This is a genomic window from Petralouisia sp. (assembly GCF_056822245.1).
In genome coordinates this window covers 1-57,671 of record NZ_JBQIOP010000008.1, presented here as the reverse complement: position 1 = coordinate 57,671, position 57,671 = coordinate 1, and the positions used below count along the sequence as shown (strand labels likewise).

General features: G+C 46.3%; 49 protein-coding genes, 1 tRNA gene and 2 pseudogenes. 46 read left to right on the top strand and 6 right to left on the bottom strand.

Annotated features, from left to right (window positions below; genetic code table 11):
- Positions 1–27: 27 nt before the first annotated feature.
- On the bottom strand, positions 28–537 hold the full coding sequence (locus ACTO17_RS04900; protein WP_482557100.1) for a hypothetical protein: 510 nt from the start codon (positions 535–537) through the stop codon (positions 28–30).
- A 285-nt stretch (positions 538–822) separates the two neighbouring features.
- Between ACTO17_RS04900 and ACTO17_RS04895 the strand changes: the two genes are divergently transcribed.
- The 17 genes from ACTO17_RS04895 to ACTO17_RS04815 all read left to right on the top strand — a co-directional run bounded on the left by ACTO17_RS04895 (position 823) and on the right by ACTO17_RS04815 (position 21,386).
- Entirely contained in the window at positions 823–1,758 is a 936-nt protein-coding gene (locus tag ACTO17_RS04895; protein WP_482557099.1) for a GNAT family N-acetyltransferase, read from the top strand.
- Positions 1,759–1,865: 107 nt separating this feature from the next.
- On the top strand, positions 1,866–4,199 hold the full coding sequence (locus tag ACTO17_RS04890; protein WP_482557098.1) for a RelA/SpoT family protein: 2,334 nt from the start codon (positions 1,866–1,868) through the stop codon (positions 4,197–4,199).
- Positions 4,200–4,707: 508 nt separating this feature from the next.
- Positions 4,708–6,255, top strand: a complete 1,548-nt coding sequence (locus tag ACTO17_RS04885; protein WP_482557097.1) for an L-lactate permease — start codon at positions 4,708–4,710, stop codon at positions 6,253–6,255.
- 90 nt (positions 6,256–6,345) lie between these two features.
- Positions 6,346–7,758: an FAD-binding oxidoreductase gene (locus ACTO17_RS04880; RefSeq protein ID WP_482557096.1), complete on the top strand. Its 1,413-nt coding sequence runs from the start codon at positions 6,346–6,348 to the stop codon at positions 7,756–7,758.
- 21 nt (positions 7,759–7,779) lie between these two features.
- Entirely contained in the window at positions 7,780–8,583 is an 804-nt protein-coding gene (locus ACTO17_RS04875) for an electron transfer flavoprotein subunit beta/FixA family protein (protein WP_172536313.1), read from the top strand.
- Positions 8,584–8,596: 13 nt separating this feature from the next.
- Complete coding sequence (locus ACTO17_RS04870) at positions 8,597–9,604, top strand: electron transfer flavoprotein subunit alpha/FixB family protein (protein WP_482557095.1); 1,008 nt, start codon at positions 8,597–8,599, stop codon at positions 9,602–9,604.
- Between the two features lie 31 nt (positions 9,605–9,635).
- Complete coding sequence (locus tag ACTO17_RS04865) at positions 9,636–10,778, top strand: acyl-CoA dehydrogenase (protein ID WP_482557094.1); 1,143 nt, start codon at positions 9,636–9,638, stop codon at positions 10,776–10,778.
- 30 nt (positions 10,779–10,808) lie between these two features.
- The gene (larA, locus tag ACTO17_RS04860) at positions 10,809–12,116 is read left to right on the top strand and encodes a nickel-dependent lactate racemase (protein WP_482557093.1); all 1,308 of its coding nucleotides are present in this window, start codon (positions 10,809–10,811) and stop codon (positions 12,114–12,116) included.
- A 182-nt stretch (positions 12,117–12,298) separates the two neighbouring features.
- A complete protein-coding gene (locus ACTO17_RS04855) occupies positions 12,299–13,048 on the top strand; it encodes a FadR/GntR family transcriptional regulator (RefSeq protein WP_172535367.1) in 750 nt (249 codons plus the stop codon).
- Complete coding sequence (locus ACTO17_RS04850) at positions 13,045–13,665, top strand: MBL fold metallo-hydrolase (protein ID WP_482557092.1); 621 nt, start codon at positions 13,045–13,047, stop codon at positions 13,663–13,665. The genes ACTO17_RS04855 and ACTO17_RS04850 overlap by 4 nt, the downstream gene beginning before the upstream one ends.
- Before the next feature lie 14 nt (positions 13,666–13,679).
- Positions 13,680–15,209 (top strand): coproporphyrinogen dehydrogenase HemZ, encoded by a 1,530-nt coding sequence (gene hemZ, locus ACTO17_RS04845; RefSeq protein WP_482557091.1) that lies wholly within the window; start codon positions 13,680–13,682, stop codon positions 15,207–15,209.
- A 62-nt stretch (positions 15,210–15,271) separates the two neighbouring features.
- Positions 15,272–16,534, top strand: coding sequence for a histidine--tRNA ligase (gene hisS / locus ACTO17_RS04840; protein ID WP_482557090.1), 1,263 nt, complete (start codon positions 15,272–15,274; stop codon positions 16,532–16,534).
- A gap of 53 nt (positions 16,535–16,587) precedes the next feature.
- Complete coding sequence (gene aspS, locus ACTO17_RS04835; RefSeq protein ID WP_482557089.1) at positions 16,588–18,387, top strand: aspartate--tRNA ligase; 1,800 nt, start codon at positions 16,588–16,590, stop codon at positions 18,385–18,387.
- 140 nt (positions 18,388–18,527) lie between these two features.
- Complete coding sequence (locus ACTO17_RS04830; protein WP_482557088.1) at positions 18,528–19,169, top strand: HAD family hydrolase; 642 nt, start codon at positions 18,528–18,530, stop codon at positions 19,167–19,169.
- 88 nt (positions 19,170–19,257) lie between these two features.
- Positions 19,258–19,737 (top strand): S-ribosylhomocysteine lyase, encoded by a 480-nt coding sequence (locus ACTO17_RS04825; RefSeq protein ID WP_482557087.1) that lies wholly within the window; start codon positions 19,258–19,260, stop codon positions 19,735–19,737.
- Between the two features lie 66 nt (positions 19,738–19,803).
- Positions 19,804–20,502 (top strand): 5'-methylthioadenosine/adenosylhomocysteine nucleosidase, encoded by a 699-nt coding sequence (locus tag ACTO17_RS04820; protein ID WP_482557086.1) that lies wholly within the window; start codon positions 19,804–19,806, stop codon positions 20,500–20,502.
- 203 nt (positions 20,503–20,705) lie between these two features.
- Positions 20,706–21,386 carry a phosphatase PAP2 family protein gene (locus tag ACTO17_RS04815; RefSeq protein ID WP_482557085.1) on the top strand — a complete coding sequence of 227 codons (681 nt, stop codon included), beginning with the start codon at positions 20,706–20,708 and terminating at the stop codon, positions 21,384–21,386.
- Between the two features lie 191 nt (positions 21,387–21,577).
- Here the strand turns inward: ACTO17_RS04815 and ACTO17_RS04810 are convergent.
- Positions 21,578–21,652: transfer RNA gene (locus ACTO17_RS04810), tRNA-Pro, on the bottom strand.
- A 179-nt stretch (positions 21,653–21,831) separates the two neighbouring features.
- On the opposite strand from ACTO17_RS04810, the gene ACTO17_RS04805 reads away from it, so the two are divergent.
- The 8 genes from ACTO17_RS04805 (at position 21,832) to glyA (ending at position 31,121) form a co-directional block, all read left to right on the top strand.
- The gene (locus tag ACTO17_RS04805) at positions 21,832–23,682 is read left to right on the top strand and encodes a L,D-transpeptidase family protein (RefSeq protein WP_482557084.1); all 1,851 of its coding nucleotides are present in this window, start codon (positions 21,832–21,834) and stop codon (positions 23,680–23,682) included.
- A gap of 37 nt (positions 23,683–23,719) precedes the next feature.
- Positions 23,720–25,072, top strand: a complete 1,353-nt coding sequence (locus ACTO17_RS04800; RefSeq protein WP_482557083.1) for an ABC transporter substrate-binding protein — start codon at positions 23,720–23,722, stop codon at positions 25,070–25,072.
- A gap of 30 nt (positions 25,073–25,102) precedes the next feature.
- Positions 25,103–26,227, top strand: a complete 1,125-nt coding sequence (locus ACTO17_RS04795) for a glycoside hydrolase family 53 protein (protein ID WP_482557082.1) — start codon at positions 25,103–25,105, stop codon at positions 26,225–26,227.
- Positions 26,228–26,249: 22 nt separating this feature from the next.
- Complete coding sequence (locus ACTO17_RS04790) at positions 26,250–27,452, top strand: pyridoxal phosphate-dependent aminotransferase (protein WP_482557081.1); 1,203 nt, start codon at positions 26,250–26,252, stop codon at positions 27,450–27,452.
- Positions 27,453–27,561: 109 nt separating this feature from the next.
- On the top strand, positions 27,562–28,626 hold the full coding sequence (gene hisC / locus ACTO17_RS04785) for a histidinol-phosphate transaminase (RefSeq protein ID WP_482557080.1): 1,065 nt from the start codon (positions 27,562–27,564) through the stop codon (positions 28,624–28,626).
- Positions 28,623–29,471 carry a DUF368 domain-containing protein gene (locus tag ACTO17_RS04780; protein WP_482557079.1) on the top strand — a complete coding sequence of 283 codons (849 nt, stop codon included), beginning with the start codon at positions 28,623–28,625 and terminating at the stop codon, positions 29,469–29,471. Before hisC ends, ACTO17_RS04780 begins: the two co-directional genes overlap by 4 nt.
- A 5-nt stretch (positions 29,472–29,476) precedes the next feature.
- Positions 29,477–29,773 (top strand): DUF1294 domain-containing protein, encoded by a 297-nt coding sequence (locus tag ACTO17_RS04775; RefSeq protein ID WP_482557078.1) that lies wholly within the window; start codon positions 29,477–29,479, stop codon positions 29,771–29,773.
- 109 nt (positions 29,774–29,882) lie between these two features.
- Complete coding sequence (glyA, locus tag ACTO17_RS04770; RefSeq protein ID WP_482557077.1) at positions 29,883–31,121, top strand: serine hydroxymethyltransferase; 1,239 nt, start codon at positions 29,883–29,885, stop codon at positions 31,119–31,121.
- 76 nt (positions 31,122–31,197) lie between these two features.
- On the opposite strand, the gene ACTO17_RS04765 is transcribed toward glyA, so the two are convergent.
- The gene (locus ACTO17_RS04765; protein WP_482557076.1) at positions 31,198–32,883 is read right to left on the bottom strand and encodes a methyl-accepting chemotaxis protein; all 1,686 of its coding nucleotides are present in this window, start codon (positions 32,881–32,883) and stop codon (positions 31,198–31,200) included.
- Between the two features lie 249 nt (positions 32,884–33,132).
- On the opposite strand from ACTO17_RS04765, the gene ACTO17_RS04760 reads away from it, so the two are divergent.
- From ACTO17_RS04760 to ACTO17_RS04710, 11 genes are all read left to right on the top strand, one after another.
- Positions 33,133–34,602 (top strand): efflux RND transporter periplasmic adaptor subunit, encoded by a 1,470-nt coding sequence (locus ACTO17_RS04760; RefSeq protein ID WP_482557075.1) that lies wholly within the window; start codon positions 33,133–33,135, stop codon positions 34,600–34,602.
- On the top strand, positions 34,599–35,291 hold the full coding sequence (locus tag ACTO17_RS04755; RefSeq protein ID WP_172539027.1) for an ABC transporter ATP-binding protein: 693 nt from the start codon (positions 34,599–34,601) through the stop codon (positions 35,289–35,291). The genes ACTO17_RS04760 and ACTO17_RS04755 overlap by 4 nt, the downstream gene beginning before the upstream one ends.
- Entirely contained in the window at positions 35,284–36,864 is a 1,581-nt protein-coding gene (locus ACTO17_RS04750) for an efflux RND transporter periplasmic adaptor subunit (RefSeq protein WP_482557074.1), read from the top strand. Before ACTO17_RS04755 ends, ACTO17_RS04750 begins: the two co-directional genes overlap by 8 nt.
- Positions 36,865–36,897: 33 nt before the next feature.
- Positions 36,898–38,151: an ABC transporter permease gene (locus tag ACTO17_RS04745; protein ID WP_172539029.1), complete on the top strand. Its 1,254-nt coding sequence runs from the start codon at positions 36,898–36,900 to the stop codon at positions 38,149–38,151.
- A 153-nt stretch (positions 38,152–38,304) separates the two neighbouring features.
- Positions 38,305–39,171 (top strand): STM4015 family protein, encoded by an 867-nt coding sequence (locus ACTO17_RS04740; protein WP_482557073.1) that lies wholly within the window; start codon positions 38,305–38,307, stop codon positions 39,169–39,171.
- Between the two features lie 13 nt (positions 39,172–39,184).
- Complete coding sequence (locus ACTO17_RS04735; RefSeq protein ID WP_482557072.1) at positions 39,185–40,435, top strand: STM4014 family protein; 1,251 nt, start codon at positions 39,185–39,187, stop codon at positions 40,433–40,435.
- Between the two features lies 1 nt (position 40,436).
- Positions 40,437–41,240 carry an STM4013/SEN3800 family hydrolase gene (locus ACTO17_RS04730; RefSeq protein ID WP_482557071.1) on the top strand — a complete coding sequence of 268 codons (804 nt, stop codon included), beginning with the start codon at positions 40,437–40,439 and terminating at the stop codon, positions 41,238–41,240.
- 12 nt (positions 41,241–41,252) lie between these two features.
- Positions 41,253–42,614, top strand: coding sequence for an STM4012 family radical SAM protein (locus ACTO17_RS04725; RefSeq protein WP_482557070.1), 1,362 nt, complete (start codon positions 41,253–41,255; stop codon positions 42,612–42,614).
- Between the two features lie 8 nt (positions 42,615–42,622).
- Positions 42,623–44,095 carry an STM4011 family radical SAM protein gene (locus ACTO17_RS04720; protein WP_482557069.1) on the top strand — a complete coding sequence of 491 codons (1,473 nt, stop codon included), beginning with the start codon at positions 42,623–42,625 and terminating at the stop codon, positions 44,093–44,095.
- Positions 44,096–44,263: 168 nt separating this feature from the next.
- A complete protein-coding gene (locus tag ACTO17_RS04715) occupies positions 44,264–45,016 on the top strand; it encodes an alpha/beta fold hydrolase (protein WP_482557068.1) in 753 nt (250 codons plus the stop codon).
- A gap of 218 nt (positions 45,017–45,234) precedes the next feature.
- Positions 45,235–45,708, top strand: coding sequence for a DUF3795 domain-containing protein (locus ACTO17_RS04710; RefSeq protein ID WP_482557067.1), 474 nt, complete (start codon positions 45,235–45,237; stop codon positions 45,706–45,708).
- 400 nt (positions 45,709–46,108) lie between these two features.
- On the opposite strand, the gene ACTO17_RS04705 is transcribed toward ACTO17_RS04710, so the two are convergent.
- Complete coding sequence (locus ACTO17_RS04705; protein WP_482557066.1) at positions 46,109–47,353, bottom strand: IS256 family transposase; 1,245 nt, start codon at positions 47,351–47,353, stop codon at positions 46,109–46,111.
- A 341-nt stretch (positions 47,354–47,694) separates the two neighbouring features.
- Positions 47,695–47,922, bottom strand: a complete 228-nt coding sequence (locus ACTO17_RS04700; RefSeq protein ID WP_482557065.1) for a type II toxin-antitoxin system Phd/YefM family antitoxin — start codon at positions 47,920–47,922, stop codon at positions 47,695–47,697.
- Between the two features lie 41 nt (positions 47,923–47,963).
- Between ACTO17_RS04700 and ACTO17_RS04695 the strand changes: the two are divergent.
- Positions 47,964–48,115 (top strand): annotated as a pseudogene (locus ACTO17_RS04695) (DUF188 domain-containing protein); the annotation flags it as partial.
- On the opposite strand, the pseudogene ACTO17_RS04690 reads toward ACTO17_RS04695, so the two are convergent.
- Positions 48,095–48,601 (bottom strand): annotated as a pseudogene (locus ACTO17_RS04690) (tyrosine-type recombinase/integrase); the annotation flags it as partial. The pseudogenes ACTO17_RS04695 and ACTO17_RS04690 overlap by 21 nt on opposite strands.
- Before the next feature lie 175 nt (positions 48,602–48,776).
- Here ACTO17_RS04690 and ACTO17_RS04685 point away from each other — a divergent pair.
- The 9 genes from ACTO17_RS04685 to ACTO17_RS04645 all read left to right on the top strand — a co-directional run bounded on the left by ACTO17_RS04685 (position 48,777) and on the right by ACTO17_RS04645 (position 57,483).
- Positions 48,777–50,168 (top strand): DUF6070 family protein, encoded by a 1,392-nt coding sequence (locus ACTO17_RS04685; protein WP_482557064.1) that lies wholly within the window; start codon positions 48,777–48,779, stop codon positions 50,166–50,168.
- The gene (locus ACTO17_RS04680; protein WP_482557063.1) at positions 50,165–51,556 is read left to right on the top strand and encodes a DUF6070 family protein; all 1,392 of its coding nucleotides are present in this window, start codon (positions 50,165–50,167) and stop codon (positions 51,554–51,556) included. The genes ACTO17_RS04685 and ACTO17_RS04680 overlap by 4 nt, the downstream gene beginning before the upstream one ends.
- Positions 51,557–51,628: 72 nt before the next feature.
- Positions 51,629–52,648, top strand: coding sequence for a nucleotidyltransferase domain-containing protein (locus ACTO17_RS04675; protein WP_482557132.1), 1,020 nt, complete (start codon positions 51,629–51,631; stop codon positions 52,646–52,648).
- Between the two features lie 43 nt (positions 52,649–52,691).
- Complete coding sequence (locus ACTO17_RS04670) at positions 52,692–53,462, top strand: nucleotidyltransferase domain-containing protein (RefSeq protein WP_482557062.1); 771 nt, start codon at positions 52,692–52,694, stop codon at positions 53,460–53,462.
- A gap of 127 nt (positions 53,463–53,589) precedes the next feature.
- A complete protein-coding gene (locus ACTO17_RS04665; protein ID WP_172537124.1) occupies positions 53,590–53,877 on the top strand; it encodes a CD3324 family protein in 288 nt (95 codons plus the stop codon).
- Between the two features lie 183 nt (positions 53,878–54,060).
- Positions 54,061–54,639 carry a DUF1062 domain-containing protein gene (locus tag ACTO17_RS04660; RefSeq protein WP_482557061.1) on the top strand — a complete coding sequence of 193 codons (579 nt, stop codon included), beginning with the start codon at positions 54,061–54,063 and terminating at the stop codon, positions 54,637–54,639.
- Positions 54,640–55,251: 612 nt separating this feature from the next.
- Complete coding sequence (locus tag ACTO17_RS04655) at positions 55,252–55,731, top strand: imm68 putative immunity domain-containing protein (RefSeq protein WP_482557060.1); 480 nt, start codon at positions 55,252–55,254, stop codon at positions 55,729–55,731.
- A gap of 128 nt (positions 55,732–55,859) precedes the next feature.
- Entirely contained in the window at positions 55,860–56,927 is a 1,068-nt protein-coding gene (locus ACTO17_RS04650; RefSeq protein WP_482557059.1) for a helix-turn-helix domain-containing protein, read from the top strand.
- Between the two features lie 139 nt (positions 56,928–57,066).
- The gene (locus tag ACTO17_RS04645; protein WP_172537121.1) at positions 57,067–57,483 is read left to right on the top strand and encodes a GNAT family N-acetyltransferase; all 417 of its coding nucleotides are present in this window, start codon (positions 57,067–57,069) and stop codon (positions 57,481–57,483) included.
- Positions 57,484–57,671: the final 188 nt, after the last annotated feature.

Below are 57,671 nucleotides of genomic sequence, written 5' to 3'. Positions count from 1 at the left end.
CATCTGACACAGTACGAATACAGCAGGTTAATTCTGCACAGTAATGGTGATCTGTGCGCCGGTCTGCCCGATATATTCCCCGCTTTCTTCCTCGTATGCCTTGAAATAAGCGGTGGCGTTGTAAGTTCCTTTCTCCAGAACCTTGTCCAGTTTGACGTTTTCAATGTAAGTTCCCGGCTTCAGATATTTGGAGGCGTAGATTTCCTCCTCTGTTTTGTCCACCACGATGCTGACCCGCAGCAGCTTGGCGTTATTTCCGGGATTTTCAATGAGCAGGTTTCCTTCTGCCGTCCCGTTCAGGAAAACCGGTGAGGTGTTAATGGAAAATGCAATCATGCTGCGGTCTAATTGGTTTTGCAGCTCCTTTCTCCTCTCGTCCACGTCAACCCCGGGCAGAATGCCGGTGGTGGCATTGTCGTCGTATTGCAGGTCGTTGGTGTCTTTTTTGGTAAAAAGAAAATAGCAGACTGCAATGGTAATCAGGATCAGCAGGAGCACGGCGATGATAATCAGGGCCCTTTTTTTGTTCTTGCTCATAAATTTCGTTTCCTCCTTTGTGAAAAATGTAATTGTAAAAATTTGTTAATTTTTCTCATTATAAATTGAAAATTGCAAGAATTCAAGGAAAACTTATCGACAAATTCTCTTATTTTTCGACAATAATAGGAGTTTATTCCTATTATTCAGAAAATTTAACCTCACATTCAGAAAGGAATCCTGTCATAAAATATCATGCACATTCTTTCATTTCAGATTTGTCAAGAAGCCTGGAATGTGATATAGTATTCCCTATATATTTTGACATGAAAACGGAGGGCATCAATGTCACTGCAGGGATTAATTTTGTCTTTGAAGGAGTTAAATACCGCAAAGCCTGAGGATGAGGAGCGTTTTGTCATGGAGGACGGACTGACAGAACTGTTGGACGGCATTTATCAGTTTGGGGTTCAGATTATCAATCTGGATTTGTTTCAGGCGGACTGCCCGGATAAACTGAACACCGTGCTGAAGCTGCACCGGCTGGAGCCGGAGGAGTGTCTGCTTTTGGGCGCTACAGATCAGACGTTATCCTTACGGGGAGAAATGAAAATTGCAGCGGTAGCCTACCGCAATCCCAGGCTGCCGGGGCAGAAGTTAAAAGACGCCCTTTTAGTGGTGGAAGGCTTTGAGGAGGTGGATTTTTATTTTCTGGAGCGGATGTATCAGCGGGAGCACGGTCTGCCCTGGACGGTGATTGAGACGAAGCGGTGTGTTCTGCGGGAGATGACGCCGGAGGATCTGGACGGGCTGTATGAGCTTTATCAGGGAGAGGGAATTACAGATTTTATTGAAGGATTGTATGAAGACAGGAAAAAAGAGGAAGAATATACCAGAGCGTATATCCGGAATATGTATTCTTTTTACGGATTCGGAATGTGGCTTGCCATTGAGCGCGCCTCCGGGAAACTGATCGGAAGGGCGGGGCTGAATCTTCGGGAAATTCACGGAGAATCCATGTTGGAGCTGGGCTATCTCATCGGAAAGGAATTTCAGAATCAGGGATTTGCCACAGAATTGTGTCAGGGAATTCTTCAGTTTGCCGCAGAGGGGACAGAGTTTGAAGAACTGAACTGCCTGATAGAAAAAGGCAATGAAGTATCTGTCCATCTGGCCAAAAAGCTTGGATTTCAATGGCGGGAGGAAATAAAAATTCAGGGAAAGAACATGCAAAGGTATACGAAATCGTTGCATTTTCAGGAAAAATTAATTATAATATAGTTCATGCAAAAATGATGAAATAAGTGAGAATCTGGTGTGTTGCGGATGGAAAATCTGAATGGATGCAATACGCGAAGGAAGAAGAGTTTCGGGATGGAGAAATGCATATGGAAGATAAGAAGATTCAATTAAGTGAACAGAAGGAAACAGTGATAGCGGACGAACATATTAAAGCCACCAAGGAGTTTGTGAGCCCTCAGAGTCTCTATGATGAACTGATTGCAAGTGTGAAGAGGTATCACCCCTCTGCGGATATTTCTTTGATTGAAAAGGCTTATAAGATTGCAGATGAGGCACATACGGGACAGGTGCGCAAATCCGGCGAGGCATATATCATCCATCCCCTGTGCGTCGCTATTATTCTTGCTGAACTGGAATTGGATAAAGAAACCATTGTTGCAGGAATTCTCCATGATGTGGTGGAAGACACTGTGATGACGGAGGAAGAGATTTCTCAGGAATTCAGTGAAGAAGTTGCGCTTTTGGTGGACGGCGTCACCAAATTAGGCCAGTTGTCTTATGATGCGGATAAAGTGGAGGTGCAGGCGGAGAATCTGCGCAAAATGTTTCTGGCTATGGCCAAGGATATCCGGGTAATTCTGATTAAACTGGCAGACCGTCTGCACAATATGCGGACTCTGAAATATATGAAACCGGAAAAACAGAAGGAAAAGGCAAGGGAAACCATGGATATCTATGCGCCCATTGCCCAGCGCCTGGGAATTTCCAGAATTAAAATAGAATTAGACGATTTGTCTCTGAAATATTTAGAACCGGATGCCTATTATGATCTGGTGGAGAAAATCGCTCTCCGCAAAAGCGTCCGGGAAGAGTACATTTTCAAGTTGGTGGAAGAGGTGAAGGAGCATGTCAAAGGCGCAGGGATTGAAGCGTCCATAGACGGCAGGGCCAAGCACTTTTTCAGCATTTATAAGAAGATGGTGAATCAGGATAAGACCCTGGATCAGATTTATGACCTGTTTGCCATCCGCATTATTGTGAACTCTGTGAAGGACTGCTATGCGGCCCTTGGGGTGATCCATGAGATGTATAAGCCGATTCCCGGCCGTTTTAAGGATTATATTGCCATGCCGAAGCCCAATATGTACCAGTCTTTGCACACCACTTTGATCGGGCCTACCGGACAGCCTTTTGAGATTCAGATCCGTACCTTTGAGATGCACCGGACGGCGGAATTCGGAATTGCGGCCCACTGGAAATACAAAGAGGCCTCCAACGGCAGCAAAGTGGCGGAGAAAAGCCAGGAGGAGGAGAAATTAAGCTGGCTTCGCCAGATTTTAGAGTGGCAGAAGGATATGTCTGACAACCGGGAATTTATGAGCCTGTTAAAGAGCGATTTGGATCTGTTTTCCGAGGCGGTATTTTGCTTTACTCCCTCCGGCGACGTGAAAAATCTGCCTAACGGCTCCACTCCCATTGACTTTGCCTACAGCATCCATTCTGCAGTGGGCAACCGGATGATCGGAGCGAAAGTGAACGGCAAACTGGTAAATATTGACTATCTGATTCAGAACGGAGACCGGATTGAAGTGCTGACCTCCCAGAATTCCAGAGGCCCAAGCCGGGACTGGCTGAATATCGTCAAGAGCACCCAGGCCAAAAATAAGATCAATCAGTGGTTCCGCAGCGAGTTTAAAGAGGAGAATATTTCCAGAGGAAAAGAGCTGATTGCTCAGTATTGCAAGGCAAAAGCCATCAACTGGCCGGATTTGAACCAGACTTCTTATCAGGAGCGCATTATGCGCAAATACGGGTTCCGGGACTGGGAGTCTGTATTGGCGGCAGTGGGCCACGGAGGTCTGAAAGAAGGCCAGATCATCAACAAGATGCAGGAGTACTACAAGAAGGAGCACAAGGCGGCCATCACAGACGAGGAAATTTTGAAACGGGCGGCCGCCAATGAGGGCATGGGAAATGCGGCCTCTTTAGGAGGGAGCAAGGAAAAAGATTCCCGTATCCGTTCCAGAAGCGGCATTGTGGTAAAAGGCATTGATGATGTGGCTGTCCGGTTTTCCCGGTGCTGCGCGCCGGTTCCCGGAGATGAAATTGTAGGATTTGTCACCCGGGGAAGGGGGATTTCCATTCACCGGACAGACTGTATCAATATTATCAACCTTTCAGAAATTGAGCGGGCGCGTCTTTTGGATGCAGAATGGCAGGACAGTGAAGGGGAAGCCGGCCGGTATATGGCGGAAATTAAGATTTATGGAAATAACCGTACCGGGCTTATCGTGGATATTACGAAGATACTGACAGAACGACAGATTGATATCAGTTCCATTCACTCCAACACCAGCAAGCAGGGAGTGGCCACCATTACCCTTGCGTTTGGGACGAAAGGAAAAGAAGAGCTGATCAGCCTGATTGATAAGATCCGTCAGGTGGAGAGTGTGATTGACATTGAGAGAACCAGAGGATAGAACAGCGTGTTTGAAGAATGTTTCAGACACGTTCCGGTGCGGGTTTCTTTTTGGATTTACATGGAGGGGCTGTCGCATTAAGAAAAATGATACAAGATATGGCTAGTTTGAAACATTCTTCTATACTATATCTTGTATATGTTTTACTTAGTGCGGCAGCCTCTTCTTTGCATTTTAATAGATATTTAACCACCGGAGTAATATGGTGCAAAGTGCAAGAGTAAGCTGCAAAAAAGTCTTTTCCGTTATACGGCATATCAGATGCAGGAAAAAGGGTGACCCAATTTTCGTGAATTTATACAAAAAAATCCAGAGAAAATGTTGAAATGTAACAGAATTATAAAAAGCGCTTGAAGAATTGAAAAAACGTGCTATAATAATAATTAGAAATTGGGTGACCCAATAAATAAGAATAAAGTACTAACTGTAGCGGAATAACGTGAATCTAAGAGAAAAATAAATAAAATCAATAAATTGGATAATCCAATTAAGAAAGGTGGGAAAACAATTGTTGCTATTGGAATTTTTGCTTGCGATGCTGCCGATTATCTGGCTGATTGCAGCGCTCAGCGGTCTGAAGATGGCCGGACACAAAGCTTGTGTTATCGCATTGGCCGTCACAGCGGCATTGGCGGCGGGGTATTGGGGATTAAGCGCTCTGTGCATTGCGACAGCGGCCCTGGAAGGGGTTTTAAATGCTTTGTGGCCCATCTGCCTTGTGATTGTAGCGGCATTGTTCACTTACAATCTGACTCTGAAAACCGGCGCCATGGAAAACGTGAAAAGGATGTTGGCGGGAGTTTCCAGAGACAAGCGTGTTCTGGCCTTGATTATCGGATGGGGGTTCGGAAACTTCATGGAAGGCATGGCCGGCTTCGGAACGGCAGTTGCAATTCCGGCGTCTATGCTGGCAGCAATCGGACTTGACCCTATGAGTGCAGTACTGGGGTGCTTGGTGGTAAATTCCACCCCTACGGCGTTTGGATCTGTAGGAGTTCCCACCGTGACACTTTCATCCGTGACCGGAACAGAGCTGGTTCCTCTGGCGGGAAGTATTGTAAATATTCAATGTATTCTGACGTTTCTCTCTCCTTTTTTGATGGTCTGCATCTGCGGGAAAGGGATTCGGGCATTAAAAGGAATGATGCCCACTACTTTGGTGGCAGCGGCGTCTTTTACAATTCCCTGGTTCGTTACGGCACATTTCATTGGGCCGGAGCTGCCGGATATCATCGGCTCGATCTGTTCTATGGGATGTATGATTGCAGCAGCAAGGATTTTTAATAAGGATCCGGAGCAGGAATATACCATTGAGATTTCCGGAGAAGCAGGCAAAGAAAAAGCCATAGGGGCGGCAGAGGGCCTGAAAGCCTGGAGTTCCTTTATTCTGATATTCCTGTTCCTGATGCTGACATCTACCTTATGTCCGCCCATACATAATGCAATCGCAGGCATAAAGAGCACAGTTACCGTGTATGCCAAAGAAGGCGGAAACGCCCTTGGATTCAGCTGGATCAATACGCCGGGGGTTATGATATTCCTTGCGGCAATCATTGGAGGATTGATTCAGGGAGCTGATTTTGGAGATATGGCGGAGGTTTTTTTAGAGACATTGAAAAAATACTGGAAAACCATACTCACCATCTGTTCCGTTATGGCAACTGCAAAAATTATGAGTTACAGCGGAATGATTTCTGATATTGCAAAGTTCTTAGTAGCTGTTACCGGTTCCTTCTATCCGTTTTTCGCTCCGGTTATCGGGGCCCTTGGAGCATTTGTTACGGGCTCGGGAACTTCCACCTGCGTGCTGTTCGGCGGCCTTCAGAGCGAGACGGCGGCAGCCCTTGATTTGAATCCAACCTGGATGGCGGCGGCAAATGTGATGGGCGCCGGAATCGGCAAGATGATTTGCCCACAGGGAATTGCCATCGGGGCAGGGGCAATTAACCAGGTAGGTTCCGAAAGTAAGATTTTAAATAAAGTGTTTAAATATTTTCTGCTATTTGTCATATTGTCAGGCATTATCTGCTATGTGGGAGCTTTGCCGGGATTGTAAAAGAGACAAAAGAATTAAGAAGAAACTTTCATAGTGACAGTCGGGCATCTGAACTGTTGTGAAGAATAAATTTTTCAAGGAGGTAACAACATGTACAACCAATTGACGCCAGAAATTGTGGAACAACTGAAAGCAGTTACAAGTTATGTTTTCCAGGGAGAGGACATTAACCCGGACTATGCCAAGGATGAAATGCCTATTTACGGAACCCATATGCCGGATGTGGCAGTTCAGCCCCGTTCAACGGAGGAAGTGGCAGGGATTATGAAAATCTGTTATGAGAACAATATCCCGGTGACTCCCAGAGGAGCCGGCACCGGCCTGGCAGGAGGGGCAGTGCCTCTGTACGGCGGCGTGCTCATTGACATTTCCAAAATGAATAAGATTAAATCTTATGACATGGAAAATTTCGTCGTGGAAATCGAAGCCGGCGTATTGTTAAATGATCTGGCAGAGGACTGCCAGGGAAAAGGAATGCTGTATCCGCCGGATCCAGGTGAGAAATTTGCCTGTGTAGGAGGAAACGCGGCAACCAACGCAGGGGGCATGCGTGCGGTGAAATACGGAGCGACCCGTGACTATGTAAGGGCAATGACCGTTGTGCTGCCTACCGGGGAAATTACCCATTTGGGCGCCACTGTGTCTAAGACGTCTTCCGGATATTCCCTGCTGAACCTGATGATTGGCTCAGAAGGAACACTTGGAATTATCACAGAGCTGACGTTAAAGATTATACCGGCGCCCAAGGCAGCGGCTTCTCTGATTATCCCCTTTGAAGACCTGCATACTGCATTGGCTGCAGTTCCCAAGTTTAAAATGGCTCATATGGACCCGCAGGCCATTGAATTTATGGAGAGGGAGATTGTGTTGGCATCAGAACGCTATATCGGCAAATCCGTATTTCCGCAGGAACTGGAGGGAACAGAAATCGGCGCATATCTGCTGATTACCCTGGATGGGAATTCAGAGGAAGAAGTGGACGCATTGGTGGAGCAGGCGGCTGAACTGGTATTGGAGGAAGGAGCCATTGACGTATTGGTGGCAGACACCCCCACTAAGATGAAAGACGCATGGGCGGCGCGTTCTTCCTTCCTGGAAGCGATTATGGAAGAGACAAAGCTGCTGGATGAATGCGACGTAGTAGTTCCGGTGAACAAGATTGCGGATTATCTGGAATTTGTCAACAAGACAGGAGAAGACTGCGGGCTGACCATTAAATCCTTTGGTCATGCCGGAGACGGAAATCTTCATATTTATCAGTGTTCTAATGATTTGGAGGAAGAGGAGTTTAAGAAACGGGTAGATAAATTCTTTGACATTATCTATAAAGAAGCGACAGACTGCGGCGGACTTGTTTCCGGTGAGCACGGCATTGGCTCCGGCAAGGTGAAATATCTTTTGGATTCCGTTGGGGAAACCAATATGGCAATTATGGAAGGCATCAAACGGGTATTTGATCCCAAGATGATTTTAAATCCGGGAAAAGTTTGTTATCGTTTATAAAATTTATGAGGAGGAAGCATTATGAATATTTGTGTTTGCATGAAACAGGTACCTGATACCAACGAAATCAAGGTAGATCCTGAAACTCACACCCTAATCCGCAAAGGCGTTCCAAGTATTGTGAATCCTTTTGACACCTATGCCCAGGAAGTAGGCGTAAGATTGAAAGAGCAGTTAGGCGGCAAGCTGATTGTAATTTCCATGGGGCCGGAACAGGCTAAGGAAGCCATCAAATCTTGTCTCGCAGTAGGCGCAGACAACGGCTATCTGATTTCCAGCAGGAGCTTCGGCGGTTCCGACACCCTTGCCACCAGCTATATTTTGTCCGAGGCAATTAAAGCGGTAGAAGAAAAAGAGGGACTGAAATTTGACTTAATCCTCTGCGGAAAGCAGGCCACAGACGGAGACACTGCCCAGGTAGGGCCGGAAATTGCGGAGCATCTTGACTTGCCCCAGATTACCTATGCGCTGGATATTGTGGAAAAGGACGGAGAGATTCAGGTAAAACGGGAACATGATGCAGGTTACGATATGATTTCCACTAAGCTTCCGGCAGTGGTGACTGTTGTGAAACTTCCTTATGAGCCCCGTTATCCCACCATTAAGAGCAAAATGGCTGCCAAGAAAAAAGAAATTCCTGTTTTGACCGAAGAGGATATCCCATCCATTCAATTGGAACTGTGCGGATTAAACGGATCCCCCACAAGGGTGAAAAAGACTTATACGCCGGTCAGGGAAAAATCCGGCGTGAAGCTGGCAGGCATGGAACCGAAAGACGCAGCAAACGAAGTAGTGAAATTGCTGGAAGAAGCAAAACTTTTATAAGGAGGGGCTTAGCATGGGCAATCTGAATGATTATAAAAATATATGGGTGTTTATAGAGACTGAATGCGGAAAAGCAAAAAATGTCGGATATGAACTTTTACATGTGGCAAGGCCGCTGGCAGACCAGAAAGGATGTCCTCTGGTGGCAGTGGTAATCGGCAAGGATATTGAGGGCGTGGCAAAGGACGCCGTCTGCTATGGCGCAGATTCCGCTATTATCGTAGACGGGCCGGAATATGAATATTACACCACAGACGCGTTTACCAAGGCAATGGTAACTCTGGTAGAGAAATATAAACCGGAAACCTTGATGATCGGGGCTACCAACAATGGCCGGGACATGGGGCCCAGGGTGTCCTGCCGGCTGAAAACAGGGCTGACGGCAGACTGCACCGGCATTGACATTGATGAGGAAACCGGAAATATCGCATGGACCCGTCCCACCTTCGGCGGCAACTTAATGGCCACCATTATGTGTCCGGAGCACCGTCCCCAGATGGGAACCGTAAGGCCGGGCGTATTCAAAAAAGGCGCGTATGATGAAGGCCGCAGCGGAGAAATTGTAAAAGAAGAGATTCATGTGGCCCCCGAAGAAATCCGCACCAATCTGGTGGAGCGCGTCAATGAAGTGGCAGAGGCAGTAAATCTGGAGGAAGCAGAGATCATCGTATCCGGCGGCCGGGGCGTTGGAAGCGCAGAAAACTTTAAGCTTCTGGAAGAACTGGCAGCAGAGCTGGGGGCAACGGTTGGCTGCAGCAGGGCTGTGGTTGACGCAGGCTGGATGCCTCACGCACATCAGGTAGGGCAGTCCGGCAAGACCGTAGCGCCGAAGCTTTACTTTGCCATTGGCATTTCCGGAGCAATCCAGCATTTGGCAGGCATTTCCGGTTCCGATAGGGTAATTGCAGTGAACAAAGATGAGGATGCGCCGATTTTTGATGTGGCGGATTACGGAATTGTAGGAAACTTAAACGAAGTGGTGCCGGCGCTGACGGCAGCATTTAAGGCACGGAAGGCATAATGTCGGTTGATTATAATATGGAGGAAATGTTATGGATTTTAAAAGAGACGAATTACATCAGGACATTCTGGATATGGTACATGATTTTGCAGTAAATGAAGTAAAGCCCTTGGCAGCGGAGATTGACAAGACAGAAGAATTCCCCATGGAGAACGTTAAGAAGATGGCAGAAATGGGGTTGATGGGAATTCCGTTCCCGGAAGAGTACGGCGGAGCCGGCATGGACACCCTGGCTTACATCCAGACGGTGGAGGAACTGAGCAAATACTGCGGAACCACAGGGGTTATCGTGTCAGCTCATACTTCTCTTTGCTGTACGCCCATTTATCAGTTCGGCACCGAAGAGCAGAAACAGAAATACCTGCCCAAATTATGCTCCGGGGAATGGATCGGCGCATTTGCATTGACGGAAGCTAACGCAGGAACAGACGCGTCCGGCCAGAAAACCGTTGCGGTAGACAAAGGGGACCACTGGGTATTGAACGGTTCTAAGATTTTCATTACCAATGCAGGAGTGGCAGATGTATTTTTCGTACTGGCCATGACAGATAAATCTTTGGGCACCAAAGGAATTTCCGCATTTATTGTAGAAAAAGGCTTCCCGGGATTCTCCATCGGCAAGCTGGAAGATAAAATGGGTATCCGGGCGTCTTCCACCTGTGAGTTAGTTTTTGAAGACTGCATCGTTCCCAAGGAAAACCTGGTTGGGGAATTGGGCAAAGGATTTAAATATGCCATGATGACCTTAGACGGCGGACGTGTGGGCATTGCAGCCCAGGCGCTGGGCATTGCAGAAGGCGCTATTGAAGAAACCGTAAAATACGTACAGGAACGAACACAGTTTGGCCGCAGAATTTCCCAGTTCCAGAATACCCAGTTCGAACTGGCTCAGATGCAGGCCAATACGGAGGCTGCTAAACTTCTGGTTTACCAGGCCGCATGCGCCAAAGATGACCATGAGCCCTTCTCCCATAAAGCGGCTATGGCGAAATTAGTGGCTTCCAGAAATGCCTCTGACGTAACGCGCCGCTGCCTGCAGCTGTACGGCGGATACGGATATACGAAAGATTATCCCATTGAGCGTATGATGCGCGACGCCAAAATTACTGAGATATATGAAGGAACCTCTGAAGTGCAGATGATGGTAATTGCAGGATGGATGGGCGTAAAATAACATTTCATAGAAGAAATGAGGTAAATTTTTATGAATATGAAACTTCCATTTTCCAGAGAGGGCATGATGCTGCATCTGGATGACAATTTAGATTATGAGATTCTGGAATCTTCCATCGAATCTATGCCGAAAACCGGAAAGACAGAGGATGAGCTTGTGCTGGAAGCCATGGAACATCCCATTGGATCGCCGAAGCTTTCTGAACTTTCCAGAGGAAAACAGAAGATAGTCATCATCTGCTCCGACCATACCAGGCCGGTGCCGAGCAAACATATCATTCCATTTATGCTAAAAGAGATCCGGGAAGGGAATCCCCAGGCGGACATAACCTTATTGATTGCAACAGGGTTTCACCGGGCTACTTCCAGAGAGGAGCTGATCGGCAAATTCGGGGAAGAAATTGTAAATCAGGAAAAGATTGCAGTCCATGACAGCCAGAATATAGATGATATGGTAAATCTGGGAACGCTTCCCTCCGGCGCACCGCTGCTAATTAATAAAATAGCGGCAGAAGCCGATCTTCTGGTAAGCGAAGGATTTATTGAAACACACTTTTTCGCAGGATTTTCCGGCGGACGCAAAAGCGTTCTGCCCGGTGTATCCAGTGCGGTTACAGTATTGGGAAACCACTGTTCCGCATTTATAGATTCTCCATACAGCCGTACCGGCGTATTGGAAAATAACCCTATCCATAGAGACATGGTTGCCGCAAGTAAAATGGCGAACCAGAAGTACATTGTCAACGTGATTATTGACGCTGACAAAAAAATCGTGCATGCGGTAGCCGGTGATGCCATGGAAGCACATGCAGCCGGCTGCCGATTCCTCCAACAGTATTGCCAGGTAATACCGAAAAAACCTGCAGATATTGCGATTTCCACCAACGGCGGTTATCCGTTGGATCAGAATATGTATCAGTCCGTAAAAGGCATGACGGCGGCGGAAGCGGCCTGCAAAAACGGCGGTATCATCATTATGGTATCCAACTGCGGGGACGGACACGGCGGGGAAGGGTTTTACCAGGCGTTAAAAAACTGCGAAAGCCCCCAAAGCCTGATGGATGAGATTCTGAAAATTCCCCAGGATGAAACAAAGCCGGATCAGTGGGAATATCAGATTCAAAGCCGGATTCTGATGCATCACAAGGTCATCTATGTGATGTGCGAAGAGTACCGGGCCATGGCAGAAGAGATGGGATTTGAGACAGCCTCCGACGTGAATGAAGCATTAAAGCGGGCGCTGGATGAAACTGGCAGCGGCGCGCATATTGCAGTAATCCCAGACGGTGTATCCGTAATGGTAGAAAAGAATCAGTGTGGGGAGAGCCAGGAATTTTGAACACACTTTCATACTGCAGCGAATGGCAGTTCCGTTCGTCTCCAAATATAAAATCAGCATATTCCATAACAGCAAGTGGATCAGGCACTCCGATTCACCTGCTGTTTCTTTTTCTTGCAAATTTTCCGGTATTATACTAAAATAAACGTTATGACGCAAGCGTACAGAAAAGAGGACACAGAATGGACCATTCCAGATTCGATGGAAAGAAAACATATGAATATGTATTTGACTATTGTTCGGAAAAAATACTGTCCGGAGAGTTAAAGCTGAATGATAAAATTCCCACAGAGCGGGAACTGGCGGAGGAGATGGGAGTCAGCCGCAATTCCGTCCGGGAAGTAATGCATATGTTAGAGATTACAGGGCTGATTGAGTGTCAGCAGGGAAGCGGCAATTATGTCAGATGTGATCCCATGGAATATATGATGAAATCGGTCAATATGGTAATGAAACTGATGCAGATTGACTATTCTGAAATCTTTCACATTCGGATCGGCTATGAATATGCCGCAATCCGTCTGGCCATTGAAGTGGCGGAGCCGGAGGAATTGGAGGAACTGCATGAAATTCTGCTGAAAATGGATCAGCCCATGAGTTCTAAGGAAAGCGCCAGATTGGATGTGGAATTTCACCGCAAACTGGTAAGCGCGTCCCATAACCGTATGCTGATTTTATATGATTCCATGTTAGACAGTTTAATGGATCAGTTTATCGAAAATTTCCGTACGAAAATATTGATGAATAAAATACGCGCAGAAATGCTGAGACGTTCCCACTGGGCAATCTACCACGCCCTGGCGGACAAGGATCTGGAAATGGCAATCCGGGCCTTTGATAAGCATTTCCGCGTGGTGGGGGAACAGCTGGACAAGCTAATGCAGAACAGGAAGGAACAACCTGAAAAACAGGAAGGAGCGGACCGAACATGAAAGTAGAACAGTATTGTGTGGGGCAGGTGGCTACCAATTGCTATTTTGCCATCAATGAAGAGACAAAGGAAATGGTAATCGTAGATCCGGGGGATTCAGCGCAGATGCTGGCAGAAAAAATCCGCCAGCAGGGCTTAGAGCCGAAAGCAGTGCTTTTGACCCACGGACATTTTGACCATGCCATGGCCGCAGGTGAACTGGCAGAGATTTTTGGGATTAAAATTTATGCCCACAAAGCAGAGAAGGATACCCTGGAGAATCCTGCAAAAAATGTGTCCGTCATGATTGGAAAAAGGGAAGCCTACCATGCGGATGTGTTTGCAGAGGACGATGAGATTCTGAAGCTGGCAGGCATGGAGCTGAAGGTGCTGCATACCCCGGGACATACCGAAGGCGGATGCTGTTATTACCTGGAAAAAGAGAAAACGCTTTTCAGCGGGGACACCCTTTTTTGCCAGTCTGTGGGAAGAACGGATTTTCCAGGCGGAAGCATGTCCGGGCTTGTGCGGTCCATCAGAGAAAAGCTGCTGACGCTTCCGGATGATGTGAAAGTGTATCCGGGACATATGGACATCACCTCCATCGGCAGGGAACGCACGGGTAATCCTTTTTTATAAGCGGGAACATAAAGATGATAACAGTTTGGTTAAACGAAGCAGATTTTGAATATGATATCCATTCTTTGATGAAAGCCTTTTATCCGGGGGAAGAGGTAAAAGTGTTTGCAGATGCGGAGAAAATTTTTAAACTGGAAGAGGAATGCGCCCCGCTGTTTCGAATGGAGGTGCATTACCGAAGGCAGGAGCCGCAAAGCGTGGAGCTGCTTTTGCATCTTCCGGCAAAAGGAGAACAAGGCGGCGGGTCTGCCTTGGCCACACCGGCGCATCAGGCATATATTCTGAAAATGAAACGTTCTGCAGCGGTTGATTTTTCAGATCGGAAAGAGACGAAGAACCGGCTGAAACAGACCTTATACAAAATGCTGTCAGAATATACCGGGCAGACCCTTCCCTGGGGAACGCTGACCGGCATCCGTCCCACCAAAATTCCAATGTCCATGCTGGAACAGGGGAAAAAAGAAACAGAGATTCAAACCTACATGGCAGACACTTATTTTACTTCCCGGCAGAAAATAAGTCTGAGTATAGAAATTGCAAAACGGGAGCTGGAGCTTTTGGGCCGGATGGATTACCAGGAGGGCTATAGCCTTTACGTGGGCATTCCTTTTTGTCCGAGCATCTGCTCTTACTGTTCTTTTTCTTCCTCCCCCATCGGCATGTGGAAGGAGCGGACGGAGGCTTATCTGGATGCTTTGGAAAAGGAAATAGATGTTACAGCTGCAATTTGCAGCGGAAAAAAACTGAATACCGTGTATATCGGCGGCGGAACGCCTACCACATTATCGCCCCTGGATTTAGACCGTTTGCTGATAAAAATTGAAGGTACATTTAATTTTTCTGATTTGCTGGAATATACGGTGGAAGCAGGGCGGCCTGACAGTATTACCGAAGAAAAGTTAAAAGTTCTGCGGGCCCATGGAATCTCCAGAATTTCCATCAATCCCCAGACCATGAAGCAGGAGACCCTGGATTTGATCGGCCGCCGTCATACCTCCCGGCAGACAGTGGAAAGCTTCTGGATGGCCAGAGAACTGGGCTTTGACAATATCAACATGGATTTAATTGTGGGACTGCCGGGAGAAACCATCGGGGATGTCAGAAATACCATGGAGCAGATTCAGGCATTGTCGCCGGATAATCTGACGGTTCACTCCCTCGCCCTGAAGCGGGCGGCCAGGTTTCACATGTTTCCGGAGGATTATCAGAACATGCAGATGACAAACAGCTGGGAAATCATTGATTTGACAGCCGGATATGCCAAAGAGATGGGATTGTCCCCCTATTATCTCTACCGCCAGAAAAATATGGCGGGGAACTTTGAAAATGTAGGGTATGCCCGGCCCGGCAAGGCAGGACTTTATAATATTCTGATGATGGAGGAAAAGCAGAGCATTATGGCCTGCGGAGCCGGCAGCATTTCCAAGCGGGTGTCTGCGGAGCGGGGGATTGAGCGGTGTGAGAATGTGAAGGATGTGGCGCTTTATATAGAAAAAATAGACGAAATGATTGAGAGGAAACGGAAGCTGTTCATGGATTTTTAAGATTTAATACTTTGTAAACGCAGAAAAAGCCAGACAGCAGAACAAACAAGGAGGAAACAAAAATGGCATTGGCAAAAAAGCCTGTAAACGGCATGAAAGATATTTTACCGGAAGAAATGCAGATCCGGGATTATGTGATGAACGTGATCAAAGAAACTTACCGCAGCTTTGGATTTACCCCCATTGAGACGCCCTGCATGGAAAATATTGCAAATCTCTGCAGCAAACAGGGTGGGGAAAACGAAAAGCTGATTTTCAAGGTGCTCAAAAGAGGAGAAAAGCTGAAACTGGAAACGGCCCAGACGGAAAACGATGTGGTGGATTACGGAATGCGCTACGATTTGACCGTGCCTCTGGCAAGGTTTTATTCCAATAACGCCAACAACCTGCCTGCGCCCTTTAAAGCGCTGCAGATGGGAAATGTCTGGCGGGCAGACCGTCCCCAGCGGGGCAGATACCGTCAGTTTATGCAGTGCGACATTGATATTTTAGGAGAACCCAGTAATCTGGCGGAAATTGAATTGATTCTTGCAACCACCACCACAATTGGCAGGTTAGGCTTCAAAAATTTCCAGATTCGTATCAATGAAAGGCGAATTTTGAAGGCTATGGCCGCTTACAGCGGGTTTGCTGAGGATTCTTTCGACACAGTTTTTATTATTCTGGATAAAATGGACAAAATCGGTCTGGACGGAGTAGCAGAGGAGCTGGAAAAGAGCGGATTTGAGAAAGCCTCTGTGGATAAATACATGGAACTGTTTCAGAGCATTCAGGGAAAAGAAAATGTGGCCCAGGGAGTGTCCTGTCTGGCAAAACAGCTGGGGGATTTTCTGGAAAAAGACGTGGCAGACAATCTGACAGAGATTGCAGCATGTGTGAATGATACCAAAGAAGCAGAATTTGATTTGGTTTTTGACCCCACACTGGTGCGGGGCATGTCTTATTATACAGGGACAATTTTTGAAATTGCCATGCCGGAATTCGGCGGAAGCTGCGGCGGAGGCGGCCGTTACGATAAAATGATCGGCAAATTTACCGGAAACGACGTTCCGGCCTGCGGATTTTCCATCGGATTTGAGCGGATTATCCTGCTGCTGTTGGAAAGCGGATTCCAGGTGCCCGGCCAGTCAGAACGGATTGCCTATCTGATAGAAAAGAATTATCCGGGAGAGAAACTGGCCCAGGTGATTGCAGCGGCCCAGGCTCAGCGCAAAGATGGAAAACAGGTATTGGTGGCCCGGATGAACAAGAATAAGAAATTCCAGAAGGAAAAACTGGCCGCCGAAGGATATACAGAAATAAAAGAATTTTTTAACCGGGACTAAGCTCTGGGGTTAATGATCCAATAAAAACAATTTAATTTTCAGGAGGAAGAATTATGGCAGAGTCAATGAAAGGGCTGCACAGAAGCCACAGATGCACAGAAGTGTCAAACAGCAATATCGGTCAGCAGATCACCGTGATGGGCTGGGTACAGAAACGAAGAAATCTGGGAAGCTTGATTTTTATAGATTTGCGGGATCGCTCCGGCCTGCTTCAGATAGTATTTGACGAGCCCAAGGTGGGAAGCGAAGGATTTGCCAAGGCAGAATCTCTGCGGAGTGAATTTGTAATTGCCGTGACAGGAACTGTGGAGAAGAGGACGGCCGCCGTCAATGAGAATCTGAAAACCGGGGATATTGAAGTGATTGCAGAAAGCATCCGGATTTTGTCAGAATCCGAGACGCCGCCTTTCCCCATTGAAGAAAATTCCCAGACCAAAGAGGATATGCGGCTTCGTTACCGGTATCTGGATTTGCGCCGGCCGGACATTCAGCGGAATATGATGATGAAAAGCAAGGTGGCAATGCTTTTGAGAAATTTTATGGACCGGGAAGGATTTCTGGAAATCGAAACGCCCATTCTGACCAAATCCACGCCGGAAGGGGCCAGAGATTATCTGGTGCCAAGCCGTGTGCATCCGGGAACCTTCTATGCGCTGCCCCAGTCTCCCCAGTTATTTAAGCAGCTGTTGATGTGCTCCGGTTATGATCGGTATTTTCAGATAGCAAGGTGTTTTCGGGATGAGGATTTGCGGGCAGACCGTCAGCCGGAATTTACCCAGGCAGATATGGAGCTGTCGTTTGTAGATGTGGATGATGTGATTGATGTCAATGAACGTTTGCTGCAGTATGTATTTCGGGAAGCCATCGGCCTTGAGATTTCTCTTCCTATTCCAAGAATGAGCTGGCAGGAAGCTATGGACCGCTATGGCAGCGACAAACCGGATACCCGTTTCGGCATGGAACTGACAGATGTTTCAGAAGCGGTAAAAGGCTGCGGCTTCGGTGTATTTACCGGGGCTTTGGAGCAGGGCGGTTCCGTCCGGGGCATCAATGCCAAGGGGCAGGGAGCTATGCCCAGAAAGAAAATTGACAAGCTGGTGGAGTTTGCCAAAGGCTACGGCGCAAAAGGACTGGCATATCTTGCAGTCAATGAGGACGGCTCCTATAAGTCCTCCTTTGCAAAATTTATGACGGAAGAAGAGTTGAAAGCCCTGGTGGAGCGGATGCAGGGAGAGCCGGGAGACTTACTGCTGTTTGCGGCAGATAAGAATAAAATAGTCTGGGATGTGCTGGGGGCGCTCCGGCTGGAGCTTGCCAGGGAGCTGGGACTGATGGACAAAAACCAGTACAGCTTCCTCTGGGTGACAGAATTTCCGCTGCTTGAGTGGTCTGAGGAGGAAAACCGCTTTATGGCCATGCATCACCCCTTTACCATGCCCATGGAAGAGGATTGGGATAAGATCGACTCCGATCCGGGGGCAGTGCGCGCAAAAGCATACGATATTGTATTAAACGGCACAGAACTGGGCGGCGGTTCCGTCCGTATCCACCAGGATGATATTCAGGAAAAAATGTTGGAGGTACTGGGCTTTACCAAAGAGCGGGCCCATGAGCAGTTTGGATTTTTGCTGAACGCTTTTAAATACGGAGTTCCGCCCCATGCAGGGCTTGCCTATGGGTTGGACCGTATGGTGATGCTGATGATGCAGTGCGATTCGATCCGGGACGTGATTGCATTCCCCAAGGTGAAAGATGCCTCCTGTCTGATGACAGACGCGCCGGGAGCAGTGGAAGAAAAACAGTTGGAGGAGCTGGCTTTGTCATTTACCCGGGAGGAACCGACAGAGGAATAATCCATTTGCGGGGCATGAATGTCAGTGCAGATGCAGGAAAATAATGGACGCCAGGCCAGATGCCATATGGACTTTGCAGAAAAAACGTGCTAAAATAGAAAAAGCGCATCGGCACTTTGATGCAGAAGGAGGAACCATACATGAAGAAAGGTATCTTATTTGATCTGGATGGAACACTGTGGGATTCATCCGAAGGAGTGGCGGCATCCTGGGAAAAATCTCTGGATGAACATTTCGATATAGAGAAAGTAATAACAGCAGATATGATTCAGGAGGTAATGGGGAAGAGCATGTATGAGATTTCAGACATTCTTTTCTCAGAATTTCCAATGAAAGAACGGCGGGAAATGCTGACCTATTGCTGTATGAGAGAAAATGAATACATCAGAAGCCATGGCGGAACGCTGATGCCCGGCCTGGAAGAGACCCTCTGCCAGTTAAAGGATCAGGGGTATCACCTGTATATTGTCAGCAATTGCCAGGCAGGATATATTGAAGCGTTTTTAGAGTATCATAAACTGGAAAAATATTTTGATGATTTTGAATGCTTCGGCAGGACGGGAAGAGAGAAGGGACGCAATATCTGCGCCGTAGTGGAACGGAATCAGCTGGAGCAGTCTGTCTATGTGGGAGATATCCAGGGAGATTACTATGCTGCAGTGGAGGCGGAGGTTCCTTTTATCCATGCCAGAACCGGCTATGGCTCTGTGCAGGAGGAAGTTCCTTATATTACAGAACTGTCTCAGCTTCCGGAAATGGTGGTAGAATTTTTTCAGTCATAACGAGCTGGACATGCAGGCTCATGTGGATTCTTATAGGGGCAGTTTTTTGTGACTGCTGAAACAGGACATGGACATAATGGAGGAAATCATGGAAAAAATAGCAAGCTTTACCATAGATCATATCAAACTGGAACCTGGAATCTATGTTTCCAGAAAGGATCATATCGGAAGTGAAACCGTAACCACCTTTGATTTGCGGATGACCTCTCCCAATGACGAGCCGGTGATGAATACGGCAGAAGTACATACCATAGAGCATCTGGCAGCTACTTATCTGCGCAACGATCCGGAATATAAGGAAAAGATTGTGTATTTCGGCCCTATGGGATGCCGGACAGGATTTTATCTGCTTTTGGCAGGAGATTATGAGTCCTCAGAGGTTGTGAAGCTGGTGACGGGCATGTATGAATTTATCCGGGATTTTCAGGGCGAGGTGCCTGGCGCAAGCCCCAAAGACTGCGGCAATTATCTGGATATGAATCTCGGAATGGCGAAATATCTGGCCGGCCGTTATTTAGACCATACATTGTACGGTATTGATCAAAAACATCTGGTATATCCGGAATAAATATCAGGAGAATGGCTGCAGGCTGCCGTTTTTTAAATGCAGCTCTGCAGCAAATAGGAGAACAGAATGAAAAAAGTAGGGATTATCGGCGCCATGGAACTGGAAGTGGAAGCGCTGAAAGAGAAAATGGAAATTCACCGCATTATGGAGAAGGCTTCCATGGAATTTCTGGAAGGGAAATTAAATAACACGCCCGCGGTGATTGTAAGAAGCGGAATCGGCAAAGTAAACGCAGCTGTCTGCACGCAGATTTTGTGTGATTCCTTTGAGGTGTCTCACATTATCAATACAGGTGTTGCCGGCTCTTTGAAAAATGAAATCAATATCGGAGACATTGTGGTGTCCACCGACGCCCTTCACCATGATGTGGATGTGCGGGTATTCGGCTATCCTTTGGGCGAGGTGCCCCAGATGGGCTGTTTGGCCTTTCGGGCGGATCAGCATTTGGCGCAGCTTGCGGTGTCTTGCTGCAAAGAAGTGAACCCTGACATCGGCGTATACCGGGGAAGAATTGTCAGCGGCGATCAGTTTATCAGCGATAAGCAGGTAAAGGAAGATATTATCAGGAATTTCCAGGGATACTGTGTGGAAATGGAGGGAGCGTCCATTGCTCATACCGCATACCTGAACCGTGTGCCGTTTGTGATTATCCGGGCTATCTCCGATAAGGCGGACGACAGCGCCCAGCTGGATTACCCCTCTTTTGAGAAAGCAGCGGCAGCCCATTCCGCCAGACTGGTGGAGCATATGCTGCCGGAGATCTGATTTTTGTATTTTCATATACAGGAACAGGCAGCCTTTTTGTCATTGCCCGAATAAAAATGCCGGATTCTTTCCTTTTGAAATCTATGTTTTCCGTCATGTTTTATAAGATTTTCTTAATTCATGAAAAATTCATTGTTTCCCGGGATTTCCTGTGCTATAATCCAGTGAGATAATGACAGATAGAAAGAAAAAGGGTGGGTTTTATGAAAGAAACAATGAAAGAGCTGCTGCATCGTTACCGGCATGGGTGGATTTTATCGTACTTTATCATGTATCTGCCATGGTTCGCCTATTTAGAGCAGACGGTTACCAGACGCTTCCATGTGATACATATGCCGATAGACGATTACATTCCATTTCTGGAAATTTTTGTGGTACCCTATTTTTTGTGGTTCGGGTATGTGGCTTTGGCGGTCGTGTATTTCTTCTTTAAGGATGTGCAGGATTATTATAAGCTCTGTATATTTCTGTTTGTGGGAATGACGGTATTTCTGGTGGTATCCACAATATATCCCAACGGGCATTACCTGCGTCCAAGGGTATTTGAGCGGGACAATATCTTTGTTACAATGGTGAAGGGATTATATATGGTAGATACGCCTACCAATCTGTTTCCCAGCATTCATGTATATAATTCCATCGGGGTGCATCTGTCCGTGATGCACAGCGAGAAGCTGAAGGAGAAAAAGTGGATTCGGAGAAGTTCTTTTGCAGTGATGGCTTCTATTGTTGCGTCAACCGTGTTTTTAAAACAACATTCTGTTTTTGATGTGATTACCGGATGTATTATGGCTGTTGTCATGTATACGCTGGTGTACGGCGGAGAGCTGCTGACCGGCAGAAGGCGCGTGTATCAGCGGCGGTATCCTGAGATAAACAGCTGAATAGGGAACATGCAGGAGGGCCACTCTTTGTACGGCAGGCTTTTCCTGCATATATATTACTCCGGCGGTTAAATATCGACGGAGTAATATTAAGAAAGAACCTCTGCAGTATCGCAAAATACTGCAGAGGTTCTTTCTTTAAAAGGATGTCCAACGGAATAAATTTGTTTTCCATAATTGCAAAACAAAAATCGGGGTAACAGGATTCGAACCTGCGACCTCACGGCCCCCAGCCGTGCGCTCTAGCCAAGCTGAGCCATACCCCGAATACTTGTCTATTATAACACAGGAAAAAACAAAAAGCAACTGTTAAATTTTGAATATTGAAATCATTTGACTTTATGGAAAATAGAATTATAATGGAACATAGAGTATGTGAGAAATTCCGTATAATTTCTCACATCCGTTAAAAGCAGAAAAACTGCAAATGAGAAAGGCAGAATATATGAGTACAGCAAAGAAAAGCAACAGAAAACACAAAGGGCTGATGATTGCCGGCTTTATCTTCTTAATATCTTTAACAGTGTATCTGGGAATCGCCGTTTTTTTCAGCAAACATTTTCTTCCGGGAACCACAATCAACGGCGTTTCGGCGTCCGGAAAAACTATAAAGGCAGTGGAACGGCTGATTACGGAAGAGATTGACGGATATCAGATTGAATTAGAGCCCAGAGAAGGGACGGCCGAAGTGATTCAGGGAACGAAAATTGGCCTGAGGCCGGTATTTGACGGCAGACTGGAGGTTGAACTGAAAAAACAGAAGGAATTCTTCTGGCCTGCATATCTTTTCGGGCCTTCAGAGATAGAAGTGGAAACCATGGTGGAATACGACAGGGATGCGCTGCAGGAGGAAGCGAAGAACCTGGAGCTTATGGATGAATCCCAGATGAGGAAGGCAGAGAATGCCATTATTTCAGAATATTCGGAAAAGGACGGTTATACCATTATTCCGGAGGAAGAAGGAACCGTCGTGGATGAAGAGAAGTTTTTTGAAGTGTTGGAAAAATCTGTTCTGAACCTCCAGGATCAGATTTCCCTGGCAGAAGAGGAATGCTATGTAAAGCCCAAGTATACCAGTGAATCCAAAAAAGTAGTGAAACTGGCAGAAACCATGAATCAGTATGTAAAAACTTCAATCACCTATGATTTTGGGGACAGTCAGGAGGTTCTTAACGGAAAAACCATCAGCCAGTGGATCTCATCCGATAAAAAGTACAAGGCAAAGATCTCACAGGAAAAAATAGAAGAATATATTGCAAATCTGGCGGATACATACAACACGGCAGGCAGATCCAAAAAACTGAAATCCTCCTACGGAACAGAAGTGACCGTAAGCGGAGGGGATTACGGATGGAAAATGGATAAAGAAGCAGAAGCGGAGGCATTGAAAGAGCATATCAAAAAGGGAGAAGTTCTGACAAAAGAGCCGGCTTATTCCCAGACGGCCAACAGCAGGGCCGGCAACGATTATGGCGATACGTATGTGGAGGTAAATCTGACAGCCCAGCATATGTACTACTATAAAAACGGCTCATTGGTGGTTGAGACGGATTTTGTATCTGGAAATGATGCAAAGGGATGGAGTACGCCGCCCGGAGCCTTCGGACTGTATTATAAACAGCGGGATAAGACTCTTCGCGGGGAGGGGTATGCCACACCGGTATCCTTCTGGATGCCTTTTAACGGGGGCGTAGGCTTCCATGACGCCAACTGGCGCAGAGATTTCGGCGGAAACTACTATAAAAGAGGCGGCTCCCACGGCTGTGTCAACATGCCTTACAGCGCGGCCCAGACATTGTTTGAAAATATAGAGGCAGGATGCGCCGTACTGGTGTACCATTTGCCCGGCTCTGAGAGCGCGAAAGCAAAAGCCCAGGAAGCGGCTGCTGCAGTCATTCAGTTAATAGACAGTCTGGGTGAGGTTACCTTAGAGAGCAAAGAGGCGGTGATCAATGCCAGAAACCAGTACAATGGCCTAGACGGCTCAGCCAGAGGCTATGTCAGCAATTATGGTTCCTTAGAGGCGGCAGAGGCCAGAATTGCACAGCTTGAAGCGGAAGCGGCGGCAGATCAGCAGGCCCAGGCAGAAGCGCAGCCTGTCATTGACGCCATCAACCAGCTGGCAGGCCAGGAGATTACCCTGGATATGAAGGGAACCATAGAGAAAATCCGCAAACAGTACAACGGCCTGTCGGAAGCGGCCAGGGCAAAGGTGGGGAATTACAATGTGCTGACAGAAGCGGAGCAGAGAATTGAGGAATTAAAGAAAGCGGAGAAGGAACAGGAAGAAGAATAAGGGCAGCGGAGAAGGAAGAGTGAGAGGAAAACAACATATGAAGAAAAAAAGCATGACCGCCTTGCTCTGTGCGGCAATGGCTGTAAGTATGCTGGTCGGCTGCGGCAGCAATGAAAAAGACAGCGGACAGATGACGGATATCAATCAGGGCGGAGATGTTGAGGGAAACAATGCGGAAGAGGAAAACGAAGAGGAGAATCCCTTAACGGTATGGTGCTGGGATTCGAAATTCAACATTTACGCAATGGAAGAAGCCAGTATCGTTTATCAGGCAGAACATCCGGAGTTTACCATGAACATAGTGGAGACATCCTGGGATGATATTCAGAGCGCACTGATAACAGCGGCAGGGGACGGCGCAATGGAGATTCTGCCGGATATTATACTGATACAGGATAACGCGTTTCAGAAGAACGTCATTTCTTTTCCGGAAATATTTATGGATTTGACGGACAGCGGCATTGATTTCAGCCAGTTCGGCCAGGCAAAAACCCTTTATTCAGTCATTGACGGCAAGAACTACGGCGTTCCTTTCGACAACGGCGCTGCCATAGCGTGCTATAGGACAGATATTTTGAAAGAGGCTGGATTGACGCTGGATGATTTCACAGATATTACCTGGGATGAATATCTGGAAATGGGCAAAATTGTGTTGGAAAAAACAGGCAGGCCTTTGCTTTCCTGCCAGTCCGGCGAACCTGACGTGATTATGATGATGCTTCAGTCCTGCGGAGTTTCTATATTTGACGATGATGGAAATTCTCAAATAGTCGGCAATGAAGCTTTAGAGAAAGCTATGGAAATTTATCAGCAGATGATAGAAGCCGGCGTTTGCAAACGGGTAAACAGCTGGGATGAATATGTTCAGACCCTTACGGCCGGGACAGCGGCAGGAACCATCAATGGATGCTGGATCATGGCTTCCATCCAGTCTGCAGAAGATCAGAGCGGAAAGTGGGGGCTGACCAATATACCCAGATTAGCCGGTATTGACGGAGCCACCAACTATTCTAATAACGGCGGAGCTTCCTGGGCAATTACTGCCAACTGCAGAAACCCGGAGCTGGCAGAAGATTTCCTGAAATCTACATTTGCCGGAAGCGTTGAATTTTATGAAACCATTCTGCAAAGCACCGGGGCTTTGGCGGCTTATCTTCCGGCAGGTGATTCCAATGTATACAAGAAGCCTTCGGAATTCTACGGCGGAGATACTGTATTTCAGAAAATTACTGAGTATGCAGGCAAATGCCCCAGAAACAATACAGGCGTTTATTACTATGAAGGAAGAGATGCTGTTGCAATGGCGGTTCGGAATGTGATAGGCGGATCTGACATTGGATCTGAGCTTGAAATTGTACAGAATACGTTGGAAAGACTTATGGAGCAGTAAAAGTTAGAATAAATAACAGAGGGAATCAATATGGGAAGTATTTCAGACAAAAAATTTATCAAAGGAATGGATATTTCCTCCCTGCCGGAGTTGGAAAGGCTGGGAGCAGTTTTTTATGACAAAGACGGAGACGAAAGAAATCTGATTTCTGTTTTGCGGGAATATGGCGCCAATGCCATCCGCATCCGCCTCTGGAATAATCCTTATTCTTCGGAAGGGGAGCCGTACGGAGCAGGAACCAATGATCTGGATACAGCCATGGAACTGGCAAAACGGGTGCAGGAGCAGGGCATGGAGCTCCTGCTGAATCTGCATTACAGCGATTTCTGGGCAGATTCGGGCAGGCAGATTAAGCCCAAAGCCTGGGCGGATTTTACCGGTAAACGGTTGGAATCCGCCGTGTATGACTACACGGTGGCCGTTCTGCGGGAGTTCCAGAGAGAAGGGGTATTTCCGGATATGATACAGGTGGGCAATGAACTGTCCAACGGGCTTCTGTGGCCGGATGGAAAACGTCCCGATTATGAGACCATTGCGATGTTGGTCAATGCCGGAATCCATGGGGTGCGGGATATCGATCCGGAGATTCCGATTATGATTCATCTGGACAACGGCGGGGACAATGAACTGTACCGGGAGTGGTTTGACAATTATTTTGCCAACGACGGAGAAGATTTCGACCTCATCGGCTTATCTTATGATCCCTTCCGGCACGGCTCTCTGGCAGATTTGGAGTATAACATGCATGATCTTGCCCTCCGCTACGGCAAGGAACTGGTGGTGGCAGAGGTTTCTATGGGGCATACCATGGAGGATTACGCAGCTTATGAAAAACTGGAACCTCTGAAACGCAGCGGAATGGCTATAAAACCGGAACTTGCGGCCAGAGCTGAGTATCCGGTGACAAAGCAGGGGCAGTCGGATTTTATGCAGGAGTTCATGAAACGGGTGTCCGAAACGCCGAAGGGACTGGGCAGAGGATTTTTCTACTGGGAGCCGGCATGGATTCCGGTGCCGGGCAGCGGATGGGCTGCCGAGGCTTCTCTGAAATACATGAAAGCTCCGGGCCCCTGCGGCAATCAGTGGGCAAATCAGGCCTTGTTTGACTACCAGGGCAGGCCTCTGCCTGCCTTGGATGTGATCAAAAAATTCTAGAGCGGTAAAGGAGGAGATATCTATGATTTCGAAACAGATGCAGCAGGAAGTGGCGGGAAGTTCTGCCATCCGCGCCATGTTTTTGGAAGGAAAAGAACTGGCGAAGCGGATAGGGGCAGAAAATGTATACGATTTCAGCCTTGGAAATCCTATGACCCCTGTTCCGCAGCAGTATAATCAGGCAATTATAGAGGCTGTCCAGACAGAAAATTCCCTGGAGCTTCATGGATATATGGATAACGCGGGGTATCCTGAAACCCGCCGGGCAGTGGCCGGACACCTGAATCAGAGATTTGGAACGGAGTTTGAGGAACGCCATATTGTAATGACAGTTGGAGCGGCAGGCGCGCTGAACGTAGTGTTTAAAACTATTTTAGACCCCGGAGATGAGGTGCTTGCGCTTGCGCCCTATTTTGGAGAATACCGGGGCTATACGGCCAACCATCAGGGGATTTTGCGGGAGGTAAAGCCGGATACCGACACATTTCAGCCGGATCTGGAGGATTTAAAGGCAAAGATTACGCCTGAAACGAAGGGAATTATCATCAATAATCCGGTAAATCCCACCGGCGTTGTATATTCTGAGGACACCATACAGAAAATTGCCGCTGTTTTGGAGGAAAAGCAGAAGGAATACGGACATGAGATTTATCTGGTATCGGATGAACCTTACCGGGAACTGGTCTATGACGGAAATGCTGTTCCCTTTCTGACAAAATACTATGACAATACCTTTGTCACCTATTCTTTCAGCAAGTCACTGTCCATACCCGGAGAACGGATCGGCTATATAGCGGTCAGTCCTCAGATGGCAGACTGTGATCAGGCCATACAGGGGCTGTCGGTGGCCAACCGGATTCTGGGATTTGTCAATGCCCCTTCCCTGATGCAGAAAGCGTTGATCACGTCTCTGGATGCCAGGACCGATGTGGATTATTATGACAGAAACCGCAAATTAATTTATGGGAAGCTGACAGAACTTGGTTTTACCTGTGTCAGGCCCCAGGGCGCTTTTTATCTGTTTCTTAAATCTCCGGAGCCGGAAGAAAAGAAATTTGTGGAGGCTGCCAAAAAGCATCATATTCTGCTGGTTGGCGGAAGCGCCTTCTCCTGTCCGGGCTATGTAAGGCTTGCCTACTGTGTTTCCTATGAGATGCTGAAACGCTCGCTGCCTGCCTTTGAAACACTGGCAGAAGAATACAGAAGCATCCTGAAGCCGGTTTGAGAGACAGCGGCAGCAGAAGAATACAGAAGCATCCTGAAGCCGGTTGGAGAGACAGCAGCAGAAGTTTTATATCTTTTCATATAAAAAACAGAGACTAGGAGGAACCACCATGATTGCCTGGGAAAAAAATATACGCAGGGTAACCCCCTATACCCCCGGAGAGCAGCCTGACCGCCCCAATATGATAAAGCTTAATACCAATGAAAATCCATACCCGCCGGCTCCCGGTGTCACAAAAGCCCTTCAGGAGCTGGACGCCGGCCGGCTGAGGAGATATCCGGACCCTGCCGCCGGGATGCTGGTTCAGGCTTTGGCAGATTATTACGGCGTCGCAAAAGAGCAGGTATTTGTGGGCGTAGGGTCTGACGACGTACTGGCTATGAGTTTTCTGACCTTTTTTAACAGCGGGAAGCCTGTGCTGTTTCCGGACATTACCTATTCTTTTTACGATGTATGGGCAGAACTGTTCGGCGTTCCCTACGAGTGTCCGAAGCTGAATGATGAATTTCAGATCCGGACCGAAGATTATATCAGGGAGTGCGGCGGAATTGTAATCCCCAATCCCAATGCGCCCACTGGAATAGAGAAGAATCTGGAAGAACTGGAAGAGGTGATTGCAGCAAATCCGGAAGTAATTGTAATAATTGATGAAGCATATATTGACTTTGGAGGGACTTCTGCGTTATCATTACTCCCGAAGTATGAGAATCTGCTGGTGGTTCAGACTTTTTCCAAATCCAGAAGCCTGGCAGGCATGAGAATCGGTTTTGCCATCGGAAATGAAAGGCTGATTGGCTATCTGAATGACGCCAAATATTCCTTTAATTCCTATACCATGAGCGCGGCGGCTCTGGCGGCCGGAACAGAAGCCATCAAAGATGATACATATTTCAGAGAAACCTTACAGAAAATAATCAATACCAGAGAGTGGACGAAAAAAGAATTGCGCAGGCTGGGATTCTCCTGTCTGGATTCTAAAAGCAATTTTATTTTTGCATCCCATCCAAAGCGTCCGGCAAGAGAGCTGTTTGAGGCATTGAAGCAGGCAGATATTTATGTGCGTTATTTTAACAAACCCAGGATCAATAATTATCTGAGAATCTCCATCGGAACCGATCAGGAGATGGTTGGGCTGATCCATTTTCTGGAACGCTATTTAGGAGAAAACGTATGATTCGAATGATTTTAAAAGGCGTCGTAATTGGAATTGCAAATATTATTCCCGGCGTCAGCGGCGGCACCATGGCAGTGTCCATGGGCATTTACGATAAGATGATCCATGCGGCCACCCATCTTATGTCTGAATTTAAGAAAAGCATGCAGGTGCTGATTCCCATTGTGATCGGGGCGGGCATCGGCTTAGTGGCGCTGGCCCGTGTGATTGAGATTATGTTTGACAAAGCGCCTTTTCAGACAAACCTGCTGTTTATCGGCCTGATTGTAGGCGGACTGCCTGCCATGGCGAAAAAGGTGAAGGGCAAAACGGTAAGACTGGGCCATCTCCTGTCATTTTTGCTGTTTTTTGTGCTTGTGACAGGGCTTGCGCTGATGGGAGAACAGGAAGGCGCGGCCGCCGATTTAAGCTTCAGTCTGCTGAATGTGATAAAGCTTCTGGGTGTGGGAGTAGTGGCTTCCGCTACTATGGTAATCCCCGGGGTCAGCGGTTCCATGATGCTGATGCTGATGGGATATTACAACCCGATTTTGACGGAAATCAACCGTTTTATCGACAATCTTCTGGATTTCAATATCCAGGGGCTTTTGGAAGGCTGTCAGGTATTGGTGCCTTTTGGAATCGGAGTGGTGGTTGGAATTTTTGCCATTGCCAAGATCATTGAGGTTATATTTGTGAAATTTCCGGAGCATGCTTACTGGGCGATTATCGGGCTGATTGCAGCGTCACCCATTGCCATTTTGCTGATGAACAGCTTCGGAGCAATAAATTTTATGGCGGTTCTTACGGGAATTGCCTCATTGGCGGCAGGGGTTGTGATAGCCCTGAAGTTAGGGGAAGAGTAAGAAAAATGGGTGTGTGGCAGCAGGAACTCAAAGTGGAATACGGGCTGATGCTGTATCTGATTTTCATAAATCTGATGGGATTTGCCCTGATGGGACTGGATAAATGGAAAGCGAAGCATAAGAAATGGCGGATTGCGGAACGGACGCTCTTTGGAATCGCCATTGCAGGCGGCAGCCTGGGAGCCTGGGCGGGCATGTATGTGTTCCGTCATAAGACCAGGCATTGGTATTTTGCAGCGGGAATGCCGCTGATTCTGGCAGTCCAGGCAGCGGCGGCCTGGTTATTGACATTTAAATATTAAACTGCTATCATGCTGCTTAGCCCATGCTCCGGCGGGCTTTGGGCTGTATATTTTTGGCAGTTAATATTTTGTGAAACAACACCATATGACAAAAGAAAGGAAAGAACCTATGTATTCATTTGACGAAGTAAAGAAAGCAGATCCTCAGGTGGCGGACGCCATTACTGCAGAGATGGAGAGACAGAACAGCCATATCGAACTGATTGCCTCTGAAAACTGGGTCAGCAAGGCGGTTATGGCGGCAATGGGAAGCCCGATGACAAACAAATATGCAGAAGGATATCCGGGAAAACGCTATTACGGCGGATGCGAATGTGTGGATGTGGTGGAAAACCTGGCAATTCAGCGGGCAAAAGAACTGTTCGGCTGTGAATATGCCAATGTGCAGCCCCATTCCGGCGCCCAGGCAAATATGGCGGTGCAGTTTGCCATGTTAGAACCAGGCGATACAGTGATGGGAATGAATCTGGATCACGGCGGACATCTGACTCACGGAAGCCCTGTGAACTTTTCCGGCACCTATTTCAAGATTGTGCCTTACGGAGTGAATGACGAGGGATATATTGATTATGAGAAAGTACGGGAAACGGCGCTGGAGTGCAGGCCCAAATTGATCATTGCAGGGGCAAGCGCTTATGCCAGAACCATAGATTTTAAACGTTTTCGGGAAATTGCCGATGAAGCAGGCGCTTATTTGATGGTAGATATGGCGCATATTGCCGGCCTTGTGGCGGCAGGACTTCACCCAAGCCCCATTCCGTATGCCCATGTGGTGACTACAACCACCCACAAGACGCTGCGGGGGCCCAGAGGCGGTATGATTCTGGCAAGCCAGGAGCTGGCGGAGAAATTCAATTTTAACAAAGCTATTTTCCCGGGAACCCAGGGCGGCCCGCTGATGCATGTGATTGCCGCAAAGGCGGTATGCTTTAAGGAAGCGTTAGAGGACAGTTTTAAAGAATATCAGCAGAATATTGTAAAAAATGCACAGGCCCTTGCCAGTGGATTGATGAATCGGGAGATTAAGCTTGTGTCCGGCGGAACAGATAATCATCTGATGTTGGTGGATCTGAGCCCCTATGATTTGACTGGAAAGGCTGTGGAGAAATTACTGGATTCTGTCAATATTACCAGCAATAAGAACACGATTCCAAACGATCCCAAGTCTCCGTTTGTCACAAGCGGTATCCGTCTCGGAACGCCGGCCATTACCTCCAGAGGCTTTGGTCAGGAGGATATGGACAAGACGGCCGAGTGCATTGCCAGAATGATTAAAGAAGGGGAAGCGGCTTCAGAAGAAGTGCGCAGAATGGTGAAGGAATTAACGGACAAGTATCCATTGATCTAAGCCCCTTATAAAAAACCAGCGGAATTCCCGCTGGTTTTTTTTATGAAGGATTGTCTGCAGTGTTTGCAAACCGTGTCTATCTGTGTTTTCTTAAACGGAACTTATGTACAGAAACCTTTAATTCCTCAGACTGGTTATGGAGCTCCTTCGCAGAAGCGGCGGATTTCTCCGCAGTGCTTGCATTGGTCTGAACCACTCCGGCAATCTGCTCCATTCCGGCGGTAAGCTGATGCAGCGCCTGAGCCTGCTGCGTGGCGGAACCGGCAATATGTTCAATCAGGTCGGTAGCCTGTTTTGCGCCTACCATAACGTCGGCCAGAGACTTGGTGGTATCTGTGGTCAGGGAGGTTCCCTGCTTAATCATCTTGATGGAATTCTCAATCAGTTCCGTGATATCTTTGGCGGAAGAAGAGCTCTTATTAGCCAGGCTCTGCACTTCCTCTGCAACCACCGCAAATCCCTTGCCGGCTTCTCCGGCCCGGGCAGCTTCCACGGCAGCGTTCAGCGCCAGAATATTTGTCTGGAAGGAAATATCCTCAATGGTCTTGATAATGCCGCCGATTTCCTGGGAGGCATTGGAAATATCCTCCATGGCTGAAGCCAGATCAGCCATTTTCTTGTTGCTTGCCATCAGCAGCGACGCAGCGTCTGTAGAACATCTCTGGGCGTTGTCGGCGTCTTCTGAGGTGCGGTCCACCTGGGTGGATAATTCCTGAATGCTGGCAGATAATTCCTGGACAGCAGAAGCCTGTGCCACTGCTCCGCTGGAAAGAATCTGGGCGTCCTCAGCCATACGGCAGGATTCTTCCGATACCTGCTCTGCTGTCAGGTTGATTTTGGACAGTGCAAGATTCAAAGAATCCACAATCTGGCGCATGGCATTTTGAATGGGTAAGAATTCACCCCTGTAATCATCGCTGATAACAAGATCCATATTTCCCTCAGCCATTTCAGAAAGCTTGGAATCAATGTCATGGATATATTTTTTCAATTCCTGTTTTGTCTCATGAATGGAGGCTACCAGCATTCCGATTTCAGAAGTGCTGGGTTTTAAAGGAAAGTCTGAGGAGAGATTTCCCTTTGAGATTTCCCCCATCTGATCCCGGATTGCAATCACCGGACGCAGTACCCGTCTCCTGGTGGTTATCATGCTGATCAGCTGCATAATGGCAACAACGGCAAGGGCAAAAAACATGGCGCCTTCAATGGCTCTGGCATTTCGCTCCAGCGTTTCCACCTTTGCCAGTGTTCTGGCATCCAGAGCTGAAAGAAACTGTTCCTTGATGGCATTAATCTGGGCAATGGAAGAATTGTAATCTGAGCCGTACACATAATCTAAAGCGGCCTGCATATTTCCGGCCTGGACATTTTTCATGGCTTCGTCCTCCAGAGGAACCAGCGTATTGGATAAATCAGACATCTGATCGATCATAGCCTGTTCTTCAGAGGTGATGCCGATTTTCTGCATGGCCTCAACGCCTTTGTCCCGGTTTTTCAGATTATCTACTTCATTCCAGTAATTGTCATAATGCTCCTGCTGTCCTGTGGAGGCGAATGCCCGCACTTCATTGGTAAGGTAGGCAGAGCCGTTCATAAAACGGTTGGCGTTGTATGTCAGGCTGAACCGCTGTTCATTGGCGGTATTTAATTTCCGGCTCACACTGCCGTAGGACAGAAGCGAGCTCATTAGAAATATAAGGGCCAGAATAGAAATTCCATTTAAAATAAAGGATAACATGGATTGGCTGATGGTTTTCTTCATAGTTGTGTTCCTCCCGGTATGTACCGAATGTTTTGCAGTACGTAAATTAATGTTATAAGTATCAGTTTACAGAAACAGGGAAGAAATTTCAACCCATAATTGTAAATTAATATATGGAAATAAAAGGCCCGGTGACTTTCTTTTAAGAAAAATTTAAGAATTTTTATTAGGAATTATCAAGGTTTTGTGATAAGATAATGGCGGGACAATAAGAGAAAAATATGATACATAAATTTTAGGAGGACGAATATGAACAAAAAGAAAGTAGGTGTTATTACCGCTGTGGCGGCGGTAGCTCTTGCAGTGACCGGAGCGGCGGCATGGTATTACCTGAAAGGAAACGGCGGAGCAGGAAACAGTGCGGATAAAGTATATGTGGAGACGGTTTCGTCCCTGACTTCTGCAAATTCCGGAAGTCAGAGCCGTTATTCCGGCGTTGTGGAAGCCCAGGAAACCTGGGATGTGAATAAGGATTCGGAACGGGAGATTAAGGAAGTCTTTGTAAAAGAAGGAGATTCCGTAGAAGAGGGAACGCCGCTGTTTGAATATGACATGGACGAGGTGCAGGGAGAGATTCAGCAGGCGCAGCTTGAACTGGAAGGCATGCAGAATGACATTACCAATCTCCAGAACCAGATCAATCAGCTTTCCCGGGAGAAAAATTCCGCTGCGGAATCAGAAAGATTTGAATATACGGCAGATATCCAGGAGAAACAGAACACCATTAAACAGACGGAATACAACATTGAAAGCAAGAAGGCAGAGATTCAGAAGAAGCAGGAATCTATGGAAAAAGCAGTGGTTACCAGTAAGATTGCAGGGGTGGTGAAAGCCATCAATGAATCAGGAACCGATATGTCCGGGGAAGCTGCTGCTTATATGACAGTTCTTGCAGTAGGCGACTACCGGGTAAAAGGAACAGTCAGTGAGACAAATGTACAGTTTCTGTCTGAAGAACAGCCGGTGATTCTCCGTTCCAGAGTGAATGAGGAACAGACCTGGAACGGAACGATCAGCAAAATTGACACCCAGAATGAAGAAAAAAGCGACAACGATATGTATATGATGGATTCCGGAAGCGGGACAGAGAAAGCCACAAAATATCCCTTCTATATCACATTGGAATCTACCGAGGGCCTTATGATGGGACAGCATCTTTTTATTGAGATGGACGAAGGCCAGACTGTGGAAAAAGAAGGAATCTGGCTCTTTGAAGGATATATTGTCCAGGAAGAAGGGGAGGCTTATGTATGGGCTTCCAACGACAAAGATAAGCTGGAGAAGAGAACCGTGGAGCTGGGAGAATATGATGAGGAGCTGGGAGCTTATGAGATAACCGGAGGGCTCACTGAAAAAGACGCCATTGCATTTCCGATGGAGGGCCTGTATGAAGGCGTAGCTACTGTGACGGATATTGCGGAGGTTGACTATTCTTCTCCTCTGTATAACCAGGAAGGAGAAGAAGGAGAGGACGGAGAGAATTCAGAAGATAGTGAAACGCCGGATGAGGAGGGCGTGTCAGACGAGTCCTCCGAAGATGTGTCGGATGAGATGATAGATGATTTGCCAGAAGGCAGATTTGATGATTCAGGAGACGGAGATTTTTTGTTGGATGAATCAGGAGATGGAGAGGAAGGTTCCTCAGAAGATGAATCAGGAGACGGAGAAGAAGATTCTTCAGAGGACGAATCAGAAGGCGGAGAGGAAGAACAGGAATGATATTGGATTTGCAGAATATATTTAAAGATTATCAGCAGGATAAACTGGTGGTTCCGGTGCTGAAGGACGTATCCCTCCAGGTGGAAGAAGGGGAATATGTGGCAATCATGGGGCCTTCCGGTTCTGGAAAGACAACGCTGATGAATATTATCGGATGTCTGGACCGTCCCACTTCCGGAACTTATCAGCTTGCAGGAGAGGATGTGCTCAAATGCAAAGATAAGGATATGTCTGACCTGCGGCTGCGCAGCATTGGATTTGTGTTTCAGAGCTTTCAGCTTCTTTCCAGGCAGTCCGCCCTGGAAAATGTGGCGCTGCCTTTAAGCTATGCCGGAATTAAGAAAAAAGAGAGAAAAGAACGGGCGGCCCAGGCCCTGGAGCGGGTAGGACTGGGAGACCGGGTGACCTTTAAGCCCACCCAGCTCTCCGGCGGCCAGAAACAGAGGGTAGCCATTGCCAGAGCCATGGTGAACAATCCAAAAATCCTTCTGGCAGACGAGCCTACCGGAGCATTGGATTCCAAGTCGGGAGAACAGATTATGGAGCTGTTTCAGAAGCTGAACGAAGAAGGGGTAACCATTGTGATGATTACCCATGACCCGAAGATAGCTTCCAGGGCGAAACGGACGGTACACATTATTGACGGCATGATTACAGAAGGAAACAGCGAGGAGGCGGAGAATGAGTAAGAAAGCAGTTATCATTACAGTGATATCCCTTGGCGTTGTCGGTGCCGCAGTTTTCGGTGGAATCAAAGCATATCAGAATTATCAGAACAAGAATCAGAAAGCGGAAGTGCATTATGTGTCAGAATTGAATATGTATTACTATGAAAATGAGATGAGCAGTTCCGGCATTGTGACCAATGATTCGTCGCAGGATGTATATGCCCTGGAAGATAAAGTCATTGCCGAAGTCCATGTGGAAGAGGGACAGGAAGTGAAAGCGGGAGATCCCCTGATTACGTATGATATGACCATGTCAAATCTGGAATTGGAAATGAAGGAGCTGGACGTTTCTACGATAACCAGCAGGTTAGAGGCGGCCAAACAGCAGCTTTCAAAGCTGAAATCCACCACTCCTGTATCGCCCAGACCGGAAGAACCGGAAGAGCTGGAGCCGGAACCCATGCCGGAAGAACCGGAACCTACGCCTGTGCCGCTGCCGCCTCAGAAAACGAAAAATGCATACAATTATATTACCAGTACTTCCAAACCCAATAAGGGAAAGGGAACAGAGGAAAAACCATACATTTATCTGTGCACCCAGGAGTGCTTTGTGTTTGGAGAATTTATCAACAGCCTGTCCGCAGACGAGGACGATCCCATATACGTAAGCCTGGAAATACATAAGAATAATGAATTTGCAGGCAAGTTAATCACTTCCTGGGAAATCAGCGGCGAAAGCGGTTTTCCCAGACTTGATGAAGATTCCAAATGGTCGGTCCGGACCCGTTCCCAGATGATAGAGGAAGAACCGGAAGAGCCGGATATCATAGAACCAGAAGAGCCGGATATCATAGAGCCGGAGGAGCCCGAGGAACCGGAAGGCTATACGGCGGAGGAATTATCCTCTATGATTAAAGAAAAAGAAGAAGAAATCCGGGATTTGGATCTGAGCAAACGGAAAGAAGAACTGGAACTGGAGCAGATGAAGAAGGTTTCCGGAGACGGCGTGGTAAAAGCAGCCTTTAACGGCGTGGTAAAAGGCGTTGCCGATAAGGATGATCCTCCTTCCGGAGAGCCGTTTTTAACGGTGTCCGGCTCAGAAGGATTGTATGTCAGCGGTTCTTTAAGTGAACTGCAGCTTGAGGAAATTAAAGTAGGACAGAAGGTATATGCCAATTCCTGGGAGAGCGGACAGAATTTTGAGGCCGAAATAACAGAGATTTCCCAGTATCCAATGGACAACAGCAACGCTTACGGAGAGGGAAATCCCAATGTCTCATATTACCCGTATACGGCGTATATTGAGAATACAGAAGGGCTGCGCAACGGGGAATATGTGGATCTGACCATGTCAAATACCCAGGAAAGCGACGGGATTTATCTGGATAAGGCATATGTCCGGGAGGAGGACGGCAGGAAATATGTGCTGAAGGCGGACGAGAACGATCTGTTGGTAAAACAGTATATCCAGACCGGAAAGACCATTTGGGGACAGGCCGTGGAGGTTTTGTCAGGGCTGACCATGGAGGACAGAGTTGCTTTTCCTTATGGCAAAACTGCCAAAGAGGGCGTAAAGGTAACAGAACCTGAGTAACCCGGAGGGATAGAAGATGAAGGAGAAAAACAGATGCTAGAGAATATCAGATTGTCCCTTCAGGGACTGTGGTCGCATAAGATGCGTTCCTTTCTGACGATGTTAGGTATCATTATCGGTATTGCAGCCATAATAGCCATTGTTTCCACCATCAAAGGAACCAATGAACAGATCAAGGAAAATCTTATTGGTTCCGGAGACAATACCGTGAATGTGCAGCTTTATCAGGGGGATAATACCTACGAGATAGATTATTACGGAGTGCCGGACGGGGTGCCGGTCATTACAGAAGAGACCAGAAAACAGATTCTGGAACTGGATCATATTGAAAATGCTTCCCTGTATACTTCCAGAGAAACTTACAATGCAGTGTATTATCTGAATACAGGAATGTCCGGCGGAAAAGTCTGCGGCATTGACCGGAATTATCTGGACACCTGCAATTATATTATCAAGCAGGGAAGAGGATTTACCGATTCTGACTATGCAAAATTCCGGAAAGTGGCGGTATTGGATGAAAATTCGGCAGAAACTTTGTTTCAGGGCGTCGATCCCATCGGGAAAACTGTGGAGATTCAGCGGGAGCCTTTTATCGTCATCGGCATCATTGCCAAATCTTCCAGATTTGAGCCGGTGATTAACAGTATAGAAGAGTACTATACCTATGCGGAGTCCAGCAGCGGCGCGGTGTATGTTCCGGATGCCACCTGGCCCATTCTGTATGGGTATGATGAACCCCAGTCTTTGATTTTGAAACTGGACAAAGTGGATAATATGACGGTTGCAGGAAAAGAAGCAGCCAATATTCTGAACAACGGGCTGAATGTTTCGGATGATACCATGAAATACAAGGCAGCCGATCTGTTAAAACAGGCGGAGGATATTCAAAAGCTGAGCCAGTCCACCAATACCATGCTGATCTGGATTGCAGGGATTTCACTGCTAGTAGGCGGCATCGGCGTTATGAATATTATGCTGGTGTCCGTCACAGAGCGTACCCAGGAGATTGGATTAAAGAAGGCAATCGGAGCCAGAAAAGGCAAGATTCTCGGACAATTTCTGACAGAAGCAGCGGTGCTGACCAGTCTTGGGGGGCTGATAGGAGTGATTGTGGGAATTGTACTGGCAGAAGTGATTTCCAAAGTCACCAGTACACTGGTATCCATCAGCGTTCCGGCGTCCATCCTGTCAGTAGTATTTTCCATGGCTATCGGAATTATTTTCGGGCTGCTGCCCTCCTATAAGGCGGCAAATCTGAATCCGATTGATGCGCTGCGGCATGAGTAAGACAGAATCGGAACCATTCTGAGGCTAAATTAAATAAAGAAGAGGCTGCCGCATGAAAGGACATAGACGCAAGAGATAGAATATAGCCAACGGCTGAATATCTTGTGCAGAATTTCTTCATGCGGCAGCCCCTCAGCAAATAGGAGGTAGGATATGTACAAAAGTAAACGATATGCGTACACGTATAAAGACGAAGGAAAGACAGTGGCGGATTTGCTGAAAGAAATTCTGGAGGATGCAGAACTTCCAGATTTGGAGGAAATTGTCATCGGGCCCTGGGGAGGAGAATGCTGGGATGACACAGAAGAGGGCTTACAGGTGATTGTAAATGGAATTGTGGAAAACAAGGAGAAGTTTTCCCAGATCAAAAGTTTGTTTTTTGCAGACATGGAATATGAGGAATGTGAGGTTTCCTGGATTATCCAGGCGGATTATTCTAAACTTTGGGAGGCTGTGCCCCAGTTAGAAAAACTGGTGATTAAGGGAAGTACGGAATTGGCGCTTGGAGAAATAGTTCATGAAAACCTGAAGCATTTTGAGATTATCTGCGGCGGCCTTCCCTCCCACATCATGGAATCCATACAGAAAGCAAAACTTCCCTCTCTGCAGAAGCTGCTTCTATATATCGGCGTGGAGGATTATGGGTTTGACGGGGATCTTGCAACCATTCAAAAGCTGCTGGCAGAATCGGATTTTCCAAATCTTGCCTATTTGGGGCTGACAGACAGCGAGATTCAGGATGAGATTACAGAAGCGGTTTTCGACAGTAAATATATTGACAGGATTACAACATTGGATTTATCCATGGGTTCTCTGACAGACAAGGGCGGACAGATTTTGTTGGATAAGATACCGGAATATCCCAATATTAAACAATTGGAGCTGGAGTACCATTATATGTCAGACGAGATGATGGAGAAGCTGGAAGCTCTTCCCGGTGTTCAGGTAAATGTGGAGGATCAGCAGGAAGCAGATGATTACGACGGGGAACTCTATTTTTACCCCATGCTGACAGAATAGGCGCGTTTTAAAAATGAGTGCAGAAAAACAGGAAAACAGGCGGGTGGTCTTAATCGGCGACCCGTTTTCCAAACGGTCAGTTTTTTTTCGGAAAGCGGCGGACAGTTTGGGTATCGCGTATCAGGAGGCGGCCTGGGAAGAAATATTTGATCGGAACGTGCAGGAGGAGTCAAAAAACGCTGTATTGAGAAATTTGCAGAGAGAGTCAAAAAACGCTGCTCTGAGAAGCCTGCAGGGGGAGCCCCAAAACGCTGCTCTGAGAAGCTTGCAGGGGGAGCCCCAAAACGCTGCTCTGAGAAGCCTGCAGGGGGAGCCCCAAAACGCTGTATTGAGAAACCTGCAGGGGGCGGCGGTAAAGATAGATCCGCCTGGGTATCAGACGGTCCGGCTGTGCCAGATGCAAGAGCAGTTAAAAGCATACCAGAGAAGCCTGCAGTTTTTAGCCCGGGCAGACTGCCGTTTTCTAAACCATCCGGAAATGATTTGCCGGATGCTTGACAAAAGGGATACCAACCTGCGGCTGAAAGCCCGGGGAATTCCGGTGACAGAGATGTTTCCAGAGGAAATCAGGACGGCTGACCAGTTGGAAGCGGTGATGGAACAGAAGCATTGTTACAGTGTGTTTATCAAACCGAGGTATTTTTCTGGTGCAGCAGGCGTGGCGGCTTTCCGCCTGCATCCGGGTCTGGGGCGCAGGAAGCTTTATACCTCCTGCCGTTTGGAGCAGGGGCAGTTAATCAATACCAAAAAACTGGTCTGTATGGAAGAAAATACGGAAATCAGCCGTTTTCTGAACCAATTGCTGTCTCTGGAATGCGTGGTGGAGCGCTGGCATCCCAAAGCAGATTTTCATGGGAAAAGCTATGATTTGCGGGTGGTGTTCCAGTTTGGACATATTGCTGCAATGATAGCCCGCCAGTCCAAAGGCCCCATTACCAACCTGCATTTGAACAATCAGGCATTGGATACAGAGAATCTTGGGCTGAGTGAAGCTGTCATGGATCAGATTACAGCGGTATGCCGGGAAGCGTATGAAGCATTTTCCGTTGGAGGGATAGGGAATGGAGAAAATTCCTGCGTCGGCATTTCCATGGCGGGGATTGATCTTTTGCTGGAAAAAGGAACTCTCCGGCCGCGGGTGATTGAGATGAACGGGCAGGGAGACTTGATTTACCGGGATATCTACGGCAAAAACAGGATTTACAGAGAGCAGGCGCGTATTCTGGCCGGGCAGGCAAAGGCTGCGGAGGTTAAGGAAAAATAGTATGCAGAAAACAGATATGAACCAAATTGTGGGGAAGTGCCATATTTTATTTGTATGCATTGATTCCCTGCGGTATGACGTGGCGGCTGAGGAGCAGGAAAAAGGCGAAACGCCGGTGCTGAACCGGTATGGCCCCTGGCAGAAATGCCAGGCGCCGGGCAATTTCACTTATCCTTCCCACCAGGCCATGTTTGCCGGTTTTTTCCCGATAGAGGAAGGGATTTTGGATATGAAAAAGCGCAAGCCGCTTTTTTTCTCCCCGGACATTGGCATGGGGCGTCAGGCGCCGGAAGGGGCTTATGCGTTTCAGGGTGCAACCTGGGTGGAGGGGCTTGCCTGTGAAGGATATGAAACCTACTGCATTGGAGGAGTCAGTTTTTTTGACAAGAGAACCGACGTGGGGAAAGTACTGCCTTCTTATTTTCAGCACAGTTATTGGAAGCCGGCCTTTGGGTGCAGGGTGAAGGAATCAGCCGAGCATCAGATTAATTTTGCACTGCAGAAGTTGAGGCAGGCGGAAGAGGGGCAGAAGATTATGATGTATCTGAATATTTCCGCCCTGCATTATCCCAATTATTTTTATGCAGAAGGGGAGAAAAAAGACAGTAAAAAAGCCCATGCCCTGGCGCTGCGTTACGTGGACGGACAATTGGGAAGGCTGTTTGAGGCATTTCGTGAAAAAGGGGAAACATTCGTGATATGCTGTTCTGATCACGGAACCTGTTATGGAGAGGACGGCGTTTGGTATCATGGGATTAACCATCCCATTGTAACTACAGTTCCGTATAAGCATTTTCTGTTGTAGGAGGGTATTCAGATGGAACATCCATATATCCAGTATATGTACAGTTATCCCCATAAAATGGCATATCGGGCCCTTCCGGACCTGGAATGGAAGGATTATGCCGGCAGGCTGTCAGGCGGGAAAAACAGCCTGTATTTTCATATTCCTTTTTGTCAGTATAAATGCGGGTACTGCAATTTATTTTCCCTGGCAGGGCAAAAACTGCAGCAGATGGAAGCGTATGTATCAGCCATGGAGCGGCAGGCCCGGCAGCTTGCGGAGCTTATGCCCAGAGACGCAGAATTTTCCGATTTGACCTTAGGAGGGGGAACTCCCCTGCTGCTGCCGGAGCATCTGCTTGGGAAGGTATTCTCCATTGCCAGGGATTACTTTGGGATAGAACCGGGGAAATCAGCAGTTACGGTGGAAACTTCCCCCAATCAGACAACTGGAGAAAAGTTAAAAATTTTAAAAGAAGAGGGAGTAACCCGTCTCAGCATCGGCGTACAGAGTTTTCAGGAAGCAGAGCTTCTTACCCTGCACCGGTTTCATACTGCGGCTGCGGCAAAGGAAGCCCTGGATCTGATTCAAAATGTTGGGTTTGCATGTGTGAACCTTGACCTGATTTACGGAATACCGGGACAGACCATGGAGAGCCTTGGGGATTCTCTGGGCCAGGCGTTGGAATTTGAACCGGAAGAGCTGTTTGTATATCCGCTGTATGTGAAGCCGGGAACCTATCTTTACCGTCAGGGTGCGGAATGTGCGGAAGATGCCTTTGAGATGTACCGGTTTGTGCGGGAATTTCTTCTTAAAGCAGGATACCGGCCTTATTCCATGCGCCGGTTTGTGCGGGAAAAACAGGAGCCTCAGTCCATAAACCAGACTGGAAAAAGTGGATTGGAGAGAGATTTTGTAAGGCAGACTGGAAAAAGCGGGGAAAGGAACGTTGCCCGGGAGCTTCCCGGTTCCCTGTGCGGATTTGGCAATACCGTATCCATCGGCTGCGGAGGGAGAAGCTATCTGGGAAATCTGCATTTCAGCACGCCTTATGCAGTGGAGCCTGGTCAGTGCCTTTCTATTTTGCAAAACTATATAGAACAGGAGGATTACCGGAAAATTACCCATGGATTTTTACTGCCTTTGGAGGAAGAGAAACGGCGGTATGTGATCCGGCATATTTTGTATGGAAGGGGCATCTGCCTTGCGGATTACAGTCTGCATTTTGGCAGTCAGGCAGAGAAAGATTTTCCGTTGCTTTTGGACTGGGTTCAGGCCGGTTATGCTTTGGAAACCGCAGGCTTCCTTTCGCTGACGGAAGAGGGATTTTCCTTATCTGATTTTTTGGGGCCCCAATTAATGTCCGAAGAAGTGCGGCAATTGATGGAACGGTGAAACAGGCGATGGAGAGAGACGTAACAAAAAGACAATGGTATTACAGGGGAAGCCTGAAGTCCTGCAATTATTCCTGCAGCTATTGCCCTTTTGCAAAAAGAACTTGCAGCAGGCGGAGCATACAGGCAGATCGGGAAGCGTTTTTTCGTTTTACAGGCCGGATGCTTCAGCAGCAAAAGGGCGGAGCTGTGCAGATTGTTCCTTATGGAGAGGCGTTGATTCATCCGTATTACTGGGAAGGGCTTGCGGCATTAAGCAGAAGTCCGGTGATAGACGCAGTGGGAGCTCAGAGTAATTTCAGTTTTCCCACAGAGGAGATGCTTTCTGTCTACCGAGAGCACGGAGGAGAATTGAAAAAGCTGCGGCTGTGGGGAACTTTCCATCCTGAAATGATATCGGCGGAACAATTTGCGCGGCATTGCCGTTTTCTGACGGAACAGAAGATTTCCTATTGTGTGGGTGCGGTAGGCGTTCCGGAGTATTTAGAGCAAATCCGTATGCTGCGAAAGGCGCTGCCGGATTCTGTCTACCTTTGGATCAATAAAATGGATGGCCTTGGGAGACGTTATACAGAGGCGGAGTTGGAAGCTTTCGCAGAAATAGACGGCTATTTCCGACAGGAGTTAAAACATTACAGGGCGGAGCTTACAGCCTGTGCAGACAGCCGTTTTGTGGAAGCAGACGGAATGATGCGCCGATGCAATATTTCCAGGGAAAACATTGGAAATTTTTATGAGGATTCCGTGGAGAGCAAAAAGGAAGAGCTTTCGGGATGCAAAAGAAAAACGTGCAGCTGTTATCTGGCCTACTGCAACCGCAGCGATGCTGTGGCTCCTTTTTTCCGGCCTTATCCGGCCTTCCGCATTCCTGTTTATCCGAAAGCAGTATTTTTTGATATTGACGGCACCCTTGTCCCGGAGGGGCTCAGGCGGATACCGGAGCACACCGCCCGGGGTCTGCTGCGGCTGTCCGTCCGGTGTGAGATTTACCTTGCCACATCACTGCCTTTGGAGGCTGCAAAAAGAAAGCTGTCCTCTGTATGGCATGTGTTTCGCGGCGGCGTATTTGCCAATGGCGCAAGATGGCAGACCCAAAGCCAGGAGAAAGGCAGCCTGGATGTGATTCTGCCGATGGAAGCCGGGTGGCTGACAGGGATAAAAGAGAAACAGAAAGCATATGGGTTTAAAGTGCATGTTTACCGGAAAAAAGCGGATATTTATAAGGTGACCTTGTATTTTCACCGTGTCAGACGGGGAATCCAGATGCCGGAGCAAAAACAGAAAGAACTGGCAGATGCTCTTAAAATTCCGGATTCCTGCCGGATCTTATGGGAGGGAAACTGTATGCAGATCACGAAACAGGGAACGGGAAAACTGGCGGGAATTCTGGAAATCTGCCGGGCGATGGGGTATCGGAGGGAAGATGTTACGGCGGTCGGGGATTCTTTGAATGACAGGGAAATGATAGAGTTTTTTTCTTAGGATTTAATATGCACAAAGTTTACCTTGCGGGAGTTTGAGTAAATAAGCGGTAATGGAACGGAGGCTTGCGCTATGGGTATCATTGTAACATTGTAATAGCAGGGCGTACCTATGCTATTACGCCTTGCTAATCAATTCAATATTCAAAAAAGATTAGGAGGCAAAGATATGTCATATTTTAATTATCAATCAAAGAAAATATTTTATAAAGAAATTGGGAACGGAGAACCGCTGATAATGCTGCATGGCGATGCAGCTTCATCGGCAATGTTTGAAATGCTGATCCCATTATATCAAGAGCATTTCAGGGTGATTTTAGTTGACTTTCTGGGTAATGGAAAATCTGACAGGGTGGATAAATTTCCAGCAGATTTATGGATCGCGCAAGCGCAGCAAGTGATTGCCCTTATCGAGCACTTAAAACTTAAAAAAGTGAATCTTCTTGGTACAAGCGGTGGAGCTTGGGCAGCGGTTAATACAGCATTAGAACGGCCAGACCTTGTAAATAAAGTTATTGCAGACAGTTTTGATGGCAGGGCATTGGATAAAGATTTTGCGAAAAACTTATTGGAAGAAAGAGAATTTTCAAAAAAAGACGCCTGTGCGAAACAATTTTATGAATGGTGCCAGGGTGAAGATTGGGAAATTGTAGTGGATTTGAATACTGTCGCTTTAGTCGAATGCGCAGAAAAGCAATTGCCTTTATTTTCCAAGTCAATAGAAACATTGAGTGTACCCATTCTTTTTGCAGGAAGTTTACAAGATCAGATGTGCCGGAAAGATATGTTGGAAGAATATAGAGAAATGAATCATCTTATCGCAAATGGAAAGATACATATATTCGATACTGGCGGACATCCTGCTGTTGCAACAAATGCGGAACAATTCGCAGAAATTGCTTTTAAATTTATATACGGTTAAAACTGAAAAAGGGGCTGTTGGGAAATAACGATTTATGCCCCTGACAGGTAAGGAAAAGGGGCTGTCGGGAAATAGATAGCCCCTTTTTTCGTACCCGGAAATGGAAGAAATCAAAGAAAGAGAGGAAAAATCACATGAAATTGACTTAATTGTTGTCAGCTTTGTATTGGAGGCCGGCCATGTGAAAGATATGTGGTTTGAATTGCAGCTTGTGTTCAATGTTTTTAGGAAAACATTGCGGCGGGTGCGGCAATGGCAATCAATCCTGTCCTATTGCAAAATGCAGTCTGCAAAATGGAAAAATTGAGTATTGTTATGAGTGTATTCATTATCCATGTGAAAAATATAGCCATATTGATGAAAATGACTCTTTTATCACACATCTGCATCAAAAAAGAGATATAAGAAAAGCTAAGAAAATTGGTATTGAAAAATATATAGCAGAACTAATTGAAAAAGGAAATATTCTTGAACAGTTACTTTCCGCTTATAACAATGGGCGAAAAAAGAATTTTTATTGTCTGGCAGTTAATTTGTTAGAGCTTTCCGAACTTCAAGAAACATTGAAGAAAGTTGAAACGGATATTACATTATCTGACTTATCAAAAAAAGATAAGATTTCTTACATTGTAAAAACTTTTCAGGATATAGCTGACAGAAAGGGAATCGTCTTAAAACTTAGAAAAAAATAGTTTTATAAATCAAATATTACTCTGCCTGATACGAAATGATGAAAAAGATACATACAGCGGTATTGAAAAAGTCAAGAGAAACCAAATCCAGAAGGGAGGTGAAAAGGACATAGGATTTTCTTTTCGACAGATAAGCCAGATTATGGAAGATGTCGGCTGCACAAAAATGCTTTGCGGAGTTTCCGCATAGATAGCGAGCATTGGATTATATCAGCTATAATTTTATTTTGTAATCAGGAGATAAGAGATTTTCTGTGAAACGTGTGTTATATAATTTTCAAAAGAATTTCAGTCGGGGTAAGCACAGAAATTCAAAGCCGGGTTTGTCAAGAAAAATGTGTAAGTTTCATAAAATTTCCTTACCGGCAGTTTTCAAAGCTGCCGGTTTTTCATAGCAGGATCAATATTGTTCATACTTGAGTATACGTGCCTGCATCCTGTCATCCATAGCAAGCTGGTTGCGGACTAACGCCCAGTTGGCCACGGGGCGGCCGTTCCATTTTTTATACAGTTCCACAATCCGCAGATAAAAGGCCTTGCGCACAGCGTCTTCATTGGGGAAGGCACCTTTTTTTGTGACTTTCCGCAGACTCGAATTGACGGATTCTATGGCGTTTGTCGTGTACATGACCTTCCTGACTGCACTCCCATAATTATATAACTGGGCTACATGCTGCCAGTTACGCACCCATACATCCACTGCACCAGGATATTTTGCCCATGCCTGTTTAAACCGTTCAAATTCCGCCTCCGCAGCTTTCAGGCTGGGGGCTCCATAGACCTTCTTTAACTGGGCCGTATATGCCTTGTAATCTTTTGACGGTATGTATTTGATGGAATTCCGGATCAGGTGTACGATGCAGCGCTGCACTACCACATCCTTAAAAATGCTCCTTGCCCCTTCTTCCAGGCCGGATACGCCGTCCATGCTGATGAACAGCACGTCCTCTACGCCCCTTGCCCGGATCTCGTCAAATATCTGCATCCAGTAATGTTTCCCTTCCGATTCGCCGATCCACAGCCCCAGCACATCCTTGATACCGTCTGCGTCATATCCCAAAACGACATATACCGCACAGTTTTTTGTCTCCATTTCCCTGCGGATGGTGACATAGATGCAGTCAACAAAGAGGAATGTGTAAAACTTCTTCAGCGGCCGGTTCTGCCATTCTTCCGCAGTCCCGACCACCCTGTCCGTGATTGTTGAAATGGTCTCATGGGAAATATCAAAACCGTATATCTCTTCCACAGTATCCGCAATATCCCGCTGGCTCATGCCCCTCGCATACATGGACAATACTTTGTCTTCAATCCCGCTGACATCCTTTGTACGTTTGGGGATCGCTTTCGGTTCAAAGCTCCCTTCCCGGTCCCTGGGCACGGAAACATCCATTTTCCCATACGCAGTGTTAACGGACTTATGGGAATATCCGTTGCGCCTGTTCGTGGTGTTTTTTTCTCCACGCTCGTTGTTCCCATACCCCAGGTGGGAATCCATTTCACCCTGGAGCATAGCTTCAAACATCGGTCCGAAGATGTCCCTGATGGCATCCTGCATCTCTTCCCTCGTCTGCGGCTGGTATTCCTCCATGATTGCCTGTGCGATCGCTGCTCCTTTGGTATTCTGTCTGTTTCTTCGTGCCATAAGTGCTGTACCCATCCTTTTCTTCATCCTTTCTTTGAGTGTAGCACACCTTATACAGAAAAATAAAGTGTGCAGTTAGATTTGCTGTATTTCTAACTTACACACTTTATTTTACACTCCCCCAAAGCCTTCAAAGTCTCTTTTGTTTCGGGTAGCAACATAATCGCAATGTATAGATTTGGCACAAGTAGCAACAAGACAATCCTCAAAATCCTTTGCCTTTTTCTGAAATGCAATAAGAATATCATTGTTCGCAACGCTGCACACCAAGCTTCAGAATCTTGTAAGAATCCTCTACAAAAGGTTCCCTTTCCAATAACACGTCAAGGATTACGTTTGTATCACACATTATTTTCATATTTTAACAGACGCTCCTTCCGTAAAGAATCCATATCAATATCAGAGGCAATACCGCCAAGCATTCCACGCAGGGAATCTACAGCAGAAACTTGTGGATTTACAACTTTAGCAACCGTTTTTCCAATACGAGTAATAAAGATATCTTCCTTAGTAATTAATTCAAGATACTTTCCGAAATTAGCTTTAAATTCTGTTGCGGTAACAACCATGGCTAAATCCTCCTTTTCTTTGGGTTATTGTGGTGACTTAGGATTATGGTGTGGCGGTGATGGCTCTTGGAAAAGGAGCCTATGCCATTCACCAGTCCGGGAAGTGGTATACGGATGAAAATATTGCTCAGATGCTTATGGAGCGGCATTTGGGGAAAAGGCCAGACGGGCTTCAGGGAAGAACCACATGCGTATAAATCTCCGTAATATTAATGGAACTATGCCCCAGCATTTCCTGGATAAACCGTATGTCAACATCTGCTTCCAGTAAACTTGTGGCAAAAGTATGCCGGAACATATGAGGAGTAATATGTAATTCTATCGAGGCCAGTGCAGTGTATTTGTTGATCATTCTCCGAACCGCCTGATCGGATAAGGCATTACCGGCCTGATTCACGAAAAAATGCCCGCAGGCCTGAATTTCCCTGGAAAAGCTGTTTTTATATTTTTCCAGAATTTGAATGACAGATTCATTGCCAATCTGAATCCGCCGTTCCTTATCGCCTTTTCCATAAATGAGTACGGTGCCGGCACTTTTGTATTGCTGATAAATGGCGGCCAGGAACCGTTCTACCGTGTGCAGTGGAATTGTTTTGGGCAAAATCATAGGTTCCCGAAACCGTATCTGCATTCGGTTAAAAGGGTTCCTGTCAATAATTTCTTTGTATTCAAATGTATGAACTTCCCTCTCAAGGATTCTATTATACATAAATTTTCCGATCTGTCAGAAAATTTCCGTCTGTATAGGCGAAAAATTTACTTGACTTCTATATCCTACAGATGTAATATATTAAAAAATAACAAAATATTATATATGTAATATTTAGAGACGATGTAAGGAATATGAGATTACCATGGGGAAAAGGAACAGAATCGTACAATTATTATTATTTGCAGTATTTGTGATGATGGCGGCAGGCTGCAGTAAAGAAGGGGCAAAAGATCCAAATTTTTTCGCAAAAATATCAGAAGCTCCAAAAGATTCAGAGTTTCCAGCAACAGCATCAGAGCTGAAAGGAGATTCAGAGTTTCCTGCAGCATCAGAGCCGCAAAAAGATTCAGATCTTCCTGCAGCAGTATCTGAGACAGAATCTTCCAATTATGCCGAAGCGGAGCACATTGCAGAACTCTGCCGGGATCTGTACGAAAAAGCAGCCCAAACAAATACGTCAGGTTCCCTTGAGGTCATGGGGAGTATTGTGGAGCGGCTTGGCGGGCAGGGATATGCAGCGGTGGACAGTAAGAATCAGGTGGATATGACCAATGCAAAACAGGTGTTGGAATTTTGTGAGGCAGCAGAAAAACAGGAACCGGCAGAACTGACAATTCTTGTGGCTGAGGATTGTGGTTTGCGGAAATTTGATATTAAAACGGAAGATGGCAGCATCAATATTGTCCGGGAATATTGCCAATATGATGAAAACGGCTCCTTGAAAAATATAGATACGGCAAGTTATCCTGCTGACCGATGGCAGCTTACCAAAGAAGGATATTTGATTTTTGAGGGAAAATATTTTTCTGCGGTAAATTATGTGCTGACCTTAAGCGATACGCCGGAACATACAGTTTTGCGGATTTTGCCGTTGGATGAAACCTGCCGGGAATGGAACCGGAAATATATATTGCCGGTGGGTTATGGGCGGAATAATATATTTCTTTCAGACTGGAGTGAGGAGGATTTTGAAGCCTTGGAGTTGTATGATGTGTTTGATATTTTTTATCCGGAATTGTATCAGAAGCCGGTTCCCTATGCGGCAGATGAGAACTTAAACGCCGGGGCAGTTTATCAGGTGCCGGAGCATGAATTTGAAACGGTGATTTCGGCACATTTTAAGATTGACAGAGAGACGATTCGTGCCAAAACTGCGTACGTTCCAAAGGACAGGGTTTATGAATACAGGCCCCGGGGATTTTATGAGGTTGATTATTCTGACATCCCATATCCTGAGGTGGTAGGCGGTACCGAAAATCCGGACGGGACAATCACATTGTTTGTCAATGGGGTGTATCCCGACGGAAAAACATCCAGATTATTTTCCCATAAAACGGTGATCCGTCCGTTAAAGGAGGGGGAATCCAAAGGCGGCGGTGAGGAAGCTTTTGAATATGTGTCAAATCAGGTGATTGTTTCATCTGAGCCGGACAAAGCGGAGGGGATTTCGGCTAGAGGGGAGCATTCTTTTTGGTGGCATGCAGAGCGATTGTCCTGGGAACAATGGATGGAAATTTATGGAGGAAAAGAATGAGGAAATGGAAAAGAAATGTGAAATTCTGCCTGATAAGCCTTGGTACATGCTGTTTGTTTCTGCTGACAGCGATCCAGGCAGAAAGTATGTTTCAACGGCATTTTGGCGGAACGGAGAAAGAAAAACAATGGCAGATAATCCCAGGGGCGGCGTTAGTATATAAGTGTGGACAGGAAACGTTGAACAACCTATATGATCCAATGAAAGAGCTTCCGGCAGAACGGTTAAACAGTCCGGAACATTCGGCAGACCCGGAGGCAGACTTATCTCCCTGGTTTTTGCCTCAGGCAGAACAATGCATATTTACAGATTCCGAAAAAGAAGAATTAAAAAATCTTGCACTGACTGCGGCAGAACAGGTGCGGGATTTATATCAGAATGCGGAATATGAAGAAGGGCCGGGCCATCATTTTTATATCAGGAATTTCACGGAGGCACAGCGCAGGGAGGCGGTTTCCATTCTCAAAAAAGCAGGATTTGTCAGCGTTACGGCGGATGCCAATATGGAAAATTATGAGAAAGTGGAGGAATTTTACCAGGCATACCTGAAAAAGCGTGAGGCAATGGTGACCGTATTTGAAATAAATCTGGACGGGCTGCTTGGGGCTTCATCCTTTTTGTACCGGGATGGCCGGCTGCAGACGTATTATGTGGGAATTGAGTGGCAGGCGGAACCTGCAAGTTTTGCATCAGACAGCAAAACGGAAGGGTTTTTGCAGGATGCTTCCAACTTATCCTGCAGCATAAAAGAAACTCTGGTCAGCAATCTTTCAGAACTTAAGCTGACGGAAAAAGGTTATCTGATTTATGCCTATGAGGAGCCGGCGGCTCATGCCAGTCTGCGTCAGTGCTGGCGGGTGAAGCCGCTTTCAGATACATGCCGGGAGCTGACAGAGAAATACATTTCCGGTTTAAGCTATGTGAATTACAACGTCCTTGTGACAAACTGGGACAGCGGCAATGCGGAAGATATTTTGATGCCCTGTATGTTTGAGGACATTTACCGTATGGATACCGGGGAATTTCTGAAAACGGAAGAGGGCAGGATACCTGCAGAATTATATGAACAAGTGATGACTGGTTATTTTCCGGTATCTGCAGAGCAGGTGCGTAAAAAATGCGGGTATGAAGAAAGCACGGCAAGTTATCCCTATGAAATGATCTATGCCGTTCCTTATCCGCCTTTTGGGGAGGTGGTGGACTATGAGGAACATGGGGACGGGAGCATTACTCTCTTTGTGGACGGGGTATGGGCCGATTACAATTCTGATTTTGCCTTTCGGAATGAGATTGTTGTGATGCCTTTTTCGGACGGAACCTTCCGGTATCTTTCTAATAAAGTGGAACAGAAGGAACTGGAGCTTCCGGCAGGAGGAAACGCAGAATGATAAAATTATTAGAACCTTATCCGTCATAATGTGCTATAATGGAAAGCAGCAAGCAGAGGTGAGGTGACGAAGGTGGATTTTAAGAAAATAATGATGAGTCCGGAATACGATTTTCTGCGGACCAATCCCCGGCTGGGCGGCAGGATTATTTTGCTGGGATTAGGAGGCAGCCATGCTTATGGAACCAGTAATGAAAACAGCGATATAGATTTTCGGGGAGTGACCCTGCCGCTGCGTTCAGATTTGCTGGGGCTTACAGCTTTTGAACAATACGAGGATTCCGCCACCGATACGGTGATTTATTCTTTTAACAAAATGGTGAAGCTATTGTTGGAATGCAATCCCAATACCTGCGAAATCCTGGGACTGGATGAGGAACAATATCTGATTAAAACGGAGATTGGCCAGGAATTGATTGACAACAGAAGCTTGTTTCTGTCTCAGAGGGCGGCCAAATCATTCGGAGGATATGCCGGCGCACAGCTTCGCAGACTGCAGAATGCCATTGCCAGAGATTCTATGCCACAGGCCAAACGGGAGCGGCATATTTTAAACTCGGTTCAGAATACTCTGGAGGATTTTCAGAGGCAGTATGGGAATTTTGCATACGGCAGCATTCATCTTTATCTGGATCAGGCGGTGACTGCCGGAATGGATACGGAGATTTTTGTGGACGCCAGTCAGACCCATATGCCCCTGCGGGATTTTCAGAAAATGTTCGGCGCGCTGAATAATGTCATTCGGGATTATGACAAGATCGGCAAGCGCAATAAGAAAAAAGACGACGATCACCTGAATAAACATGCCATGCATTTGATCCGTCTGTTTCTGATGGCCATTGACATTTTGGAGCAGGGAAAAATAAAAACCCATCGGAGGGAAGATGCAGAACTGCTTTTGAGCATCCGAAACGGCAGGTTTTTGAAGGAGGACGGAACCTTTGACGCAGAATTTTACCAGATTTTGGGCGAATATGAGACGCGGCTGAAATCCGCAGTCCAAAACAGTATTTTGCCAAAGCAGCCGGATATGGCCAAAGTGGAAGCGTTCGTGGAATCCGTCAATCAGCGGGCAGTGGAGATGGAGTTCTGATGAAAAACGGAATCGTCGGCGGAACAGGGAAAGGAGACATTCTGTGAGAAATATATTAGAAGAAATCCAGGAAACATTATTGGAAATAGAGAAGCAGGAAAATGTGACAATTCTGCTTGCAGTGGAATCCGGCAGCAGGGCCTGGGGATTTGCTTCTTTGGACAGTGATTATGATGTACGGTTTATTTATGTCAGAAGGCCGGAAGATTATCTGAAATTAAAGGAGAAAAAAGACGTTATAGAGTGGCAGCTGGATGATGTGCTTGATATCAACGGATGGGATTTGAAAAAAGCGCTGACGCAGTTTCATCGGAGCAATGCAACGCTGTTTGAGTGGAGCAATTCGCCGGTGGTTTACAAAAAGACGAAACAATGGGAAGAGATTTACCAGAAGGCAAAGAGCTATTTTTCAAAAAAAGCGGCGGTGTGCCATTATTATGGAACAGCCCAAAGCACATTCCAGAACTATCTGCAAAAAGAGCAGGTCAGGTATAAAAAATATTTTTATGCGCTGCGTCCCCTTCTGGCCTGCCGGTATGTGGAAGCCTGCGGCGCTGCCCCGCCGGTATTGTTTGAAGAGCTGATGCAGATGGAGCTGCCCAAACGCCTGCGCAGCGGTATTGAGGAATTGTTGGAAAAAAAGAAAATAACAGATGAAAAGAACTATGAGCCTCAGATGCCGGTGATTATAGAGTTTATCCGGGAGGAATTAAAACGGCAGAAACAGATTGCAGATACAATGGAAGACGACAGGAGGACAGACTGGGATACGCTGGATCAGATTTACCGGGAGATGATCCTGTCTGCTGAATGATAAAAGGAAGGGAAAGGAGACTGCTGTATGAAACGTTATGTAATGTTTGCATAGCAAAGGCTATTGCAATGAAATGCAGATTGTTATAGCCTCTGCGATTCCTGAAAATCATATTTAGGAGGCAAACATGGGCTATATAAGAGCAGAAGAGATTCTGCCCGCTGAGGTGATAGAACTGATACAAAATTATGTGGACGGCACGAATATTTACATTCCCAGAAAACAGGAAAACCGTCAGGAATGGGGCGCCAAAACTCTGTACAGGCGGGAAATTCAAAGCAGGAACCAGTTAATCTACAGAGATTATCTGTCTGGCAGGAGAATCAAAGAGCTTGCAGACGCGTATTTTTTATCAGAAAAAAGCATTCAGCGGATTATCAGAACAGAAAAAATGTCAAATGTGGGCTGTCATTGAGCGGCTCACATTTTTTTATAAAAATGTTTGGGGTATCTTTTGCCGGCCCAGACTGATAAAATAAATCAAAAAGAGAGGAGAAAACTGTTATGACATTACCCGTTTCTTTTGCATAGCGCGGCTATTGCAAATAAAAAGGATCGGTAATAGCCTGCGCATCTGACCGAAAAACAGGAGATGCAAATGAGCTATTCAAAGAAAATAGAATATGAAGTGGTTCCAGAAGGATCATGTTCCGTTATCCGCAATTGTTCCGGCTGCGGCAGGAAGGCTTTGTTTCAGAATACAAAGAAATTCCGCGTCAATGCCAACGGAAATAAACTGGATGTGTGGCTGATTTATCAGTGTGAGAAATGCAGGCATACATGGAATCTTGCGATTTATGAAAGGCAGAGGATGTCTGCAATATCGGCAGAAGAATATCAGCGGTTTCTGCAGAATGACAGAGAGCTTGCAGAACAGTATGGCAGAAATTTTCAGTTGTTTCGAAAAAACAGGGCGGAGGTGGATACAGAGCGGTTGGAATATCAGTTTGTGAAACTTTCAGACACAGAGCAGGAAAATGGCTGCGGCAGCCAGGTTCTTCTTACCATACAAAATCCCTGTGAACTGAAAATCCGTCCGGAAAAACAAATTGCCGGGGCTTTGGGAGTATCCAGAAGCCAGGTGGAAAAATGGAAGGTGCAGGGAAGCATTGAAGTGAAAAACTTTTCAACCAGATGCCTTACAGTCAGTCTGAATGAAATCAGACTGATCGGATGAATCACTGGCGAAAAACAGGGGCATTGCAATGAAACAGAGAGAAAAAGAAGCAGCAGAGTACTATTTCTTTTTCTCTCTGTTTTAATTAGACCGTGTTTGATAAAATGAAATTGATGAACGAATCATTTAATGATATACTGTTAACATAGAAAAATCTATGCCGCCAGCCGCGGGAAATGCGTTTTTTCTTAAAAAATATAAATAGAAAGCTGAAAAATCAAATGAAAAATCCATGGGAAGAAATTCCTTTAGCTGATTATGAAAATCATATGAAACTTGATTCTGTTATGCAGTTACAGGCTATGAATGTTTCCAGAAGGTGATCCGACAGGCAAATCCAAGATATGTTTCAAGTATTATTCAAATTAATACAGAAGAAAATTGGGTATCAGAATCACCGTATTTACATGTGTTTGACGGATTGGAACAAGTGCATCATCCAATGGAAGAACATGCATTAGAGCAGAGCATGCTTGAAATTGATTATCATGCAATCAAGATTCTGGAGCGCATGCTGCCGAATGGGAAGAAATTGGTGTGATTAGATTTCCAGAGATAGATTTAAGCTTCTATATTGAACAAAAGCCGGGATTAGCAAAGGAGGAAATAAAAATGTATATTGAAAAATATTGGGGTAATTATATTGGGGGTACGGATGACAGTCTAACCTTATTGGAGTATTTGGCGGATAAGCAAAAAGCAGAAATACCGCTGAGTGAAATATTTGAAGATACAGGACTGAAAAAACTCAATGGGGATTTTTGTACCTCGCCTGATTTGGGATATACTGACGCAGAGGGTGAAACGTATGATTTTTATTATGCCATTGATTTAATCGTCGATTTGGCGGCTTTAATGTTAGAGTGTTCTGTAACAGGCAGTGTATCCCTGGGAGAATTGCTGGATGATGAGAATGGAGAAACTGTCCGCATTACTTTTACAGAAGAAGAAAAACATGCCATGGACAAGGCATTGGCTCACTTTGTAAAAGCTCCATTGGCTTATGATCTTCATGAGATGGTTTCGGATGAGGAGATGCAGGAAATGGCACAGGACTGTGAAAATCTTCGTCAGGAATTGGGGATGGGTTAGAGCGTGTTTGAAAAATCATTCCTGCCATCTGTATTTCGATACATAAGGACTACCGGATTGCCCGTATGCTTAGCCAAAGGGTGAAATCGCTATAAAACTGTGGATGCAACCAGCAGTTGACACATTGAATGGCGCTGATTGGTGGTAAGCAACCTGAGAAAAAGGTAAAATCAATGCATAATAATCACAAGGAGGATATAGTAATGATTTTTGCAGACAAACTAATTCAGCTTCGCAAAAAAGCAGGTTGGTCACAGGAAGAATTAGCGGAACAGATGGGCGTTACAAGACAATCCGTTTCAAAATGGGAAGGAGCGCAGTCCGTTCCGGACCTTGAAAAAATAATTCACCTTTCAGAGTTATTTGGCGTAAGTACAGATTATTTGCTGAAAGATGAAATCGAAGAAGCAGAACGTATGATTCCGTCTGATGATGTTTCTACGCTGAGGCGTGTCTCTATGGAAGAAGCAAATGCCTTTCTTTCTGCAAAAGCCGCCACATCGAAATCAATTGCATTAGCAACTTTTCTGTGTATTTTATCACCTGTCTGCCTATTTATTTTAGGAGCAGTTAGCGGTATTTCCAGATATGGGTTGGCGGAGCATGTTGCTGGAGGAATTGGCATCATTATTTTACTTGTTTTTGTCACTGTTGCGGTTGCTGTATTTATTTCAAGCGGCAGGAAAACAGAAGCATATAATTATTTGGAAACAGAAGTATTTGAGACGGAATATGGCGTTCGTGGAATGGTTACGGAACGGAAAGCGCAATATAACGCAACATACACAAGAAACAATATCATCGGGGCCAGCCTTTGTATTATGTCGCTAATCCCTCTTTTTGGAGGAGCAATTTTTAACGATGAAAATGAATTATTGTTATCGATTATGCTTTCAGCTTCTTTTGTTATTGCAGGGTTTGGCGTAGTTTTCTTTGTCAGCAGCGGCATCATATGGTCAAGCTATGAAAAACTCTTACAAGAGGGTGAGTATTCAAAAGAAAAAAAGAAAAACCAGCCGATTACAGCCGCTGTCTCGGTTGTATATTGGCTAATTATTACTGCAATATACGTGGGTTACAGCCTTTCTACCAATAATTGGGGATATAGTTGGGTGATTTGGGTAGTTGCAGGTATCGTATTCCCTGCCATTACTATGATTACCAATTTACTAATGAAAGCCCCCTGGCTTCCATAGTATGGATGGCCATGCGGCCCGTCGGACGGCAGGCTGAGCATGATGGCAGTTTACTTTGTAAAAGAAAATGACACAAATTAATGAAAAAACTTCTCTTTTTACCTGGCGTCAGTTCAGCAGTTACAATAGGAGCGCAAAGATGATAGTGAAATACATGAGCCAACAGGATAAAGATTTTGTAATGAGTATTGATAAGCATACAGATGATAATAGTTATGATAAACGTGTTTATACAAAAACGGGTTATATAATGTGGGAAACAGGTGTTCCAATTGGTCTCATGCATTATAGTGTTTTGTGGGATAATCTTCCTTTTTTGAATTTCATATTTGTTGACAAAAAATATCGAAATAAAGGATTTGCTTCACAGGCCCTTGTCTTTTGGGAAAATGATATGAAACAGCAAGGTTATAAGATGACTTTGATTTCAACACAGGTTGATGAAGAAGCGCAGCATTTATATCGAAAATTAGGGTATATTGATTGCGGTGGACTGATATTTAATCATACGCCCTTTGATCAGCCTATGGAATTATTTTTTAGAAAAGTTTTGTAGATTAAAATGGTACTGAGCTCCCCCGGCGTTTCCTGTCAAGGGCTTCCGATTTGTGGATTACGGTTTTCTCCACAAACTCCCGTAACAGGGTCTTAACTTGACCCACATTTATATAAGATAACTTCGATAAGCAAGCAATGCGCATAGCACCTCTAACCCTTGCCAAATAGAACGTGCTCCGGGCATAC

What these genes read in the sequence shown, in the direction of transcription:
- ACTO17_RS04680 (WP_482557063.1), top strand. Translation starts at nt 50,165, where the DNA reads ATGAGGAAATGGAAAAGAAATGTGAAATTCTGCCTGATAAGCCTTGGT.
- ACTO17_RS04815 (WP_482557085.1), top strand. Translation starts at nt 20,706, where the DNA reads ATGAAAGAAACAATGAAAGAGCTGCTGCATCGTTACCGGCATGGGTGG.
- ACTO17_RS04710 (WP_482557067.1), top strand. Translation starts at nt 45,235, where the DNA reads ATGTTTTTAGGAAAACATTGCGGCGGGTGCGGCAATGGCAATCAATCC.
- ACTO17_RS04650 (WP_482557059.1), top strand. Translation starts at nt 55,860, where the DNA reads ATGGCGCTGATTGGTGGTAAGCAACCTGAGAAAAAGGTAAAATCAATG.
- ACTO17_RS04780 (WP_482557079.1), top strand. Translation starts at nt 28,623, where the DNA reads ATGATTCGAATGATTTTAAAAGGCGTCGTAATTGGAATTGCAAATATT.
- ACTO17_RS04765 (WP_482557076.1), bottom strand. Translation starts at nt 32,883, where the DNA reads ATGAAGAAAACCATCAGCCAATCCATGTTATCCTTTATTTTAAATGGA.
- hisS (WP_482557090.1), top strand. Translation starts at nt 15,272, where the DNA reads ATGGCATTGGCAAAAAAGCCTGTAAACGGCATGAAAGATATTTTACCG.
- ACTO17_RS04740 (WP_482557073.1), top strand. Translation starts at nt 38,305, where the DNA reads ATGTACAAAAGTAAACGATATGCGTACACGTATAAAGACGAAGGAAAG.
- ACTO17_RS04855 (WP_172535367.1), top strand. Translation starts at nt 12,299, where the DNA reads ATGGACCATTCCAGATTCGATGGAAAGAAAACATATGAATATGTATTT.
- ACTO17_RS04735 (WP_482557072.1), top strand. Translation starts at nt 39,185, where the DNA reads ATGAGTGCAGAAAAACAGGAAAACAGGCGGGTGGTCTTAATCGGCGAC.
- aspS (WP_482557089.1), top strand. Translation starts at nt 16,588, where the DNA reads ATGGCAGAGTCAATGAAAGGGCTGCACAGAAGCCACAGATGCACAGAA.
- ACTO17_RS04655 (WP_482557060.1), top strand. Translation starts at nt 55,252, where the DNA reads ATGTATATTGAAAAATATTGGGGTAATTATATTGGGGGTACGGATGAC.
- ACTO17_RS04685 (WP_482557064.1), top strand. Translation starts at nt 48,777, where the DNA reads ATGGGGAAAAGGAACAGAATCGTACAATTATTATTATTTGCAGTATTT.
- hemZ (WP_482557091.1), top strand. Translation starts at nt 13,680, where the DNA reads ATGATAACAGTTTGGTTAAACGAAGCAGATTTTGAATATGATATCCAT.
- ACTO17_RS04880 (WP_482557096.1), top strand. Translation starts at nt 6,346, where the DNA reads ATGTACAACCAATTGACGCCAGAAATTGTGGAACAACTGAAAGCAGTT.
- ACTO17_RS04850 (WP_482557092.1), top strand. Translation starts at nt 13,045, where the DNA reads ATGAAAGTAGAACAGTATTGTGTGGGGCAGGTGGCTACCAATTGCTAT.
- ACTO17_RS04830 (WP_482557088.1), top strand. Translation starts at nt 18,528, where the DNA reads ATGAAGAAAGGTATCTTATTTGATCTGGATGGAACACTGTGGGATTCA.
- ACTO17_RS04645 (WP_172537121.1), top strand. Translation starts at nt 57,067, where the DNA reads ATGATAGTGAAATACATGAGCCAACAGGATAAAGATTTTGTAATGAGT.
- ACTO17_RS04755 (WP_172539027.1), top strand. Translation starts at nt 34,599, where the DNA reads ATGATATTGGATTTGCAGAATATATTTAAAGATTATCAGCAGGATAAA.
- ACTO17_RS04705 (WP_482557066.1), bottom strand. Translation starts at nt 47,353, where the DNA reads ATGGCACGAAGAAACAGACAGAATACCAAAGGAGCAGCGATCGCACAG.
- ACTO17_RS04700 (WP_482557065.1), bottom strand. Translation starts at nt 47,922, where the DNA reads ATGGTTGTTACCGCAACAGAATTTAAAGCTAATTTCGGAAAGTATCTT.
- ACTO17_RS04800 (WP_482557083.1), top strand. Translation starts at nt 23,720, where the DNA reads ATGAAGAAAAAAAGCATGACCGCCTTGCTCTGTGCGGCAATGGCTGTA.
- ACTO17_RS04895 (WP_482557099.1), top strand. Translation starts at nt 823, where the DNA reads ATGTCACTGCAGGGATTAATTTTGTCTTTGAAGGAGTTAAATACCGCA.
- ACTO17_RS04820 (WP_482557086.1), top strand. Translation starts at nt 19,804, where the DNA reads ATGAAAAAAGTAGGGATTATCGGCGCCATGGAACTGGAAGTGGAAGCG.
- ACTO17_RS04870 (WP_482557095.1), top strand. Translation starts at nt 8,597, where the DNA reads ATGGGCAATCTGAATGATTATAAAAATATATGGGTGTTTATAGAGACT.
- ACTO17_RS04875 (WP_172536313.1), top strand. Translation starts at nt 7,780, where the DNA reads ATGAATATTTGTGTTTGCATGAAACAGGTACCTGATACCAACGAAATC.
- ACTO17_RS04725 (WP_482557070.1), top strand. Translation starts at nt 41,253, where the DNA reads ATGGAACATCCATATATCCAGTATATGTACAGTTATCCCCATAAAATG.
- ACTO17_RS04745 (WP_172539029.1), top strand. Translation starts at nt 36,898, where the DNA reads ATGCTAGAGAATATCAGATTGTCCCTTCAGGGACTGTGGTCGCATAAG.
- ACTO17_RS04730 (WP_482557071.1), top strand. Translation starts at nt 40,437, where the DNA reads ATGCAGAAAACAGATATGAACCAAATTGTGGGGAAGTGCCATATTTTA.
- ACTO17_RS04790 (WP_482557081.1), top strand. Translation starts at nt 26,250, where the DNA reads ATGATTTCGAAACAGATGCAGCAGGAAGTGGCGGGAAGTTCTGCCATC.
- ACTO17_RS04760 (WP_482557075.1), top strand. Translation starts at nt 33,133, where the DNA reads ATGAACAAAAAGAAAGTAGGTGTTATTACCGCTGTGGCGGCGGTAGCT.
- ACTO17_RS04750 (WP_482557074.1), top strand. Translation starts at nt 35,284, where the DNA reads ATGAGTAAGAAAGCAGTTATCATTACAGTGATATCCCTTGGCGTTGTC.
- ACTO17_RS04805 (WP_482557084.1), top strand. Translation starts at nt 21,832, where the DNA reads ATGAGTACAGCAAAGAAAAGCAACAGAAAACACAAAGGGCTGATGATT.
- ACTO17_RS04890 (WP_482557098.1), top strand. Translation starts at nt 1,866, where the DNA reads ATGGAAGATAAGAAGATTCAATTAAGTGAACAGAAGGAAACAGTGATA.
- ACTO17_RS04665 (WP_172537124.1), top strand. Translation starts at nt 53,590, where the DNA reads ATGGGCTATATAAGAGCAGAAGAGATTCTGCCCGCTGAGGTGATAGAA.
- larA (WP_482557093.1), top strand. Translation starts at nt 10,809, where the DNA reads ATGAATATGAAACTTCCATTTTCCAGAGAGGGCATGATGCTGCATCTG.
- ACTO17_RS04825 (WP_482557087.1), top strand. Translation starts at nt 19,258, where the DNA reads ATGGAAAAAATAGCAAGCTTTACCATAGATCATATCAAACTGGAACCT.
- ACTO17_RS04865 (WP_482557094.1), top strand. Translation starts at nt 9,636, where the DNA reads ATGGATTTTAAAAGAGACGAATTACATCAGGACATTCTGGATATGGTA.
- glyA (WP_482557077.1), top strand. Translation starts at nt 29,883, where the DNA reads ATGTATTCATTTGACGAAGTAAAGAAAGCAGATCCTCAGGTGGCGGAC.
- ACTO17_RS04900 (WP_482557100.1), bottom strand. Translation starts at nt 537, where the DNA reads ATGAGCAAGAACAAAAAAAGGGCCCTGATTATCATCGCCGTGCTCCTG.
- hisC (WP_482557080.1), top strand. Translation starts at nt 27,562, where the DNA reads ATGATTGCCTGGGAAAAAAATATACGCAGGGTAACCCCCTATACCCCC.
- ACTO17_RS04775 (WP_482557078.1), top strand. Translation starts at nt 29,477, where the DNA reads ATGGGTGTGTGGCAGCAGGAACTCAAAGTGGAATACGGGCTGATGCTG.
- ACTO17_RS04715 (WP_482557068.1), top strand. Translation starts at nt 44,264, where the DNA reads ATGTCATATTTTAATTATCAATCAAAGAAAATATTTTATAAAGAAATT.
- ACTO17_RS04660 (WP_482557061.1), top strand. Translation starts at nt 54,061, where the DNA reads ATGAGCTATTCAAAGAAAATAGAATATGAAGTGGTTCCAGAAGGATCA.
- ACTO17_RS04795 (WP_482557082.1), top strand. Translation starts at nt 25,103, where the DNA reads ATGGGAAGTATTTCAGACAAAAAATTTATCAAAGGAATGGATATTTCC.
- ACTO17_RS04720 (WP_482557069.1), top strand. Translation starts at nt 42,623, where the DNA reads ATGGAGAGAGACGTAACAAAAAGACAATGGTATTACAGGGGAAGCCTG.